The organism is Halopseudomonas sp. MFKK-1, from assembly GCF_027474385.1.
Lineage (GTDB): Bacteria > Pseudomonadota > Gammaproteobacteria > Pseudomonadales > Pseudomonadaceae > Halopseudomonas > Halopseudomonas aestusnigri.
Genome location: NZ_CP114836.1, coordinates 3,085,575 through 3,143,245 on the forward strand (window position 1 = coordinate 3,085,575; position 57,671 = coordinate 3,143,245).

At 59.2% G+C, this 57,671-nt stretch carries 52 protein-coding genes and 1 pseudogene (2 of these 53 cut by a window edge); 27 read left to right on the plus strand and 26 right to left on the minus strand.

What is annotated here, in order from left to right; genetic code table 11:
* Window positions 1-879: the 3' portion of a methyl-accepting chemotaxis protein gene (locus O5O48_RS14365; RefSeq protein WP_269687371.1), read on the plus strand. The gene continues 765 nt to the left of window position 1, outside the view; only the last 879 of its 1,644 coding nucleotides appear in the window; its start codon lies beyond the left edge, outside the window; it ends in the stop codon at window positions 877-879.
* 65 nt (window positions 880-944) lie between these two features.
* Here O5O48_RS14365 and O5O48_RS14370 read toward each other — a convergent pair whose 3' ends face one another.
* On the minus strand, window positions 945-2,159 hold the full coding sequence (locus tag O5O48_RS14370; RefSeq protein WP_269687372.1) for a methyl-accepting chemotaxis protein: 1,215 nt from the start codon (window positions 2,157-2,159) through the stop codon (window positions 945-947).
* A 382-nt stretch (window positions 2,160-2,541) separates the two neighbouring features.
* Entirely contained in the window at window positions 2,542-3,111 is a 570-nt protein-coding gene (locus O5O48_RS14375; protein ID WP_269687373.1) for a phosphoribosyltransferase, read from the minus strand.
* A gap of 62 nt (window positions 3,112-3,173) precedes the next feature.
* On the opposite strand from O5O48_RS14375, the gene O5O48_RS14380 reads away from it, so the two are divergent.
* Both O5O48_RS14380 and O5O48_RS14385 read left to right on the plus strand, forming a co-directional pair.
* Window positions 3,174-3,791 carry a phosphoribosyltransferase gene (locus O5O48_RS14380; protein ID WP_228244974.1) on the plus strand — a complete coding sequence of 206 codons (618 nt, stop codon included), beginning with the start codon at window positions 3,174-3,176 and terminating at the stop codon, window positions 3,789-3,791.
* A gap of 151 nt (window positions 3,792-3,942) precedes the next feature.
* Entirely contained in the window at window positions 3,943-4,731 is a 789-nt protein-coding gene (locus tag O5O48_RS14385; protein WP_269687374.1) for a substrate-binding periplasmic protein, read from the plus strand.
* On the opposite strand, the gene O5O48_RS14390 is transcribed toward O5O48_RS14385, so the two are convergent.
* From O5O48_RS14390 to O5O48_RS14400, 3 genes are all read right to left on the minus strand, one after another.
* Window positions 4,728-5,867, minus strand: coding sequence for a glutathione S-transferase family protein (locus O5O48_RS14390; RefSeq protein ID WP_269687375.1), 1,140 nt, complete (start codon window positions 5,865-5,867; stop codon window positions 4,728-4,730). The genes O5O48_RS14385 and O5O48_RS14390 overlap by 4 nt on opposite strands.
* A 128-nt stretch (window positions 5,868-5,995) precedes the next feature.
* On the minus strand, window positions 5,996-6,514 hold the full coding sequence (locus O5O48_RS14395) for an Hcp family type VI secretion system effector (protein ID WP_269687376.1): 519 nt from the start codon (window positions 6,512-6,514) through the stop codon (window positions 5,996-5,998).
* 201 nt (window positions 6,515-6,715) lie between these two features.
* Window positions 6,716-8,254 (minus strand): MFS transporter, encoded by a 1,539-nt coding sequence (locus O5O48_RS14400; protein ID WP_269687377.1) that lies wholly within the window; start codon window positions 8,252-8,254, stop codon window positions 6,716-6,718.
* Between the two features lie 197 nt (window positions 8,255-8,451).
* Here O5O48_RS14400 and metG point away from each other — a divergent pair, with 197 nt between their 5' ends.
* From metG to O5O48_RS14460, 12 genes are all read left to right on the plus strand, one after another.
* On the plus strand, window positions 8,452-10,491 hold the full coding sequence (gene metG / locus O5O48_RS14405; RefSeq protein WP_233049868.1) for a methionine--tRNA ligase: 2,040 nt from the start codon (window positions 8,452-8,454) through the stop codon (window positions 10,489-10,491).
* A 102-nt stretch (window positions 10,492-10,593) separates the two neighbouring features.
* On the plus strand, window positions 10,594-11,178 hold the full coding sequence (rsxA, locus tag O5O48_RS14410; RefSeq protein WP_088274347.1) for an electron transport complex subunit RsxA: 585 nt from the start codon (window positions 10,594-10,596) through the stop codon (window positions 11,176-11,178).
* 2 nt (window positions 11,179-11,180) lie between these two features.
* Window positions 11,181-11,762 (plus strand): electron transport complex subunit RsxB, encoded by a 582-nt coding sequence (gene rsxB, locus O5O48_RS14415; protein ID WP_233049628.1) that lies wholly within the window; start codon window positions 11,181-11,183, stop codon window positions 11,760-11,762.
* A complete protein-coding gene (gene rsxC / locus O5O48_RS14420) occupies window positions 11,762-14,131 on the plus strand; it encodes an electron transport complex subunit RsxC (RefSeq protein ID WP_269687378.1) in 2,370 nt (789 codons plus the stop codon). The genes rsxB and rsxC overlap by 1 nt, the downstream gene beginning before the upstream one ends.
* The gene (gene rsxD / locus O5O48_RS14425; RefSeq protein WP_269687379.1) at window positions 14,131-15,198 is read left to right on the plus strand and encodes an electron transport complex subunit RsxD; all 1,068 of its coding nucleotides are present in this window, start codon (window positions 14,131-14,133) and stop codon (window positions 15,196-15,198) included. Before rsxC ends, rsxD begins: the two co-directional genes overlap by 1 nt.
* A gap of 3 nt (window positions 15,199-15,201) precedes the next feature.
* Window positions 15,202-15,840, plus strand: coding sequence for an electron transport complex subunit RsxG (gene rsxG, locus O5O48_RS14430; RefSeq protein ID WP_269687380.1), 639 nt, complete (start codon window positions 15,202-15,204; stop codon window positions 15,838-15,840).
* 3 nt (window positions 15,841-15,843) lie between these two features.
* Complete coding sequence (locus O5O48_RS14435; protein ID WP_228244981.1) at window positions 15,844-16,560, plus strand: electron transport complex subunit E; 717 nt, start codon at window positions 15,844-15,846, stop codon at window positions 16,558-16,560.
* 13 nt (window positions 16,561-16,573) lie between these two features.
* Complete coding sequence (nth, locus tag O5O48_RS14440) at window positions 16,574-17,209, plus strand: endonuclease III (protein WP_228244982.1); 636 nt, start codon at window positions 16,574-16,576, stop codon at window positions 17,207-17,209.
* A gap of 144 nt (window positions 17,210-17,353) precedes the next feature.
* Entirely contained in the window at window positions 17,354-17,533 is a 180-nt protein-coding gene (locus O5O48_RS14445; protein WP_088274291.1) for a PA3496 family putative envelope integrity protein, read from the plus strand.
* A 162-nt stretch (window positions 17,534-17,695) separates the two neighbouring features.
* Complete coding sequence (locus O5O48_RS14450; protein WP_233049623.1) at window positions 17,696-17,911, plus strand: DUF2061 domain-containing protein; 216 nt, start codon at window positions 17,696-17,698, stop codon at window positions 17,909-17,911.
* Between the two features lie 70 nt (window positions 17,912-17,981).
* Window positions 17,982-19,283, plus strand: a complete 1,302-nt coding sequence (locus O5O48_RS14455) for a serine/threonine protein kinase (protein WP_269687381.1) — start codon at window positions 17,982-17,984, stop codon at window positions 19,281-19,283.
* Window positions 19,280-20,053 carry an MlaA family lipoprotein gene (locus O5O48_RS14460; RefSeq protein ID WP_233049621.1) on the plus strand — a complete coding sequence of 258 codons (774 nt, stop codon included), beginning with the start codon at window positions 19,280-19,282 and terminating at the stop codon, window positions 20,051-20,053. The genes O5O48_RS14455 and O5O48_RS14460 overlap by 4 nt, the downstream gene beginning before the upstream one ends.
* On the opposite strand, the gene O5O48_RS14465 is transcribed toward O5O48_RS14460, so the two are convergent.
* Together O5O48_RS14465 and O5O48_RS14470 are read right to left on the minus strand one after the other, a co-directional pair.
* Window positions 20,050-20,502: a YcgN family cysteine cluster protein gene (locus O5O48_RS14465; protein WP_228244986.1), complete on the minus strand. Its 453-nt coding sequence runs from the start codon at window positions 20,500-20,502 to the stop codon at window positions 20,050-20,052. The two genes, O5O48_RS14460 and O5O48_RS14465, sit on opposite strands and share 4 nt — an antisense overlap.
* 3 nt (window positions 20,503-20,505) lie before the next feature.
* On the minus strand, window positions 20,506-20,757 hold the full coding sequence (locus O5O48_RS14470) for a glutaredoxin family protein (protein ID WP_228244987.1): 252 nt from the start codon (window positions 20,755-20,757) through the stop codon (window positions 20,506-20,508).
* 118 nt (window positions 20,758-20,875) lie between these two features.
* On the opposite strand from O5O48_RS14470, the gene O5O48_RS14475 reads away from it, so the two are divergent.
* Window positions 20,876-22,204 (plus strand): deoxyguanosinetriphosphate triphosphohydrolase, encoded by a 1,329-nt coding sequence (locus O5O48_RS14475; protein WP_269687382.1) that lies wholly within the window; start codon window positions 20,876-20,878, stop codon window positions 22,202-22,204.
* Here the strand turns inward: O5O48_RS14475 and O5O48_RS14480 are convergent.
* The 4 genes from O5O48_RS14480 to O5O48_RS14495 all read right to left on the minus strand — a co-directional run bounded on the left by O5O48_RS14480 (window position 22,191) and on the right by O5O48_RS14495 (window position 25,807).
* Entirely contained in the window at window positions 22,191-23,039 is an 849-nt protein-coding gene (locus tag O5O48_RS14480) for a nitrate- and nitrite sensing domain-containing protein (RefSeq protein ID WP_269687383.1), read from the minus strand. The two genes, O5O48_RS14475 and O5O48_RS14480, sit on opposite strands and share 14 nt — an antisense overlap.
* Before the next feature lie 37 nt (window positions 23,040-23,076).
* Window positions 23,077-23,463, minus strand: coding sequence for a lactoylglutathione lyase (gloA, locus tag O5O48_RS14485; protein ID WP_228244990.1), 387 nt, complete (start codon window positions 23,461-23,463; stop codon window positions 23,077-23,079).
* Between the two features lie 126 nt (window positions 23,464-23,589).
* Window positions 23,590-24,807, minus strand: a complete 1,218-nt coding sequence (locus O5O48_RS14490; RefSeq protein WP_088274300.1) for an argininosuccinate synthase — start codon at window positions 24,805-24,807, stop codon at window positions 23,590-23,592.
* A gap of 151 nt (window positions 24,808-24,958) precedes the next feature.
* Window positions 24,959-25,807 carry a flagellar protein MotY gene (locus O5O48_RS14495; RefSeq protein ID WP_269687384.1) on the minus strand — a complete coding sequence of 283 codons (849 nt, stop codon included), beginning with the start codon at window positions 25,805-25,807 and terminating at the stop codon, window positions 24,959-24,961.
* 255 nt (window positions 25,808-26,062) lie between these two features.
* Between O5O48_RS14495 and pyrC the strand changes: the two genes are divergently transcribed.
* The 6 genes and pseudogenes from pyrC to O5O48_RS14525 all read left to right on the plus strand — a co-directional run.
* Window positions 26,063-27,097 carry a dihydroorotase gene (gene pyrC / locus O5O48_RS14500; protein ID WP_233049617.1) on the plus strand — a complete coding sequence of 345 codons (1,035 nt, stop codon included), beginning with the start codon at window positions 26,063-26,065 and terminating at the stop codon, window positions 27,095-27,097.
* A 70-nt stretch (window positions 27,098-27,167) separates the two neighbouring features.
* The gene (rnt, locus tag O5O48_RS14505) at window positions 27,168-27,803 is read left to right on the plus strand and encodes a ribonuclease T (RefSeq protein ID WP_412779064.1); all 636 of its coding nucleotides are present in this window, start codon (window positions 27,168-27,170) and stop codon (window positions 27,801-27,803) included.
* A gap of 213 nt (window positions 27,804-28,016) precedes the next feature.
* Window positions 28,017-28,988, plus strand: a complete 972-nt coding sequence (locus O5O48_RS14510; protein WP_233049616.1) for a TAXI family TRAP transporter solute-binding subunit — start codon at window positions 28,017-28,019, stop codon at window positions 28,986-28,988.
* Window positions 28,989-29,177: 189 nt separating this feature from the next.
* Entirely contained in the window at window positions 29,178-31,760 is a 2,583-nt protein-coding gene (locus O5O48_RS14515) for a TRAP transporter permease (RefSeq protein WP_269687385.1), read from the plus strand.
* Between the two features lie 10 nt (window positions 31,761-31,770).
* Window positions 31,771-32,199, plus strand: a complete 429-nt coding sequence (locus O5O48_RS14520; RefSeq protein WP_088274306.1) for a universal stress protein — start codon at window positions 31,771-31,773, stop codon at window positions 32,197-32,199.
* Between the two features lie 181 nt (window positions 32,200-32,380).
* A pseudogene (locus O5O48_RS14525) lies at window positions 32,381-33,199 on the plus strand (MFS transporter); the annotation flags it as partial.
* Window positions 33,200-33,243: 44 nt separating this feature from the next.
* Here O5O48_RS14525 and O5O48_RS14530 read toward each other — a convergent pair.
* Entirely contained in the window at window positions 33,244-33,645 is a 402-nt protein-coding gene (locus O5O48_RS14530; RefSeq protein ID WP_269687386.1) for a nuclear transport factor 2 family protein, read from the minus strand.
* 613 nt (window positions 33,646-34,258) lie between these two features.
* Between O5O48_RS14530 and O5O48_RS14535 the strand changes: the two genes are divergently transcribed.
* Entirely contained in the window at window positions 34,259-34,714 is a 456-nt protein-coding gene (locus tag O5O48_RS14535; protein ID WP_269687387.1) for a hypothetical protein, read from the plus strand.
* A 283-nt stretch (window positions 34,715-34,997) separates the two neighbouring features.
* On the opposite strand, the gene O5O48_RS14540 is transcribed toward O5O48_RS14535, so the two are convergent.
* The 7 genes from O5O48_RS14540 to O5O48_RS14570 form a co-directional block, all read right to left on the minus strand.
* Window positions 34,998-36,785 (minus strand): ABCB family ABC transporter ATP-binding protein/permease, encoded by a 1,788-nt coding sequence (locus O5O48_RS14540; protein WP_269687388.1) that lies wholly within the window; start codon window positions 36,783-36,785, stop codon window positions 34,998-35,000.
* A gap of 104 nt (window positions 36,786-36,889) precedes the next feature.
* Complete coding sequence (locus O5O48_RS14545; RefSeq protein WP_269687389.1) at window positions 36,890-38,239, minus strand: hypothetical protein; 1,350 nt, start codon at window positions 38,237-38,239, stop codon at window positions 36,890-36,892.
* A 198-nt stretch (window positions 38,240-38,437) separates the two neighbouring features.
* Window positions 38,438-39,217, minus strand: coding sequence for a dienelactone hydrolase family protein (locus tag O5O48_RS14550; protein WP_269687390.1), 780 nt, complete (start codon window positions 39,215-39,217; stop codon window positions 38,438-38,440).
* 471 nt (window positions 39,218-39,688) lie between these two features.
* Window positions 39,689-41,116, minus strand: coding sequence for an NAD(P)(+) transhydrogenase (Re/Si-specific) subunit beta (locus tag O5O48_RS14555; RefSeq protein WP_088274312.1), 1,428 nt, complete (start codon window positions 41,114-41,116; stop codon window positions 39,689-39,691).
* 7 nt (window positions 41,117-41,123) lie between these two features.
* Window positions 41,124-41,444 (minus strand): NAD(P) transhydrogenase subunit alpha, encoded by a 321-nt coding sequence (locus tag O5O48_RS14560; protein WP_172409641.1) that lies wholly within the window; start codon window positions 41,442-41,444, stop codon window positions 41,124-41,126.
* A 10-nt stretch (window positions 41,445-41,454) separates the two neighbouring features.
* Window positions 41,455-42,579, minus strand: coding sequence for an NAD(P) transhydrogenase subunit alpha (locus O5O48_RS14565; RefSeq protein WP_088274313.1), 1,125 nt, complete (start codon window positions 42,577-42,579; stop codon window positions 41,455-41,457).
* A 73-nt stretch (window positions 42,580-42,652) separates the two neighbouring features.
* Entirely contained in the window at window positions 42,653-43,495 is an 843-nt protein-coding gene (locus O5O48_RS14570) for a metal-dependent hydrolase (protein ID WP_269687391.1), read from the minus strand.
* Between the two features lie 188 nt (window positions 43,496-43,683).
* On the opposite strand from O5O48_RS14570, the gene O5O48_RS14575 reads away from it, so the two are divergent.
* Window positions 43,684-45,096, plus strand: a complete 1,413-nt coding sequence (locus O5O48_RS14575) for an alanine/glycine:cation symporter family protein (protein ID WP_269687392.1) — start codon at window positions 43,684-43,686, stop codon at window positions 45,094-45,096.
* A 35-nt stretch (window positions 45,097-45,131) separates the two neighbouring features.
* Here O5O48_RS14575 and O5O48_RS14580 read toward each other — a convergent pair whose 3' ends face one another.
* From O5O48_RS14580 to O5O48_RS14590, 3 genes are read right to left on the minus strand one after another with little or no spacing between them, the layout of a single operon-like run.
* Window positions 45,132-45,905 carry an SDR family NAD(P)-dependent oxidoreductase gene (locus O5O48_RS14580; protein WP_269687393.1) on the minus strand — a complete coding sequence of 258 codons (774 nt, stop codon included), beginning with the start codon at window positions 45,903-45,905 and terminating at the stop codon, window positions 45,132-45,134.
* Between the two features lie 11 nt (window positions 45,906-45,916).
* A complete protein-coding gene (gene cysS / locus O5O48_RS14585) occupies window positions 45,917-47,302 on the minus strand; it encodes a cysteine--tRNA ligase (RefSeq protein ID WP_228245005.1) in 1,386 nt (461 codons plus the stop codon).
* Window positions 47,302-48,969 carry a glutamine--tRNA ligase/YqeY domain fusion protein gene (locus O5O48_RS14590; RefSeq protein WP_269687394.1) on the minus strand — a complete coding sequence of 556 codons (1,668 nt, stop codon included), beginning with the start codon at window positions 48,967-48,969 and terminating at the stop codon, window positions 47,302-47,304. Before O5O48_RS14590 ends, cysS begins: the two co-directional genes overlap by 1 nt.
* A gap of 193 nt (window positions 48,970-49,162) precedes the next feature.
* Here O5O48_RS14590 and O5O48_RS14595 point away from each other — a divergent pair, with 193 nt between their 5' ends.
* Complete coding sequence (locus tag O5O48_RS14595) at window positions 49,163-49,657, plus strand: peptidylprolyl isomerase (protein WP_088274318.1); 495 nt, start codon at window positions 49,163-49,165, stop codon at window positions 49,655-49,657.
* A gap of 13 nt (window positions 49,658-49,670) precedes the next feature.
* Window positions 49,671-50,396: a UDP-2,3-diacylglucosamine diphosphatase gene (locus O5O48_RS14600; protein ID WP_269687395.1), complete on the plus strand. Its 726-nt coding sequence runs from the start codon at window positions 49,671-49,673 to the stop codon at window positions 50,394-50,396.
* A gap of 219 nt (window positions 50,397-50,615) precedes the next feature.
* Here O5O48_RS14600 and O5O48_RS14605 read toward each other — a convergent pair whose 3' ends face one another.
* Window positions 50,616-51,545 (minus strand): electron transfer flavoprotein subunit alpha/FixB family protein, encoded by a 930-nt coding sequence (locus O5O48_RS14605; protein WP_228245008.1) that lies wholly within the window; start codon window positions 51,543-51,545, stop codon window positions 50,616-50,618.
* 2 nt (window positions 51,546-51,547) lie between these two features.
* Window positions 51,548-52,297: an electron transfer flavoprotein subunit beta/FixA family protein gene (locus O5O48_RS14610; RefSeq protein WP_228245009.1), complete on the minus strand. Its 750-nt coding sequence runs from the start codon at window positions 52,295-52,297 to the stop codon at window positions 51,548-51,550.
* Window positions 52,298-52,590: 293 nt separating this feature from the next.
* Between O5O48_RS14610 and O5O48_RS14615 the strand changes: the two genes are divergently transcribed.
* The gene (locus O5O48_RS14615; protein WP_088277884.1) at window positions 52,591-54,255 is read left to right on the plus strand and encodes an electron transfer flavoprotein-ubiquinone oxidoreductase; all 1,665 of its coding nucleotides are present in this window, start codon (window positions 52,591-52,593) and stop codon (window positions 54,253-54,255) included.
* Window positions 54,256-54,367: 112 nt separating this feature from the next.
* On the opposite strand, the gene O5O48_RS14620 is transcribed toward O5O48_RS14615, so the two are convergent.
* Window positions 54,368-55,285, minus strand: a complete 918-nt coding sequence (locus tag O5O48_RS14620) for a transglutaminase family protein (protein ID WP_088277882.1) — start codon at window positions 55,283-55,285, stop codon at window positions 54,368-54,370.
* Between the two features lie 15 nt (window positions 55,286-55,300).
* Window positions 55,301-57,671, minus strand: the 3' portion of a protein-coding gene (locus O5O48_RS14625; RefSeq protein ID WP_269687396.1) for a circularly permuted type 2 ATP-grasp protein. Its footprint extends 218 nt past the window's final position; only the last 2,371 of its 2,589 coding nucleotides appear in the window; its start codon lies beyond the right edge, outside the window; its stop codon occupies window positions 55,301-55,303.

Sequence of the window (57,671 nt, forward strand, 5' to 3'; positions counted from 1 at the left end):
AATGCCTTTACCGACAAGCTGGCGCAGGTCATAGACGAATTCCGTGAGGTGGTAGCAAACAACCGTCGTATCTCCAATGAAGTTGGCCTTGCAATGGGCAAGGCGGAGGCCTCTTATAACCAGCAGAACAGCGAACTTGACACCATTGCATCGGCGGTTGAGGAAATGAGCGCCACCTCCGACGAGGTCGCTCAGCGCATGTCGGACTCCGCAGAGGCTGCCAGACAAGCCAGCGGCCACGCCGCGGACAGTCAACGCACGGCAGATACCACCTCGCAGAGCATGCGCATGCTTGCCGGCGATCTCGCCCAGGCCGGTGCGGCCGTGGATGAATTGAACGCGCAATCGAATACCATTGACTCGGTGCTTGAAGTGATACGCTCCGTTGCAGAACAAACCAACTTGCTGGCCCTCAACGCGGCAATCGAGGCGGCACGCGCTGGTGAACAGGGACGGGGCTTTGCCGTGGTAGCAGACGAGGTGCGCACGCTCGCCAGCAGAACACAGGCATCAACCGACGAGATTCGCAGCATCATCGACTCATTGCAGGCCGTCACCGCCAAAGCCGTCAGCTCTATGCAGAGCAGTCACCGGCAGTCCGAAAACATGCAACAACAGGTCGAGAACTCGCGTTCTGCGCTGAAATCCATTGCTGTATCGGTCGATACCATCACCGATATGACCAGCCAGGTGGCTGCTGCTGCCGAACAGCAATCAAGGACCAGTACCGAGATCTCAGCAAGCCTGAGCCAGCTCAGTAACTTGGGCGACAAGGTGCTGAGCGAGCTGCAGGACACCGCGCTCAACACCCGAAAGCTGACTGACTCGGCGCAGCAACTGGAACGCCTTATCGGTCACTTCAAGACCGGACACGGATAGAGCTGTGCGTTCGCGCCTTTATCAGCAACCTTGCTACTGCGGCGCCAGGCCTGTCGGGATGGCTATTAAGGGGCGTTTAACAAGCCCGATGTAGTATGACAGACGTTTTCGGCGCCCTGACGGATTTCCTGCATGATTGAGCTGACCTGTTGTATGCGCCCGTTTCCTTCCTCTGCGGTCATACTTGCCGAGCCGATCGTGTCGGTTACCTTGCGAGTCAGATCACGATTACGCTGAACAACCTCGGCAATTTCCGCAGTGGACTTGCTCGTACGCGCAGCCAGCTGACGCACTTCATCAGCCACAACCGCAAAACCACGCCCCTGCTCACCAGCGCGAGCTGCCTCGATTGCGGCATTCAGCGCAAGGAGATTGGTCTGGTCGGCAATGGCCGAAATGGTTGCCACGATCTCTTCGATATTTTTGGACTGCGCGTTGAGGTGCGCAATCAACTCGCTGGCATCTGCCATCTGAGCGGCGATGCGTGCCGAGGTATCAACAGCCGCCTGCAGCGATGCCATCCCCTGCTGCGCGATGGCGGCTGTTTCCTCGGAGGTACTGTTCGCAACCTCTGCTGCCTGACGTACGGCCTGAGCCTGCTCGATCCTGTCGGTGATATCGGTGGCAAACTTGACCACCTTCAGGACATTACCCTGGTCATCCACAATGGGGTTGTAGGTCGCTTCCAGCCAGATAGTCCGGCCCTGACTGTCCAGCCGGTCAAACTGCCCCGACTTGAACTCGCCACGCCCCAGTTCCGCCCAGAACTCCGGATGCTGACGAATAAACGCCTCATTGCAGAACATCCGGTGGTGCTTTCCAATGATCTGTTGCAGCGAATAACCCACTGCCGACAGGAAGTTGCGGTTGGCGGTGATGATCTCGCCATTTGGGGAAAATTCGATCACCGCCAGCGACTTGTCCAGCGCAGTCAATAACGCCTTCTGCTCCAGTCGGGCTGCGTGTTCGGCCGTCACATCACTTGCCAGCATAACGATCTTGCTGATTGTGCCGCTCGCATCCGGCACCGGAACATAGGTGGCTTCGAGCCAGAGGGGCTGGCCGCCGGCGCCCAGTCGACGGTAGGTCCCGGCGCCGGACCTGCCCTGTGCCAGAGCAGTCCAGAACGCATGCCTCGCGCCGTCAGACCGCTCCTTGGCGTCGCACAAATGGTCGTGTGACTGACCAATCAAACGTTCGCGGGAGTAGCCCAGTAACGTCAGCATTGCCGTATTTGCATCAATAATCTGGCCATCCGGCGTGCATTCAAGGCAAGCCATGTGGGTTTTCAATGCGCTGATTTGCGCTTTTTGCTCTGCCAGATCGCGGCTCTGATTCTTGTACAAATATTTAAGTTTTCTGTTAAACATGCAAGAAGGCTCTGCGGATGAGAAATAAACAGGAATCGATTAATTTGCGAAAAAATAACAATTACAAAGCACTATGATGCATTTTTAGGTGAGCGTCTTGGCAGGGAGTGCTAGTGCCACTACACACAAAAGCTATCAAAAGTTATACGCAATATATACAAGCCAGAGCAAAAGGTCAGGCAAAACCGTGCCACCGGGCTACGCGGCACCCGGAGACAGGCAACAAGAAGATGTTTTGGGCTATGTATCAGCCGCGCCGCCATGGGGCCGGCGACGGCTGGTTACAGGTTCCTCAGAGCGAGGACAGATGCGGCTGGAGAATTTCGTACAGGGCAGGACGGTTAGTCTTGATCTCTTCAGCACTCAAGCCTTCCAGCGAGTGCGGGTACTTGAGCCAGGCGTCAGTGCTGTGCAGATAGTAATGCGGCTCCCAGTCCAGCTCATTGCGGCTGGGTTTGTAGTACGGAACAGCAACACGGATATCATTGGGCGTGTTCAAACGTGCCTTGTTACGCAGCTCGTTGATTATCGCTTCGAGCGAGCGCCCGGTATCAAACAAGTCATCAACGATCAGCAAAGAATCCTCGTGGGTCACATGCTTGACCAGGTAGTTGAGGCCGTGAACCCGGACCTCTTTGCTCTGCTGATCAATGCCATGATAGGAGGATGTGCGAATCGCGATGTTGTCGGTATGAACGCCGTGATAGTCGAGGAACTCCTGGACAGCGATACCCATAGGCACGCCACCTCGCCAGACCGCTATCATGAAGGTCGGACGAAAGCCGGAATTGAGGATCTGCGCGGCCAGACTGAACGCGTCTTCGAGCAGACTTTGTGCGCTAAGGTATTGTTTATCAGCCATAAGACCGTAAGCTTCTCCAGAATCGCGACATGATCACACCAGAGGGAGCCGCCTTGCAAGCCATGAACCAATCCAATTCCACGCAACAAAGGCCGCGCAATCGCCGTTTCCTTGATGAAAACCAGCTCATCGAAGACGCCTTTCGCCTGGGCGTCCAGGTATTTGAGAGCGGCTTTCGCCCCAACTTCATCGTTGGCCTCTGGCGCGGTGGCAGCACCGTCGGCATCTACGTACAGGAATGCCTGCAGACGCTCGGGGTAAAAACCGACCACATTGCGCTGCGCACCTCCTACCGCGGCATGGACCATTACGACGCGATGGTCGCCGCACCGGAAGCGGAAATCCGCGTACATGGCACCCACTATCTGCTCGACAACCTGAACAGGGAAGACCGCCTACTGATCGTTGATGATGCATTTGGTACCGGGCACAGCGTTCAAGCCGTAATCGGCAAGCTGAAAGGCCAGCTCAAGCGCAACATGCCAATCGACACCCGCATTGCAACGCTTTATAAGCGTGCCGGCGCCGCAAAAACAGACTTGCAACCTGACTTCTGCCTGCACACCACCGAAGACTGGCTGGTGTTCCCCTACGAGATGAACGGCCTGAGTCGCGCTGAAATCGACGCCAACAAGCCGTACCTCAGTTCTATCCTCGACTCGGTAAAGCCGCTTGTCTGACTGCACGCCCGGTGGTGCGCTCACACTGCCGGGCTATCAATGTCCCCCTGCCTGCCGTCTAACCCATTCGGGCTAATCACTGGACTGTGGCGCCCTCACTGGTTACCTTTCATCAACACCTGCGCGTTTGTGACAACAAAAGACAATAAAAATGAACATGCATAAAACGCCCGGTCTGTGGATGCGTATTGCTGTCGCCAGTCTGCTGCTCGCTCCTACGACCTCTGCCATTGCTAATGACCAGGACTTGCCGGTATTGACAGCGGGTTACATCCAATTCCCGCCGATTGCCTACACCGACGAACAGGGGCATGCTCGGGGGGCAATCATTGAGCTGACCAACGAGTTGGCCGCGGCAAGCGGGTATCGGGTGGATTGGAAGTCCTATCCGATCAATCGGATCTACCGCAGCCTGGACACTGGCGACATTGACTTATGGCCCGGCTCACCGCAGGTGCCTGCCCTGCAGGACTTCACTGTTGAATCCAGCTCTCTGGGAGTGCGAGTAAAACTCTGCGCATTCGCACTGCAGGGCACGCCGCGGATCAGCCACTACCAGGACCTTGCCAACCACGATCTGGTGCTGATTCGCGGTTACACCTATCGCGAGCAGCTCAACCGGGTGATCTCTGAAAACCATTACCACCCGATTGTTGCTCCGGACCACACCGCAGCGATGGAAATTCTGCTGCGCGGCCGCGCTCAATACCTGATCAGCTATGGCCACCCGATGCAGGAAGCACTGGCTGACTATCCACTGCATGGTGCGCGCTGTGATCAACTGGATGAATGGCCACTGGTATACGTGATTTCAAAGCGCAATCCGCAGGCTGAGGAAATCGCCGAGGCGCTGGATAGCGCCTATCTGGAATGGCGCGAAGCAAACCCCGAGCCGCGCCGACTGCGCGGCGTGCGCAATCGGCTGGCGACAGCACACTAGACTGTCGCTGGCACTTCCCAAACCTCGATATTACGTCGCCGCCCTACCCTCCAGGCGCGACCAAGACTCACCGCATCTGCCAGCCCCAGCTCCGCCAGCTGCGCCTGAACAGCGCCGCGTTCGGCTAAGGGCAGTGCCCGCAAGGTATCGGACGCGCGTTGCAGTACATACAGCAGATATGGCTCTACACCGACCTCTATCGGCGCCCCGCGAAAGCAGGTTTGCACCATGCCGACTTGCCGGATCTGCGGCTTCTCCGTCACCGGCGTGCCACTGGCCGGTTTCAGTTCGGCAACCCAGGCGTCAAGGTATGCCAGTTTGTCGGTCAGCTCAGGGAAGATGTCCTCGGCAATATGTACAAGCACCGGGATCAGAGTGGGCGGTAATGCATCACCGGCGGGAAACCCCGGTTCGGCTTGCGCATACTCGACGACATCGAGCCCCGGCGCCGTCATGCGTTCGACCCAGCGATGAACTCTGGGAGCGCGCTGCTGCATGATGGCCAGCGGCACCGGATCACGGCCAAGGTGCGCAAACATAGGCCCGATCAGGCCGTAATCGGCGATCGACGGTTGTGTGCCCAGCAGATACGGCCATTCGGCAAAGTGCCGCTCCAGGCGATCAAGCAGCTGCAGAAACGACGCTTCAATCAACGGAATGCTTTCGGCGTTGACGCCCAGTCTTGGCAGGTATGAGTTCATCCGCCCCATGATCTGCTCGGCCATTTTCGGCCCGGAACCGAGCGTAAAGGCACAACGCAGGAATGCCTCCTGCTCTGCCCGATAGGACCAGCGATAGTGCATCGCATGCTTGAGCATCGCCTGACCACCGTAGTACTCGATGATAATCGCAACAATGCGCTGCAGCGGTGTTTGCGGGTAGGCCGGCCATGGCACGCCCTGCGCCTCCAGATGATCGATGATATCAATGGTGTCCTGAATCACCGCGCCATCAGGCGTTTCCAGCACCGGGATAATGCCTCTGCCTATTTGCGGCAGGATGCGGTTTGCGAAGTCGGGATGCCAGGTTGGTATCTCGATATAGGGCAGCCCCTGGTTACGCAGATAACAACGGGCCTTGCCGGTATACAGCGAATGCGAGGCACCATACAGGCGATAGGCTGAGGCAGATTTCATTGGGGCTCCCGGGTTTATTGTTCATTCTTCCTGCAACGGATACTGCCAGCGTCACAGAAGGCAGACAAGATGGGAGTTTGTCTCGCCAATACCGCCTCCCCCGTTTCAGAAGAGGCGGCAGCCTGGATTCACGCCGCGAGAGGGCTACGCCAGTCGTCCGACCCCGACGTACCGGACACCTCATGCGTCCAGACAATCTTGCGATAGGTGAAATAAACATCCTCAAGGTGAGTGAACTGGGCTTTGCTCGGATCCTGGCAGTTAGGCATGTGCGACTGCACATCCACGATGATTGCATCCTGCAGTTCGATGGTGAAATAGTGCTCCTGGGTGCCGGTAGCCGAGGTGCGATACCACTCTAGACGGCAGCGAGACAGCCGTTCACCCGAGGTAAGGGCGCTGAAAATAAGCGGTGAGGACTTGTCGAACACCTTGGTAATCATCAGCGGTTTGTGCACCCGTTGCCCCGTCGGCTGACCCGACTGCGGGTCGCGCGGAATAATGACCTGATGATTGAAGCCCTGCACCAGCACCTGATCTTCGTGCCCTTCCTGAAAAATGTTACCGACCGAATCTTCAGTGAACGTGCCAGCGGTGATCAGGCCCTGCTTGGTGCCTTCAATGGTGAGATAGGCTGGGGTTGGCATCTGTGCTCCTTGCGTGTGTCAGTGATCCCGGAGATGCCGGGTTCAGGAACACCTACAAAAGCCACGCCAGGTAATTTAAATCGATTTATATCATTACCTTATGAAGCAAACCTCACAACGGTTCTCGAATCAGGGCCGCGCTCCAATCCTGAAATTGGGCAATTTCCACCGGCCTGCTGCGCAGCTACCTGCGCAACAGGCTCAGTGACCGGGCCTTACTGCCGCGAGATAACGCCCCGTCAACCACGCAGCGCCCAGCATTACCACGGCGCCTATCAATGCGTTGGTCTGCAGTGCCTGGGTGAAGCTGACCTGCACGGCAGACATGACCGTCGCGGCCAGCGCGTCCGGCAAATGGGAGGCCAGCCCGAGCGCGCCGCCAACCGTATCGCTGGCGACTTCAAGCTGGTGGTCGCTCAATCCAGGCGGCATCAACTCCAGCATGCGGTAACGATATACGGCCGCACCAATGCTGCCGATCACCGCGATACCCAGCGCCATGCCCATCTCGGTTGCGGTTTCGGAGGTTGCTGCAGCCGCGCCGGTTTTCTCCGGTGGTGCCGAGCCGATCACCAGATCGGTCCCCAGAATCATCATCGGCATGATACCGATGCCCAGTAACACCGTGGCCAGCACCATCAGTCCCGGTCCGGGATAGCGGCCGATCAGCAGCAACGCAACAAACCCGGCAACAGCAACCAGCAAGCCACCACTGATCAGCACCCGCGGAGCAAGCCAGCGGGCCATGCGCGGCACCAGCAGGGATGCTGCGGTCTGCAACAGCGCCGACGGCAGCATGACCAGCCCTGCCTGCAGCGGCGTCATGCCCAGTGCCCCCTGCAGATACTGGAAAATCAGCAGCCAGGCCCCGGACAACGCCAGAATGCACAGCATCATTGCCGCGACGGACACACTGAACGCGGGTTGACGAAACAGCGCGAGGTCGAACATCGGCTCGGCAAGCCGACGCTGACGGCGAACAAACAGGGTGCCAACCAGCAAACCGGCCAGCAGAGCGCTGCTGGCCAGCAGATTGAGTCCATCACGGGCGCTGTCCTTGATGCCAAAAATCAACAACAACACCGCACAGATGCACAGCAACGCGCTGGTCAGATCCAGACGCCCGGCCTGCTCGTCACGAAACTCCGGCAACAGCCAGGGACCGACCAGCAGCAACAGCACCATTACTGGTACAGCCAGCAGAAACACCGAGCCCCACCAGAAGAACGCCAGCATGACGCCGCCAACCAGCGGGCCGATAGCACTGCCGACAATAAAGCCGGTCATCCAGATGGTTATCGCCAGGGTGCGTTCGTGCTCGACGTGAAACATGTTGCGAATGAGGGCAAGGGTTGATGGCATCAGCGTCGCCCCGGCAACACCGAGCAGCGCACGGGTGGCAATCAGCATCATTGAACTATGGGCAAAGGCTGCAGCCAGGGAGGCCAGTCCGAACGCCGTGGCGCCAATGAGCAACAGGCGACGCCGGCCGATCCGGTCACCCAGTGTTCCCATGGTGATCAGGAAACCTGCCACCATGAAACCGTAAATATCGAGGATCCATAGCAGCTCGGAACTGGACGGCTCCAGATCGGCACTCAGGTGGGGAGCCGCCAGATGCAGCACTGTCATATCCAGTGCCAGCAGCAACGTGGGAAGTACAAGTACCGCAAGGCCCAGCCATTCGCGGCGGCCAGCACGTGGATACTCGGGAGAAGGTGAAACGGGTGTATTTGGCATGGTGCCTCCTTGCAGGCGCCCTTATACGCCGGTGCCAATCGTCTCGGCAAGATACAGTTGCAACGGCAAATTACGCCGCAGCAGTCCGCGCAGGCGCTGCCGGGTTCGTGCCAAGACTCCCTTCACTGCGCCCCTTCTGCTATCATCCCAGCCCTTTCACGTTCAACCGCAAAGTATCCCAAACGCCCATGTCCGATATCGCCGCGACTCGTCAGATCCTCGTTACCAGCGCCCTGCCCTATGCCAATGGTTCAATCCACCTTGGGCACATGCTGGAGTACATTCAGACCGACATTTGGGTTCGCTTCCAGAAGCTGCGCGGTCACCAGGCCGTGTACGTCTGTGCTGACGACGCGCATGGCTCCGCCATCATGCTGCGCGCCGAGAAGGAAGGCATCACCTCCGAACAGCTGATCGCCAACGTCCACGCCGAGCACTCGGCCGACTTCGCGGACTTTCTGGTCAACTTCGACAACTTCTACTCCACCCACTCGGAGGAGAACCGGGAGCTGTCCGAACTGATTTACACCCGGCTGAAAGAGGCTGGCCACATCAGCACCCGCTCGGTGACCCAGTACTACGATCCGGAAAAGGGCATGTTCCTGGCTGACCGGTTCATCAAGGGCACCTGTCCCAAGTGCGCGGCTGAGGATCAGTACGGCGACAACTGCGAAAAATGCGGTGCCACCTACGAGCCGACCGAACTGAAAGACCCGCGCTCGGCCATTTCCGGCGCTACCCCGGTACTGAAGGACTCCAAGCATTTCTTCTTCCGCCTGCAGGACTTCACCGACATGCTCAAGCAGTGGACCCGCAGCGGTGCCCTGCAGGACGCGGTCGCCAACAAGATCGCCGAATGGCTCGACAGCGGCCTGCAGGAATGGGACATCAGCCGTGACGCGCCCTACTTCGGCTTCGAGATTCCAGGCGAGCCCGGCAAGTACTTCTACGTCTGGCTGGACGCACCAATCGGTTACATGGCCAGCTTCAAGAACCTCTGCAGCCGCCGCCCCGAGCTGAGCTTCGATGGTTTCTGGAATGCGGACTCCAGCGCCGAGCTGTACCACTTCATCGGCAAGGATATCGTCAACTTCCACACCCTGTTCTGGCCGGCGATGCTGGAAGGTGCAGGCTTCCGCAAGCCGACTGCGGTCAACGTACACGGCTACCTGACGGTCAACGGCCAGAAGATGTCCAAGTCGCGCGGCACCTTTATCAAGGCGCGCACCTATCTGGATCACCTGAACCCCGAGTATCTGCGCTACTACTACGCGGCAAAACTCGGCCGTGGCGTGGAAGACCTCGACCTGAACCTGGAAGACTTCGTGCAGAAGGTCAACTCGGACCTGGTCGGCAAGGTAGTCAACATCGCCAGCCGCTGTGCCGGCTTCATTCACAAGGGCAACGGCGGCGTCATGGTCGAGGCCAACCCGGCTCCGGAGCTGAGCAGCGCCTTTGTCGACGCGGCACCGAGCATTGCCGACGCCTACGAGAAGCGTGATTTCTCCCGCGCCATGCGCGAAATCATGGCGCTGGCCGACAAGGCTAACGCCTGGATTGCCGACAAGGCACCGTGGGCGCTGAACAAGCAGGAAGGCAAACAGGACGAGGTCCAGGCCATCTGCGCCCTGGGCATCAACCTGTTCCGCCAGCTGGTGATCTTCCTCAAGCCGGTGTTGCCGACGCTGGCGGCCGACGCAGAGGCATTCCTCAATGTTGCGCCACTGCGCTGGGACGATCACAAGGCGCTGCTGACCAACCATCAGCTGAACGCGTTCAAGCCGCTGCTGGCCCGTATCGAGCCGGCGAAGATCGACGCCATGATCGATGCCTCCAGGGAAGATCTGGCCGCAGCCGAGAGCACAGCCCCGGCGGGTAACGGCGAGCTGGTCAAGGAGCCGCTGGCCGAGGAAATCAACTTCGACGCCTTTGCCGCCGTCGACCTGCGCGTGGCGTTGATCGAGAAGTGCGAGTTCGTTGAAGGTGCCGACAAACTACTGCGCCTGAGCCTTGATATCGGCGATGCCAAACGCAACGTATTCTCCGGCATCAAGAGCGCCTACCCGGATCCGAGCAAGTTGGAAGGCCGCCTGACGCTCTATGTTGCCAACCTGGCACCGCGCAAGATGAAGTTCGGCGTTTCCGAAGGCATGGTCCTTGCGGCAGGCCCGGGCGGTGAAGAGATCTTCCTGCTCAGCCCGGATCAGGGCGCCAAGCCGGGCCAGCGGGTCAAGTAAGCGGTAGAGCAATCGCCGGGCGGCTGTGCCGCCCGATTAGCCGGGACCGGCCGAGCAGCCAGAAGAGCTGCACAACGCCGGCCACACATGGGGTTGGGTTACATGGCTGAATTTGCCCTTATTCTGGTCAGTACCATACTGGTCAACAACTTCGTTCTGGTGCAGTTCCTCGGGCTGTGTCCGTTCATGGGTGTTTCCGGGAAGCTGGAAACCGCGATCGGCATGTCCGCCGCGACCACCTTCGTGCTCACGCTGGCCTCGATCCTCAGTTATCTGACCTTCCAGTACATTCTGGTGCCGCTGGATCTGCAGTTTCTGCGTACCATTTCGTTTATTCTGGTGATCGCGGTAGTCGTGCAGTTCACCGAAATGGTGGTCCACAAGACCAGCCCGCTGCTGTACCGGGTGCTGGGTATCTTCCTGCCGCTGATTACCACCAACTGCGCGGTACTGGGCGTCGCCCTGCTGAACACCAACCGCGCCGAACAGACCTTCATGAAATCCGCCACCTACGGCCTGGGCGCGGCTATCGGCTTCTCGCTGATCCTGATCCTGTTCGCCGGTCTGCGTGAGCGCATCGCCATTGCCGACGTCCCGACGCCGTTCCGCGGCGCCGCCATCGGCATGATCACCGCGGGCCTGATGTCGCTGGCATTCATGGGCTTCACCGGCTTGATAAGGTTGTAAGCATGTCGATGATCATTACTGCCATTGTCGTCCTGCTGGGGCTGGCGCTGATTTTCGGTGCCGTGCTCGGCTTTGCTGCTGTTCGCTTCAAGGTTGACGGCGACCCCATCGTTGACCAGATCAACAACCTGCTGCCGCAAACCCAATGCGGCCAGTGCGGCCACCCGGGTTGCCGCCCCTACGCCGAAGGCATTGCCAATGGCGAGCCGATCAACAAGTGCCCGCCCGGCGGCGAATCCACCATTCAGGCGCTGGCTGACCTGCTTGATGTCGAGGCGCTGCCGCTGGACGCCGAGCACGGCGAAGAAAAGCCGCGCATGGTTGCCTATATCCGCGAGGCCGAATGCATCGGCTGCACCAAGTGCATTCAGGCCTGCCCGGTCGATGCCATTCTTGGTGCAGCCAAACAGATGCACACCGTGATTGTTGACGAGTGCACCGGCTGCGACCTTTGTGTAGAACCCTGCCCGGTTGACTGTATCGACATGCTGCCTCTGCCGACCACACCGCAGAACTGGAAGTGGGATTTTCCGCTGCCCAGTTCAGCCCTGATTGCTACCGACGCCAGCCGAGGGGCCGCCTGATGACCGCAGCCAGCCCTATTCGAATCTGGGACATCCCCGGCGGCATTCACCCGCAAGAAAACAAGCTGCAATCGCTCGGCCATGGCATCGAAACCCCGCCGCTGCCGCGCGAGCTGATCGTGCCGCTACAGCAGCACATTGGCGCCCGCGCCGAGCCCTGCGTCGCCGTTGGCGAGAAGGTACTCAAGGGCCAGTTGATCGCAGAGGCCAGCGGCTTTGTCAGTTGCCCGCTGCACGCGCCGACATCCGGCACCGTCACCGCCATTGGCCCCGCACCCTATCCGCACGCCTCCGGGCTCGAAGAATGGGCCATCCGCATTGAGGCTGACGGTGAAGACCGCTGGTGCGAACTGGACCCGATCAGCGACTTCCGGGCACTTGAGCCCGCTGCGCTGCTCGACATCATCCGCGCGGCCGGTATCAGCGGCCTGGGCGGCGCCGGGTTCCCGACCGCCGTAAAGCTCAAGGCACGCCCCGAGCAGAAGATCCACACGCTGATTATCAACGGCACCGAGTGCGAGCCCTACATCACCGCTGACGACAGCGCCATGCGTTACCGCGCCGAGCAGATCGTCAGCGGCATCGAAGTGCTGATGCACATCCTGCGCCCGGAGCAGGTTCTGATCGGCATCGAGGACAACAAGCCCGAAGCGATCGAAGCCATGCGCGCCGCCGTTGGCGAGCGCCCCATGCAGGTCGTGGTCTTTCCCACCAAGTACCCGTCCGGCGGTGAAAAGCAGCTGATCCAGATCCTGACCGGCAAGGAAGTACCCAGTGGCGGCCTGCCAGCCGATCTCGGCATGGTCTGCCAGAACGTCGGCACCTTGCTGGCGATCCACGACGCGGTAGTTCTGGGCCAGCCACTGATCAAGCGCATCACCACTCTGACCGGCGATGCCCTGAGCCACCCGACCAATGTTGAAGCGCTAATCGGTACGCCGATACGTGACCTGCTGACCTTTGCCGGCCTGCAGCCCGAAAAACTCTATCGACTGGTCATGGGCGGGCCGATGATGGGCTTTACCCTGCAGAGCATGGACGCGCCCATCGTCAAGACCACCAACTGCCTGCTGGCCGGTAGCAAGGCTGAACTGCCGCCACCGCCACCCGCCCAGCCGTGCATCCGCTGTGGCTTGTGTGCTGAAGCCTGTCCGGCCAGCCTGCTGCCGCAACAGCTGCACTTCTTTGCCCTGGGCAAGGATTACGATCAGCTCAAGCGCCAGAACCTGTTTGACTGTATCGAATGCGGCGCCTGCTCATACGTCTGCCCCAGCAGTATTCCGCTGGTGCAGTACTACCGCGCGGCCAAGTCAGAGATTCGCGCACTCGACCTTCAGCAGCACAAGGCCGACCACTCACGTCAACGCTTCGAGCACCGCCAGGAACGCCTGCAGCGCGAGGCCGAGCAGAAGGAACGCGACCGTATCGCCCGTGCCGAAAAAGCCGCCCGCCTCAAGGCCGCCAAAGAAGCAGAAGCGGCCAAACAGGCCGATCCCGACGACGCAGTGCCTGCTGCCGACGCGCCTGCGCCGAAGGCCGGCGGCCTGACGCCGGAGCAGAAGCAGCTGAAGATCGCTGCGGCAACCGCCCAGATGGCGCTGAAAAAGGCCCAGAAGCAGCTGACTGCCAACCCGGATAATGCAGACCTGCAGGCGCAGATCCCGCAGCTGGAACAGGCTGCGCGCGAGGCGCAGGAGGCCTTCGACAAAGCTCAGGGTGAAGTCAGCAGCCAGCCAGCCGCGCCCGCGCCACAGGCAGCCGGTGAAGACGACGCCAAGAAACTGAAGATCGAAGCCGCCATGCTGCGCGCCGCGCTCAAAAAGGCCGAACGTGCGGCTGGCGACAGCCCCAGCGACGAACAGCAAGCCGAAATTGCCAAATTGCGCGAGCAGGCAGAGGCAGCCGAAGCACGCGTACCGGCGACTGCGGCGGCAAAAAAGCCGGTCGATGAGAAGCTCAAGCAAGCCAAGCTCGATCTGGCCATGGCCCGCGCTGCCACCAGGAAGACCGAACGCGCGCTCGCAGAGTCGCCGGAGGATGCTGACCTGCAAGCGCAGCTCGCAACCCGGCAGCAGGCACTCAGTGCGGCTGAGAAAGCACTGCATGAAGCGGAAAACAGCAGCCCCATTCCGCCTCCAGAACGCCAGCGTGTCGACAAGAAGCCCGTTGATGAGCAACTGCGTGAGCTGAAAACCAATCTGGCCACCACCAAGGCCGACTTCAAGCGCGCCGAACGTGAGCTCAAAGACGCGACCGAAGCGGGGGCTGATACCGCAGCCGCTGAACAGGAACTGGCCACCCGCCGGGCAGCGCTCGACATCGCCGCCAAGGCCTTCGCCGACTATATGGCCAGCAAGGAGACCAACTGATGGCGCTGGTTCGCATGACTTCGCCACACGCCAAGGGCAACAACCACACCCAGACCATCATGCTCTGGGTACTGGGTGCGACGCTGCCCGGCATCCTGGTGCTGACCTGGTTCTACGGTTTCGGCACCCTGATCAACATCCTCTACGCCAGCGCAGTCGCCCTGCTGGTCGAATCACTCGTCCTGGCGATTCGCAAGCGACCGATCGGGTTTTACCTGCGTGACGGCAGTGCGCTGGTAACCGCCTGGCTGCTGGCCTTGGCGCTGCCGCCCTATGCCCCCTGGTGGCTAACTCTGATTGCGGTCAGTTTCGCGATCGTTTTTGGCAAGCAGCTCTATGGCGGCCTGGGTCAGAACCCGTTCAACCCGGCGATGCTGGGCTACGTGGTAGTGCTGATCTCCTTCCCGGTAGAGATGACCAGCTGGCCGGCCTGGCGCGGCATTGAAGCAGTGGTGCCCGACGTTCACGCCACCCTTGGTCTACTGGACGCCCTGAGCAGAATCTTCCTGCCGGTCAGCAGCGAGATCGACGGCTGGACGCTGGCTACCGCGCTGGATGTGGTCAAGACCAACAACAGTCTGACCATGACCGAGTTGCAGGCCGCCAGCCCCGCGTTCGGCCAGTTTGCCGGTTACGGCTGGGAGTGGGTCAACCTTGCCTACCTGCTCGGTGGGCTGGTACTGCTCTACAAGCGCGTTTACAGCTGGCATGCCCCGGTTGGCATGCTGGCGGCACTGGCGGTGATGAGCCTGCTGTTCTGGAATGGCAGCGGATCGGACTCAAACGGCTCGCCGCTGTTCCACCTGTTCAGCGGTGCCACCATGCTCGGCGCTTTCTTCATCATCACCGATCCGGTTTCCGGTGCCACCAGCAAGCAAGGTCGCCTGATCTTCGGTGCCGGCGTGGGTATTCTGGTCTACGTGATTCGCGCCTGGGGCGGCTACCCCGACGCGGTGGCCTTTGCGGTGTTGCTGATGAATCTGGCCGCACCGACCATTGACTACTACAGCACGCCGCGCACCTATGGCCACAGCAAGGCCAAGCGCGGTATGGGCAAGACGGACTGAGCCATGGAAAATCCTACCAGCACCAGCAGTTCGATCCTGCGCAACAGCCTGATTCTGGGCCTGTTCGCCATGGCGACCGTGGGCATGATTGCGGTCACCCAGCAAGGCACAGCGGAGCGCATTGACGAAGCCCAGCGCCGGGTTCAGCTCAGCGCGCTGAACGAGATCATTCCCCACGACCGGCACGACAACGATCTGCTGGCCGACAATTTTGCCATCGACGACCGTCAGTACCTGAGTCTGACCGGTGCGAAAGATGCCTACCGCGCACGCAACGACGGCGCTGTCAGCGCCGTGATCCTGCCGGTCGTCGCCCCTGACGGCTACAGCGGCCGCATTGACCTGCTGGTCGGCATCAATGCCGATGGCAGTATCGCCGGGGTGCGCAGTGTCAATCACCGTGAAACCCCCGGTCTGGGAGACAAGATTGAGACCGCAAAAAGCCAGTGGGTGCTGGACTTCAACGGCAAGAGTCTGAGCATGCCGGTGCCCGAACAATGGGCGGTAAAGAAGGATGGCGGCGAGTTTGACCAGTTTACCGGCGCAACCATTACCCCACGGGCCGTCGTCAAGGCGGTCTATCAGGCACTTACCTATTTCGACGCACACCGGGCCAGCCTTCTGCAGCTGGACGAGGAGTAATCCATGGCGACCAAGACGCTCTCCGAGATCACCGCTGACGGTCTTTGGCACAACAACCCCGGTCTGGTTCAACTGCTCGGTCTCTGCCCGCTGCTGGGTGTCAGCAGCTCGGTGGTCAACGCACTTGGTCTGGGTCTGGCGACCATCCTGGTGCTGGCCGGCTCCAACCTTGCCGTGTCGCTGATTCGCAGCGCCGTGACCGACGCTGTGCGCCTGCCCGCCTTCGTCATGATCATCGCCGCGCTGACCACCTGTATCGAACTGCTGATGCAGGCCTTTACCTATGAGCTGTACCAGATCCTCGGCATTTTTATCCCGTTGATCGTCACCAACTGCGTGATCCTTGGTCGTGCCGACGCTTTCGCCTCGAAGAATCCGCTGCTGCCCTCGCTGGTCGACGGTTTCATGATGGGCCTGGGCTTTACCCTGGTGCTGATCGTGCTGGGCGGCCTGCGCGAGCTGGTCGGCCACGGCACGCTGTTTGCCGGCATGGACCTGCTGCTCGGCCCGACTGCCGCAGATTGGAAGCTGGTGGTATTCCCCAACTACAAGGACGTGCTGTTCGTCATCCTGCCGCCCGGTGCGTTCGTCTTCATGGGCCTGCTGATCGCCCTGAAGAATCTGATCGACGCCAAGGTCAAGGAACGCGCCGCAGCTCGTGAAGCCAAACCGGCCGCGGCAGGCAGCAAGCGGGTGCGTGTCACCGGCACCATCAGCTGAAACAGGCGACGCGATGAACAAGGAAAAGCGCTACGAAATCTTCCGCCGGCTGCGCGAGGATAATCCTCATCCGACTACCGAGCTGAAATTCAGCACGCCGTTCGAGTTGCTGGTGGCGGTAACACTTTCGGCGCAGGCGACCGACGTTGGCGTCAACAAGGCGACCGACAAACTGTTCCCGGTCGCCAATACTCCGGAAGCCATCTATGCATTGGGTGTCGATGGCCTGAGCGAGTACATCAAGACCATCGGCCTGTACAACAGCAAAGCCCGCAACGTCATTGCCGCCTGCAAGATTCTGATCGAAGAGCACGACAGCCAGGTGCCGCAGACACGCGAGGCACTCGAAGCCCTGCCCGGCGTCGGCCGCAAGACCGCCAACGTGGTGCTCAACACCGCTTTTGGCCAGCCGACCATGGCGGTGGACACGCATATTTTCCGCGTCAGCAATCGCACCGGCATTGCACCTGGCAAGAACGTGCTTGAGGTCGAAAAGAAGCTTCTCAAGCACGTGCCCAAGGAGTTTCTGGTAGACGCCCATCACTGGCTGATCCTGCACGGTCGCTATGTCTGCAAGGCGCGAACGCCGCAGTGCGGCAGCTGTCGTATAGAGGATTTGTGCGACTACAAGCACAAGACATCCGACTGAATCCCAAGCGCGATCCCGCCTCCGGTAACGCAGTGAAAACACACTGCGTTTCTTCGTCAAATTCAATTGAAAAAATCTATTTCCGCAAATTCGTATCTGCGTTTATAAGGTGCGCAAATGACATGTTCAGCGTGGAGTTGAGTCATGAGCCAAGCCAAATCAGATATCGAACTGGACGACGACGAGTTCATCGAAGACGATGACACCCCCGATACCGACAGCGCACCCATTTCCAAAAGTAGCCTGACCAAGCGCCGCTTGATCGACAACTATCTGGAAGAGCGACGTCTGCAAAGGGAGCTTAGCGACTTCGATTTTGATTGACATCCCTGAAAGCGCAGGCCCTGCCCTGCGCTTTTTTTCGCCAAGAGCTATCGCTCATATCTATCAGCGCAATTAAACAAATTCGATTCATTAATCGCTTGGCTCTGACTACCCTGACAACACTACTAATGATTCTTGTTAAGCGTGTTCAGGGATACCGCCATGACCAAGACCATCACCTTCGCCTGCATGCACTTTTCCATCGCCTTCGGTGTGGTGTACCTGCTGACCGGCAGCATCATGATCGGTGGTGCGGTCGCGTTGATCGAGCCGGCCATCAATACCGTGGCGTTCTACTTTCACGAAAAACTCTGGAATCGGCTGGAGCGCCGCCGGCATGTTCGCCGGGCGCGCTTGCCGATTCCGCTTTCTGTCTGAGCCGAAAAAAGCGGAACTTTATCCCCGATTTGCGGTTAAATCTCCTGAATCCCTCAGGAAGAGAACCCGCTTGCTACGCTTTCCCGGAATTCGTGCCCTTTGCACTGCCCTGCTTGCCTGCCTGCCTCTGTCGGTGCAAGCCGAGCCCTATGCCTACCCGGTGTCCAACCCCTTTATGGCAACCGTTGCAGGCACTCCTGAACGGCTGCAGGCTGCAGTCCCCCCGGAAGTAGAAGTACAGCAGGTCGACCTCAAGGTTCGCGTGCTGCCCGAGCGCCACCTGCCGCCGGCACTGTCCCAGTATCGCGATCTGCACTATCGAGTAGCCTGGCACGATAAGCCCGCCCCGCTGATCTTTCTGATTGCCGGCACCGGCTCCGGCTACGACAGCAGCCGCATGGATTACCTCAAACGGCTATTTTGGCAGGCTGGCATGCATGTCATCGTACTGTCCTCGCCTACCAATCACGACTTTATTGCCGCCGCCTCGCGAAGCGGCATGCCGGGCATTGCTGCAGACGATGCGCGGGATCTGCATACCGCCATGAGCATGGCCCTGGCAAAGGCGCGCAATGAACTCGATCTGGAAATCACCAGCTACCGACTTGCCGGTTTCAGCCTGGGCGCACTGCATGCGGCCTTCGTCGCCGAGCTGGACGAGCACCTGGGCCAGTTCGATTTTCAGCGGGTATTGCTGCTCAACCCGCCAGTGGATCTGTATGCCTCGGTTCGGCGGCTGGATGCGCTGTCCTATACCCGTATTGCCGGCGTCAGCGACAACGACAGTTTTTACGAACATATCTTTCAGAAACTGTCCCGTCACTTTGCCAGCCGCGGCAACAGCGATATTCAGGCCAGTCTCTTCGAGGAAATTCAGAGTTCACCGCAAGCCCTGACCGATGCGGAGCTGGCCATGCTGATTGGCGCCGTATTTCGTTTCGCAGCCGCCGATCTGAACTTCATGAGCGACCTGATCAATGGCGGCGGGCGCTATGCTCCGGCTGATCAACGTCTGAAGGTCAGCACATCACTCACACCCTATCTTCGCCGCGCGCTGTTCTGCGATTTCAGCTGTTATGTCGAAACCCAATTGCTGCCGGCCTGGCAAAGCCGCAACGCCGACGGCGACCTGCAACAGATGGCGGAACAGGCCAGCCTCAGACACCTGAGCGCGTTTCTGCACGGCAATGCGAAGATTGCCGTGGTCAGTAACGCCAGTGAGCTGATTCTGACCCGCGACGATTACCATTTCCTTGCGCAGACCTTTGGCGAGCGCGCCTTTCTGTACCCCTCGGGTGGTCACGGGGGCAATCTGGACTATGCGCCGGTAGCCCGACGGTATCTGCAATTTCTACAGGGAGGCTCGCAATGAAGGCGTTACTCAATCTGCCCCTGCTGGCCTGCCTGATCAGCGCGCCAACGCTCGCCGCCGAGCCGGTCGACACAGTGCCGCTGTACAGTGACCCGCTGCTGGAGCTGGACATCGATGAAAGCGAAAATCGCTACCAGTTTGAACGCTCCAGCCTGCGTGCACTCAACGTGCAGGATCCAATCGAGGGCTTGAACCGCCGCATCTATCGTTTCAACGCACAATTCGATCGCTATGTGTATTTGCCCGTTGTACGCACCTATGCATGGGCCACTCCGCGGCCAGTTCGAACTGGCGTATCCAATATTTTCAATAACCTGGGTGAGATTCCTAATCTCGGAAACAGCTTATTGCAGGGTAAGTTCAAGCGCAGCGGGCAGACCACCGCTCGCCTGCTGTTCAACAGTATCTTCGGGCTGGCCGGGATATTTGATGTAGCCGGAAAAATGGGACTGCCCCGGCAGAAGGAAGACTTCGGCCAGACACTCGGCGTCTGGGGCGTGCCACCGGGCCCCTATCTGGTTCTTCCGTTTTTGGGGCCATCCAGCCTGCGCGACGGTACCGGACGAACCGCAGACTGGGTGCTGGAGGATTACGTCAACTACATGCACAGCCGGGACGTTATGAACGACTATCAGGCGACCTGGGGCATTTGGGCGATTGATCTGCGTTACCAGACACCCTTCCGCTATGGCGCGCTGGACAGTCCGTTCGAATACGACCAGGTACGCTACCTGTATACCAAGTTGCGTGAATTTGAGGTCGACAACTAGCCGACGCGGAAAATGATGTGGTCTTCCCAGTCGTCGTCCGGCACGCTGCCCTCAGCCAGCATCTGACCGGACTGGGAGATTCCCGCTTTATGAACGGCATTGCGATCACCGCACACCAGATGGTGCCACGGCGGCAGGTCCTCACCTTCGGCTACCAGGCGATAGCCGCAACTGGGTGGCAACCAGGCAAAATCCTGCGCCTTGCCCGGCGTCAGCTGAATGCAGTCTGGCACGAATTGGCGACGGTTCGGGTAATCGCTGCAGCGGCAGGTCTTGAGGTCGAGCAGCTTGCAGGCAATGCGGGTGTAGTAAATCGCCTGCGGTTCGTCTTCATCTTCCAGCTTCTGCAGGCAGCACAGGCCGCAGCCATCGCACAGCGACTCCCACTCGTCCTGATCCAGCTGCTCCAGGGTTTTGCGCTTCCAGAACGGCTCAACACGCATCGCCATCGCTCAGCCCTCCTCACGCAGACTGTCACCCAGCCAAGCCATCAGGCTGGCCAGATCGAACGGCCAATCCAGTTCGGCGCCGCTATCTACGCGCTGCAGCACAGGAATGCGCAGCTGGTAGCGTTCCATCAGCTCGTTGCTGTCGACGATATCTACCTGATTGACCTGCACATCCGTCATCAGCGGCGCCAGCTCGGCAAGAGCCGCATCACACAGGTGGCACCCCAGGGTGCCGTAAAGATTGAGCTGAATCATTGGCTGCACACAGAAACTGGAAAGCCGGCATTCTACCCTGTTTGCCCTTCTCTGCCGACCACGCTTGGCAGCGATGCCGCCATCCAACATACTCAGGGCACTGCCTATGGAGAGTTCTATGGATTGGGAAACACTACTGTGCCGCGAGCGGCTGGGTAAAACCTTCACCAGCGATGAGGAATTGGGCCGCACCCCCTTCCACAAAGACCACGACCGCGTCATCTTCTCTGGGGCTTTCCGCCGGCTCGGCAAGAAAACCCAGGTTCATCCGGTCTCCAGCAACGATCATATCCATACCCGCCTGACCCATAGCCTTGAAGTTGGCTGTGTGGGCAGATCGCTCGGCATGCGGGTCGGCGAGATGCTGCGCGGGCAGTTGCCGGAATGGTGCCAGCCTGCAGATCTGGGTGTCATCGTTCAGGCCGCGTGTCTGGCCCATGACATTGGCAACCCGCCCTATGGCCATTCCGGCGAAGACGCCATACGCCACTGGTTCAGGCAAGCTGCCGACCAAGGTCTGCTCGATGCCTTGAGTGATGCCGAGCGCAATGACTTCCTGCACTTCGAAGGCAATGCCCAGGGATTCAGGGTGCTGACCCAGATCGAATACCACCAGGCCGAAGGCGGCATGCGCCTGACCTACGCAACCCTGGGCGCCTACCTCAAGTATCCCTGGACGGCACGGCATGCCGATACGCTTGGCTACAAGAAAAACAAGTTCGGCTGTTATCAGGCCGAATACCCGCTGCTCAAGCAGATTGCCGAAAAGCTCGGGCTACCCGCCCAGGGAGATCAGCGCTTCAGTCGCCACCCCCTGGTGTATCTGGTCGAGGCCGCTGACGATATCTGCTATGGCCTGATTGACCTGGAAGACGGGCTGGAAATGGATTTGCTTGCCTACGCTGAAGTTGAGCAAGTCCTGCTCGATCTGGTCGGTGACGACCTGCCGGAAACCTATCGGCTACTCGGCCCCCAGGACTCCCAGCGCCGCCGGCTGGCCATTCTGCGCGGCAAGGCGATAGAACATCTGGTCAACGCTGCTGCGGAGGCCTTCATTGAGCAGCAACCAGCGCTGTTGGCGGGCGATCTGGAGGGTGATCTGGTCGAGCACATGCATGGCGCGGCCCGGCGCTGCGTACTCGACGCCAAGCAGATGGCACGCAAGCGCATCTTCCAGGACAAACGCAAGACGCTGCACGAAATCGGCGCCTACAGCACACTGGAAACACTGCTGGATGCCTTCTGCGGCGCAGTCAACGAGCTGCATGCCGGTCAGAACCTCAGCTTCAAGCACCAACGCATTCTCGATCTGCTGGGCCACACCATACCGCAGGCGGACTGGCCGCCCTATCGCAGCTATCTTCGGGTAGTGGATTTTATTGCCGGGATGACCGATCTGTATGCAGCCGATATGGCAGCCCAGATTCGCGGTATCAGTCGGAACTGAGCGCTCGCCTTTCAAGCCGGGCAAGTAGCATGTCTACCAGTAATAACTGCGCGCTCAAGGCCTGCGTGGCCGTCTGAAAGTAGCCAGCTGAGTCAATTCCCGGCTCAGGGCTGTCAAGCAGAGCGCTGATGCGTTCGAGCAGTACATCGAGCGCATCCTCCGCCGCCCTGACCGGATGGTCGACCAATGAGCGCAGCTCCGGATCCGAGGCCAACCGTGCCAGCACGGCATAGCACTGCTCACGAAGCTGCGCCGCCAGCGCCGCCAGCTTCGCCCGCGCGCCCGCCTGATTCTGGCGATTGGCCGCAATCCCGGTACCTATCGCCCGGGATTGACCAACGATCTCGGTGTTACGCAATAACTCCAGCCACAGACCGTCGGCCTGCGGCGCAAGCCGGCCGAGGCATACCAGATCATGGCGTTCAGCCAAGCCCTGCACCGTTGCCAGCAGATTACGTATCATCTCGTTGTGGATGAGAAGCATCGACTCCGGATCCTGCTCCTCCCTGCCCTCCTCGAGCTGAGTCCAGCACGCCAGTGCATCGTGCCAGCTGCCGTGCCAGTGGAGGGAGGGCTGATAGAGTTGACAGGTTTCAAACAACTGATTGACCTGCTGGTGGACCGACCAGCGCCGTGCTTCAAGGCTCCGCTCACCGGACATGACCCCGTAGCTGAGTCCCCGGTGACGTTGCACCTGCTCGACAAGCTGGCGCAGCACACGAATCTGGGCAAGGACCGAGAGTAGGGCCTTGCGCTCACGGCGACGCCTGTAGTGGACGCTGACGCCCCATCCGATCAGCACTAACACCACTATCGCTGCAAGCACCGCCCCCATTCTCACTCCTCCCCGAAAGCCAGATCAGCTTCCGAGTTCATGCCACGGCAGACAGAAGTTCAATTCGGTAACCATCCGGGTCTTCAACGAAGGCCAGTACCCGAGTACCGTGTTTCATTGGCCCGGCCTCGCGCACGATCTTGCCTCCAGCCTGCCGAATCTGCTCGCAGGCAAGATAGACATCCTGAACTTCAATCGCGATGTGCCCGTATCCGGATCCGAGATCGTAGGAAGAGGTGTCCCAGTTCCAGGTCAGTTCCAGCACGGCGTGGTCCGCCTCGTTTCCGTAGCCGACAAACACGTTGGTAAAGCGTCCTTCTGGATAGTCCTTGCGCCTTAACAGGGTCATACCCAGTACCTCGGTGTAGAAGGCCACGGACTTTTCAAGATCTCCGACCCGGAGCATGGTGTGCAGAATTCGCATGATCGCTACCCTTGCGTGTCGATGCAGCCAAAGCTACCGGTTTACCACCACTGCTAGCAACATATAAACGAAAACGCCCGGCGAAATTGCTTCCGCCGGGCGTTTTGTCGTCACAATGAATGCTGATCAGATCAGCTTGCGACCTTTACCGGCTGCGATGCGCATGCGCAACGCGTTCAGTTTGATGAAGCCGGCGGCGTCGGCCTGGTCGTAAGCACCGGCGTCGTCCTCAAATGTAGCGATGTTGGCGTCGAACAGAGAGTCATCAGACTTGCGACCAACAACCATGATGTTGCCCTTGTACAGCTTCAGGCGAACCACACCGTTTACGTTCAACTGGGACGCATCGATCATCTGTTGCAGCATCACACGCTCGGGGCTCCACCAGAAACCGTTGTAGATCAGCTCGGCATACTTCGGCATCAGGCTGTCTTTCAGGTGCGCAACTTCACGGTCCAGCGTGATGGACTCGATAGCGCGGTGGCCCTTCAGCATGATGGTGCCGCCGGGGGTCTCGTAGCAGCCACGGGACTTCATGCCGACGAAGCGGTTCTCAACGATATCCAGGCGACCAATACCATTGGCACCACCGACCTTGTTCAGGTAGGTCAGGACCTCAGCCGGGGTCATGTCCTTGCCATCGATCGCGACGATGTCGCCCTTGCGGTAGGTCAGTTCGATGTAGGTGGCCTGGTCCGGTGCGTTCTCCGGGGAAACAGTCCAACGCCACATGTCTTCCTCGTGCTCGGTCCAGGTATCTTCCAGCACGCCACCTTCATAGGAGATGTGCAGCAGGTTGGCATCCATCGAGTAGGGAGACTTCTTCTTGCCATGGCGCTCGATCGGAATGCCGTGTTTCTCGGCATAATCCATCAATTTTTCGCGGGACAGCAGATCCCATTCGCGCCAGGGAGCAATCACTTTCACGCCAGGCTTGAGCGCGTAGGCACCCAGCTCGAAACGAACCTGATCGTTGCCTTTGCCGGTAGCGCCGTGGGAGATGGCGTCACCACCGGTTTCGTTGGCAATTTCGATAAGCCGCTTGGCAATCAGCGGACGGGCGATAGAGGTACCCAGCAGGTACTCGCCTTCATAGACGGTGTTGGCACGGAACATCGGGAACACGAAGTCGCGGACAAACTCTTCACGCAGGTCGTCGATGTAGATTTCCTTTACGCCCATGGCCTGAGCCTTGGCGCGTGCAGGTTCCACTTCCTCACCCTGACCGAGATCGGCGGTGAAGGTGACCACTTCGCAGTTGTAGGTTTCCTGCAGCCATTTGAGGATGACCGAGGTATCCAGACCGCCGGAATAGGCCAGGACGACTTTGTTGACTTCTGCCATTACATGCTCCCTTAAGCAAGACTGAACCGCCACCCCATAGGGAATGGGCGAAAGCATCTATTCTAGCGCCAGAGCAGCAGGATTCACAGGGGAGAGGTCTTCGACTTTCGGGTCTTGTGCCGATTGAGAAAGCAGATCCAAGGGCTGCGCGTCAGTCGTGCTGCAGCCGCACCATTACCCGGCGATTGGCTGCACGACCTTCGGCGGTGCGATTACTGGCGACCGGATAGCTGTCGCCGTGAAAACGCATTGTAAACAGGTTTTCGTCAACGCCCTGCTCGGTCAGGTAGTCCCGCACGGCAAGTGCGCGCTGGCGCGACAGTTCCCGGTTGTCCAGGCGGTTGCCCTGATTATCCGAGTGGCCGTCGAGAATGATACCACTGAGGCTTTCATCGGCATTTATGTACTGCAGGATGGCGTCGAGCCTGGTTTTGGCGTCGGCGCTCAGATTGCTGCCTCCGGCACCAAAGCTGATGATGCTCTGAGCTGCCTGCGACGCACTGATCGGCAGCAGGCCGCTGATGCACTGTTGAAAGTCCAGCCGCGCCTTTTGATAGCCCACACTGGAAACCACCACCCTGACTGGATCGCCCCCTACCTGGCTGCCACGCATGATGGTTGGCTGCAGGCCCGAGGCCAGTCCGGCGAGCATGCGGCCAGCCTGCTCATAGGGCGCCGTCATGGTATAGGTACCCGCGCCTACCACAATTTGCCCGACCGGCTGGGCGGCCGTCCCCGGGCGCCAGGGGGGCGGATCGTTGAATACCTGGGCCGGGCCGGGGCGCATCGGGTTATCCCAGGCTTTCAATTCGAATTGCGGATGCTCTCCGGCACGCCGCACAAAACTCGCCTCACCGTATCCTGCGACTGACTGAGTCAATCGGCAGGCAAACTGATCCCCTTCGACCTGCCATTGCACGTCTTCCATGCGGGTCTGAAAGGTCATTGCCTCGGCAGAAAACGCTAGCGCTGCCAGAACGACCAGAGGGATTCGTGTCACACGGTTCTCCGATTGCCGCCCCCTGAAAACCGGGGCGCCTGCTTCTATTGCCTGTGTCATCGGCGCGTGCGGGAAAAACTTTATCCTGCAAATCAAAAAAATGCCGGGCGTCACCTCAATCGGAATTCTGGCCCTGCACGGCGCACCCATAGCGACTGATCTGCCGGCTAACCTTGCGCACAGGCGCCCTCGGAGTGTCAAAGCCGGGTTGATTGGGTTAGCATTGCGCCATTGATCTGGACTGGAACCCCACGCATGACCGACCGCCTGACGCTAATTCGCCCGGACGACTGGCATATTCACCTGCGCGATGGCGCAGTACTGCAGCACACCGTACCGGATGCAGCTCGCGCCTTCGGCCGCGCCATCATCATGCCGAACCTGGTACCCCCGGTACGTGACGCTGAGGAAGCCGCCGGGTACCGCGAACGCATTTTGGCTGCACGCCCGGCCGGCTCCCGTTTTGAACCGCTAATGGTCCTGTACCTGACCGACAAAACCTCTCCGGAGATTGTGCGTCAGGCGCACGCCAGTGGCCTGGTGGTTGCCGCCAAGCTTTATCCGGCCGGTGCCACGACGAACTCGCAGTCTGGCGTTACCGCGCTGGAGAACATCTATCCGGCGCTGGAAGCAATGGCCGAGGTCGGCATGCTGCTGCTGGTACATGGTGAGGTCACCCATGCCGAGGTCGATATTTTTGACCGTGAGAAAGCCTTCATCGACCAGCAGCTTGTCAAACTCGTGGACCGCTTCCCGGCCCTGCGTGTGGTGTTCGAGCACATTACCACCGCTGATGCGGTGAGCTTTGTCAATCAGGCTCCAGCCAACGTTGGCGCAACCATTACTGCGCACCACCTGCTGTTTAACCGCAACCACATGCTGGTTGGCGGCATCCGTCCGCACCTGTTCTGCCTGCCGGTACTCAAGCGTCAGACTCACCAGCAGGCGCTGTGTGATGCAGTCGTATCCGGCTCCAGCAAATTCTTCCTCGGCACCGATTCGGCTCCCCATGCCCGCCATGCCAAGGAAGCCGCCTGTGGCTGTGCCGGATGCTATACCGCTCACGCGGCCATTGAGCTGTATGCAGAGGCCTTCGATGAACTCGGTGCCCTGGAGAAACTGGAAGGTTTTGCCAGCCTCCACGGCCCCGATTTTTACGGTCTGCCACGCAACACCGACACCATCACCCTGGAACGCGACAGCTGGACCGTGGCCGATCAATTGCCCTTCGGCGATCAATGTATTGTTCCACTGCGTGCCGGCGAACAGATTCGCTGGCGCCTGGTCTGACCTTCCACATCGACACAGCAAAGGATATTTCGTGAGCGAGTTCGACTTCGAAGGCGAAGAACAGGATGTCTTGCCAAGCGGCAAGGCCAAATCCCCTCTGGCCTATCGTTTCCGGGGCTTTCTCCCGGTGGTCATTGATGTTGAAACCGGCGGTTTCAATGCAGCGACCGATGCGCTTCTGGAAATCGCAGCCACCACCATCAACATGGATGAAGAAGGCATGGTCTACCCGGACCACACGACCTTCTTTCGTGTCGAGCCCTTCGAGGGTGCCAACATTGAACAGGCGGCACTGGAGTTTACCGGCATCAAGCTGGATCACCCGCTGCGCCAGGCAGTAAGCGAAGAGCATGCATTGACCGAGATTTTCAAGCACATCCGAAAGGCCGTTAAATCTGCCGGCTGCAAGCGAGCCGTTCTGGTTGGGCACAACGCTTTCTTCGATCTGGGCTTTCTCAACGCCGCAGTCGAGCGCACACAGATCAAGCGTAATCCGTTTCATCCGTTCTCCTGCTTCGATACTGCGACGCTGGGCGGCCTGGCTTACGGTCAGACAGTGCTGGCGAAAGCCTGCAGCGCTGCCGGTATCGACTTCGACGGCCGCGAGGCCCATTCGGCGCGTTATGACACCGAGAAGACAGCAGACCTGTTTTGCACCATTGTCAATCGCTGGCGCGAGATGGGTGGCTGGCCACCCGTAGAGTAATCCGCACGTAAAACCCGGCTTCAGGCCGGGTTTTCGTTTCCCCATCAGGGTTGCCCGACCGCGGCGCTGCGGTTAAGGTCCTAATGGATTTCAAATCATCCACTACACTGAACAGGTGAATGTGTTCGGCCCTGTTACAGGATCGGGCCTCGCACGCTGGCGGGCTGCTGTCTTGCAGTCGCCACAGACAATCAGAAAAAGGAGCTACATCACATGATGCGCAAATCCCTTGCCCTGCTGTTCTCAGCCACAATCGGATACGCTTCACTGGGTGCAACAACCGCGGCAGCCGAAACCTTTGTCACCATCGGTACCGGTGGTCAGACCGGTGTTTATTACGTGGTCGGTCAATCGGTCTGCCGCCTGCTCAACCGCAATTCAGCCGAACACGGCATTCGTTGCAACGCTCCCTCCAGCGGTGGTTCGGTCGCCAACGTCAACGCTATCCGTGGCGGCGAGATGAACATGGGCGTGGTGCAATCGGACATTCAGTACAAATCCTATGAAGGCATTCAGAGCTTTGAATCCGAAGGCCCCTTCAGTGATATGCGTGCCCTGTTCGCCCTGCATGGTGAGCCGCTCACTATTGTAGCCCGCAACGACGCCAACATCGCCGGCGTTAAGGACCTCAAGGGCAAGCGCGTCAACATCGGCAATCCGGGCTCCGGTCAGCGCGATACCATGGACGTTGTTATGCAGGCGCTGGGCTGGACAGTTGACGACTTTGCCCTGGCCTCTGCGCTCGATGCAGCCGAGCAGGCAGCAGCACTCGGTGACAACAACATCGACGCCATGGTGTATGTCGTCGGTCATCCGAACGGCTCCATTCAGGAGGCCACCACCACTGTCGACGCCAACCTGGTATCGGTATCCGGGCCGGAAATCGATCAGTTGATCAGCGATCGCCCCTACTACGCCAAGGCGATCATTCCGGGCGGCCTGTATCGTGGCAATGACGCCGACACCGAGACCTTCGGCGTGCGTGCAACGCTGGTAGCCTCTACTGCTACCGATGACGAGACTGTCTACCAGACAGTGAAGGCGGTATTCGAGAACTTCGACCGCTTCAAGCGCCTGCACCCGGCCTTTGCCACCCTGAAGGAAGAGGAAATGATCAAGGACGGCCTCTCGGCACCGCTGCACGAAGGCGCCATCCGCTACTACAAGGAACGCGGCTGGATGTAACACCAAACGGGCCATCCTCAGGGGTGGCCCGGCTGTTTTCGGTTACCCGATTTACCTTGCTGCCGCCATTTCGGCAGCCCCGGACGCGGGTCCACGAGATCTCGTTCCTATCGCGGCGCCCACAGGCATGCTGCACCGGCAGGACAACTGCCGCACCATAATCAAAATGCACAGGAGAAGCGCGCAGCCATGAGCCAACCAAGCGACGCCACCGACCTCAACACTGAACTGGAAGATCTGGTCGCCACCAGTGATACCGGTGCCCGCAAGCCCACCGGCCTGGCCAAAAATCTGCTGATGGGCATTGCAGCGATATGGTCGCTGTTTCAGCTGTGGATCGCCTCGCCGCTGCCTTTTCTGGTCGGCTTTGGTGTATTCAACAGTACCGAGGCGCGCTCGATACACCTGGCTTTTGCGGTGTTTCTCGGCTTTATGGCCTACCCCGCGTTCAAACGCTCGCCGCGAGAGTATGTGCCGGCTATTGACTGGATTCTGGCGCTGATCGCCGCTTTCTGCGCCGCGTATCTCTATCTGTTTTATGCCGAGCTGGCAGAGCGCCCCGGCAGGCCGACAACCCAGGATGTCGTGGTTGCCGTGACGGGGCTGATCCTGCTGCTCGAAGCTACGCGCAGAGCGCTCGGCCCGCCACTGATGATCGTCGCCCTGGTCTTCATCATCTATTCGGTGGCCGGCCCCTATATGCCCGGCATCCTCGCACACCGTGGCGTCAGCCTGGAAGCGCTGACCAACCACCAGTGGCTCACCGCACAGGGCGTATTCGGCATTGCATTGGGCGTATCGACCAGCTTCGTCTTCCTGTTCGTGCTGTTTGGTTCACTGCTCGATAAGGCCGGCGCCGGCAACTACTTCATCAAGGTTGCCTTCTCGCTGCTTGGGCATTACCGAGGCGGACCGGCTAAAGCTGCTGTGGTCGCCTCCGGCATGACCGGCCTGATCTCGGGCTCCTCCATCGCCAACACTGTTACCACCGGCACCTTCACCATCCCGATGATGAAACGGGTCGGCTTCTCGGCGGAAAAGGCCGGCGCGGTTGAGGTTGCCTCCTCGGTCAACGGCCAGATCATGCCCCCGGTGATGGGCGCTGCCGCCTTCCTGATGGTCGAGTACGTCGGCATTTCCTATGTCGACGTCATCAAGCATGCCTTTTTACCGGCGCTGATTTCCTATATCGCACTGATTTATATCGTTCATCTGGAAGCGGTCAAGGCCGGTATGCAGGGCCTGCAGAGCAGCAATCCACCCCGTCCGCTGCTACGCAAGATCATTGGCTTTCTCACCGGCCTGCTGCTGTTGATGGCGCTGTCATTCGCGGTCTATTACGGCCTTGGCTGGCTCAAGCCGGCGCTGGGGGACGCCGCCGGCTGGGTGATCGCCGGTGCCCTTGCCATCGTTTATATCGGGCTGCTGAAGATCGGTTCACGCTACCCGGAACTGGAGCTGGACGCCCCCAACTCCCCGGTGGTTCACCTGCCGCAGACCCGTCCGACGGTCATGTCCGGGCTGCATTTCATCCTGCCGGTGATCGTGCTGATCTGGTGCCTGATGGTTGAGCACCTCTCCCCCGGGTTGTCGGCATTTTGGGCAACGATCCTGATGATCGTGATCATGCTCACCCAACGCCCGCTGATGGCGGCGTTTCGTGGAGGTGGCGATACCGGCAGCGCGCTACGTCAAGGCTTTGAAGAACTCTGGCAGGGGCTGGTAGCCGGTGCGCGCAACATGATTGGTATCGGCATCGCCACCGCGACCGCAGGAATTATCGTCGGTGCAGTCTCGCAAACCGGCGTTGGCCTGGTGCTCGCTGACCTGGTCGAAATCCTGTCAATGGGCAACCTGATGCTGATGCTGATGCTGACCGCGGTGCTCAGCCTGATCCTTGGTATGGGCCTGCCGACTACCGCCAACTACATCGTAGTTTCGGCCCTGCTGGCACCGGTCATCGTGACCCTGGGGCAGGAAAGCGGCCTGCTGGTGCCCCTGATCGCAGTGCATCTGTTCGTGTTCTATTTCGGCATCATGGCCGATGTGACGCCGCCAGTTGGTCTGGCTTCCTTTGCTGCAGCTGCGGTATCGGGTGGCGACCCTATCCGAACCGGGTTTCAGGCCTTCTATTACAGCCTGCGCACAGCCGCACTGCCCTTCCTGTTCATCTTCAACACTGATCTGCTGCTGATCGACGTGGACCTGCTGCACGGCATCATCATTTTCGTGGTGGCCACCATCGCGATGCTGATCTTCGCAGCGGCCACCCAGGGCTGGCTGGTCGTCAAAAGCCGATGGTATGAAAGCCTGCTGTTGCTGCTGGTCGCCTTCACGCTGTTCCGTCCGGGCTTCTGGATGGATATCGTTCATGACCCCTATCGTTCAATTCCGCCCGCGCAGCTGGAGCAATCCCTTGAGCGACTTGATAAGGGCAGCAACCTGCGTGTTCAGGTCGCCGGGGAAGATGACATCGGCCAGCCACGGACCTTCTTTGTGCTGGTCCCGGTTCCCGAAGGGGCCAATGGCGCTGAACGCCTGGACAAACTGGGCTTGCTACTGATGGAAGATGGCGACCGGACAATCGTTGATATGGTGACCTATGGCAGTCCCGCAGCGGATCTGGGCTTTGAGTTCGACCAGGAGATCGTCGAAATTCTGGCTCCGGTAGATCGCTGGGCCAAGGAATGGATGTGGATTCCGGCCGTTGGGGTATTCCTGCTGGTATTCGGACTGCAATGGCGTCGGCGCCCCGCCGGCGCCCATGCGTAAGGAAATGATCATGTACGACAAGATACTGTTGCCCATCGACCTCAACCACAAGCAATCATGGGAAAAGGCGCTGCCAACCGCTCTGAACCTGTGCCAGACCTATCAGGCATCCTTGCACATCGTGACCGTTGTTCCCGACTTCGGCATGCCTCTGGTCGGCGGCTTCTTTCCGCGCGAATTTGCTGAACAGGCCAAAAAAACCATCAGTGACGGGCTTAAGGCCTTTGTTGCCGAGCACGTGCCCAAAGGCGTCAAAGTGCAGCGCATCGTCGCCGACGGCAAAGCTTATGAGGCTATCCTCCGGGTCGCGCGCAAGCTGGATGTTGATTTGATCGTGATGGCGTCTCACAAGCGTAAACGGCTTGAAGACTACCTGCTTGGCACCAACGCGCTGCGCGTCGTGCAACAGTCAAAACGGTCCGTGATGATTATCCGCTAATACTCCAGCCCATTTGGCACAGAATCTGCGTCGATATTGCGGTGCGATATGGGCTGCCAGCCTCCAACATAGCGTTTTTGCCGGCTCGCAATTGCGATGGCTTGGCAAAGGCGCTTTTGCCTGTGTGAACACCAGCCAACAGACAGTTAAAAGCGCTTAGCAGTACCGACAGGACTATCGAATGAGTACCTCGTTCTGGAAATCAGGCCACACCCCCACGCTAATTTCGGCGTTTCTATATTTTGATATCAGCTTTATGGTCTGGTACCTGCTGGGTCCAATGGCGGTGCAAATCGCTACCGATCTGGCGCTTGACGCGCAGCAACGGAGCATCATGGTTGCCACACCGATTCTATCCGGCGCGCTCCTGCGGCTGCTGCTTGGCTTTTTGGCGGACCGCCTGTCGCCGAAACTGGCAGGTGTCATCGGCCAGTTGATCGTCATACTCTCGCTGTCGATCGCCTGGCTGCTTGGTATCGACAGCTACGAACAAACGCTGCTGCTGGGGTTGGGTCTAGGCTTTGCGGGCGCGTCCTTTGCCGTTGCCCTTCCGCTGGCGTCACAGTGGTATCCGCCCGAGCATCAGGGAACAGCCCTGGGCATAGCCGGTGCCGGCAACTCGGGAACCGTTCTGGCCGCCCTGTTTGCGCCGGGCCTGGCCTATCTGTTCGGTTGGCAGAACGTGTTCGGGCTGGCGCTTATCCCGCTGAGTATCACCCTGCTTGTGTTCTTGCTGCTGGCACGCAATGCGCCTGATCGCCCGCCGCCAGCCGCGCTTGCGGACTACGCACGTGCACTGCGCAATACGGACAGCGCCTGGTTCATGTTCTTCTACAGCATCACCTTCGGCGGCTTCATCGGCCTGGCCAGTGCGCTACCCGGGTACTTCAGCGACGAATACGACCTTGATCCAGTTCGCGCCGGTTATTACACAGCGGCCTGCGTGATGGTCGGCAGCCTGATGCGGCCAGTTGGCGGACCGTGGAGCACAAGGCGCGGCAACCAAGGCCGACCAGGATCCCCGGCGGCCTTGTCCATGGCATATCAGGCTTTGACGGGCTTGATCGCGTCAAGCATGCGACCCATGGCTGCGTGAATCGCATTGACCGCCTTAAGTGGGCGGACCATGACCTTGAAGTCAACGATCTTGCCTTCGTCATTCCACTGGATCATGTCGATGCCATTGATGGTAATGCCGTCAATCTCGGTCTGAAATTCCAGTACCGCGTTGTTGCCATCAACGACTTCACGCAAATACCGGAAATGCCCGGGCTCGTTCAATGTCTTGAACGCCGCGGAGAGATACAGCGTTGTGATCGGCTTGCCAACCTGCGGGGTATGCACCACCGGCGAATGAAACACCACCTCATCAGCCAGCAGATCCGCCAGCCCGCTCGGGTCCTGTGCCTCGACAACCTTATGCCACCGCTCGATTACACTGCTCATTGCTCCTCCTTGTTGTTATCCGCGTGAAGCCTATTGTTGGCCGCTTTGTCGAGCAGCGGCAAGGGAGATTCAGGTGGTGAATTGGAAGGTAACGGATTTGACGTGAAAGGCAGTTATTTGCCCTTCAGTAGCGGATAGCAAGCCGTAAACAAGATAGTCAGCTGGACTTAAACATCATTCTTCCCGTCTCAGCCAGCACAGTTGACGCTGGTTGCCAAATCACGAGGGTTAGTCTTTTTGAGTTATTGGGCTGATGGCCAGTTAACGCTAATCTCAACTAACTCTGTCGCCAAAACCATCTCAAGGGAATGACACATGATTCGTAGCTGTTCACGACTATTCGTCCTTTTTATAACCTTGGCGCCGTTTGCCTCAATTGAAGCTGCGGTGAGTATTGGGGCCGCAGAAGCGGAATCCCGAGCAGAAGCCTGCAGCGAAGCCAGAAGTAACTCCAGAATGCGGGTTCCTAACAATGTTTCCTATCAAAATACGCAGTCCTGCGACTGCGAGTCAATCGACGATGAAATGGAAGAGCTATGGTACTGCGAGGTATCCACTCATTACACATTACGCGAGCAAAGAATAACTAGCGGCTCCAATACACCAAGTAACAATGGAACAGGCGCCAACATTCCCAGAAGAAGCATATATGTATCTCCCGGGTTCAACTGATACGCCGCTCCCCCAAAACCCCCAAAAAAGATCAGGTTACATGATGAAAAAAACTGCGCTCGCCATACTAGTATTTGTTTTTACCAGCACCATAAACGCCTACACACATGCAGAGGACCTAAAATATATTTACTGCATTGCAGATGAGATTAATGTTTTAACTTCTCCGCCACGGCGCTATATGACAGATGTGTTTTTTGTGGCCAGAGATGAGAGCACATCATCACTGGAGTCGGAATTTGTTCGTCACCTGGAGGGACAGTTTGGAATCAGCAGAGCGCAGCTGTGGAGCAACTGCCCTGTCTATTACAGTCTGGACGCAGCCAGACGAAATCATCGCGATTTTGCCAGCACCTCAAAATATAATGTTCAGCCATCACTTTTTGTTAAAAACTAGCCATGCCCTGTCTTGACTGCTCATACCAGCAAGATGAAATCAAAAAAAATCCAGGTGGCGCATGAAACCGATCAGTGACGGTGACGGTGACGGTGACGGTGAGAGGGTATAACCGACCATCGACCAAGCATGCGCTACCCAGATGTTTTTTTCTTCTAATTCCGGTATGGGAAATATCAAACCATTTAACTTACCGACATATCAGAATCATCTAGGCGACACGAACTAAGAGATCGGCCAGTTATCTGACCACTACGATGACATGACACTCCACAATCGTAGGCTAGGCAGTTGCGCTCTCCCGTTGCTGATCCGCCCACAGCCGTGCGTAGGCACCCTGCCTGACCAGCAGTTGGGCGTGGGTGCCCTGCTCCACTACCTCGCCCTGGTCAATCACTGCAATGTTGTCGGCGTGGACGATCGTCGAGAGACGGTGGGCGATGGCCAAGGTGGTACGACGCTCGGCAACCAGGTTGAGGGCGTCGAGAATGCGGCGTTCAGCGTGGGTATCGAGCGATGCCGTGGCTTCATCCAGAATCAGGATCGGTGGGTTCTTGAGCAGTACGCGTGCGATGGCAATACGCTGCTTTTCGCCGCCGGAGAGCTTCAGGCCACGTTCACCCACCGGGGTATCCAGTTTCTGCGGCAGGCTGCGCACGAAGGTATCCAACTGCGCCAACTCCAGCACCCGCCAGATCTCATCCTCACTGGCGCCGGGTGCCCCATAAGCAACGTTGTAACCAATACTGGCGTTGAACAACACCGTATCCTGCGGTACCACGCCGATGGCGCGGCGCAGACTATCCTGGGTCACGCTGCGAATGTCCTGACCGTCGATGCTGATGCTGCCGCTGTCTACGTCGTAGAAACGGAACAGCAGCCGCGCCAGCGTGGATTTACCCGCACCGCTGGCACCGACAATCGCCAGGGTCTGTCCCGCCGGGATATCGAGAGTAATGCCTTTCAGCACCTCACGCCCCTGATCGTAGCGATAGTGCACATCATGAAACCGAACTGATGCTCCATGCAGTTGCAGCGCCTTGGCATTGTCAGCGTCCAATACCTTGAGCGGCGCGCGCAGCAGCGTGAACAGCCGCTCGATGTTGGTCAATGCCTCGCGGATCTCACGGTAGACGAAACCGAGGAAGTTGAGCGGAATGAACAGCTGAATCATGTAGGCATTGATCATCACCAGCTCACCAACGGTCATGCTGCCGGCGCTGACCTCGCGCGCCGCCAGCACCATCATCAAGGTGACAGCCCCCGCGATAATCAGCGCCTGCCCCGAGTTGAGTGCCACCAGCGACAGGCGGTTCTTCATCCGAGCCGCTTCCCAGTCCTGCAGGTTGCGGTCGTACTCGCTGGCTTCAAACGCCTCGTTGCCGAAGTATTTGACCGTTTCGAAATTCAGCAGGCTATCGATGGCGCGGGTATTGGAGCGGTTGTCCATCTGATTGCTTTCGCGCACGAAGCGGTTGCGCCACTCGGTGCACCAGATGGAGAAACTGCCATACAGCAGCACCGCCACCAGCACGGCCGCCGCGTACACCGCGCTGAAGTTGGCGAGCAGAATCACACTGATCAGGCCAATCTCGATCAGCGTTGGCAGAATGTTGAACACCATAAAACGCAACAGAAAGCTGATGCCTGACGTACCTCGTTCGATGTCACGGGCCAGACCGCCGGTGCGCCGCGACAGATGAAAACCGAGGTCAAGCCGGTGCAGATGCTGAAACACCTGCAGTGAGATGCGCCGCATCGCCCGCTCGGCAACGCGGGCAAAGACCGCATCGCGCAGCTCACCGAAAAATACCGACGAGAAACGCAGCACACCGTAGAACAGCAATAACGCTGCAGGCACCAGTACCAGTGCGTCAGCGGCGTTTTCAAAGTGATCAACAATCAGTTTGAGCAACCAGGGCACCGCTACGCCGGCCAGCTTGGCAACCAGCATGCAGAGCATGGCCAACACCACCCGCCCACGAAACTCGCGCAGATAGGGCAACAGATCAAAGATGATGCGCCAGTTGACCGGGCCACCGGCGTACTGGCTGTCGGAACGTGGGCGCACTGCAACTCTCGGCAGAAAAAGGAATGGCTGAAAACACAAAGGGCCTGAGCGCAAACGCGTTCAGGCCCTAGAAGTGTACCGCATGTAGGGCGGCGTAGCTGCGCTCAGTCCTCGTGCGGAATCGGGTCCGGGTTACGGTCCCAGCCGACCAGCAGCAATGTGGTTGCGATACCGATCAGCAGGCCTATCCAGGGCTCGAAGAACGCCAGTGCGGCACCGATCAACACCACCGCGCCGCGGGAGGTGTTGTTCTTGGGAATCGCCATGGCGATATAGGCGCAGGCAAACCCGGTCAATACCAGCGTCAGCGACAGCGCAATCCCAAGCAGCGGCTTCAGCCCGGTCAGCAGCGGCAGCAGGAAGAACAGGATCGGAAGACCCATCAGGTAATAGGACGCCAGACCGCTGTGCAAGCTGCCCATCGCTTCCTTGCCCTGTTTCCAGCGCTGCATGATGATCACGTGCACGCCGGTCCACAGTGCCCCCTGGGTCGGGAAGAACGGCGCGCTGATCCCCATAAGCGCGTTACGAATGGCCAGCGAGATGTGCGAGCGGGTCGGGTTGATGTCGATGTGCTCATCCTGGCGATTTTGCAGGCCTTCACGAATGACTTCGTTACCGGTCACCAGATCGCCGAACAGGATCACGTAGGTGATCAGGGCCAGCGGCATCCCCTGAATGAACATCTCCATGCTTGGCCAGCCAATGGCAAACGGCGACACTTTGGCCCAGGCATCGCCCAGCGGCGGAATCAGGATGCCCCACTGAATGTCGTAGCTCACCTCACCCACCATCGGGCCGATAATGCCCGCCAGCACAAAGCCGGGCAGCAGGCCGAGTGCGCCAAGCAGCGCGAAGAAACGGTATTTTTCTTTCAGTTTGGCCATGGGCAGGCTGAAAGCAAAGATCAGGCAAACCGCGCAGGCGATGGTCGTTGCGATCGGCTGTTGCAGCAGAAAACGATCAGCGTCATCGACCAACACCCTTTTCAGCGCAGCGATAGCGGCACCAAGGATGATCCCCGCTTTCAGCGTGTCGGGTAGCCAGAGCATGAAACGTTTGCCAAGCCCGGTGATACCCAGCAAAAACAGCAACAGCGCAAAATCCAGAGATAATGCAGTCATCGCCTGGAAGCGCTCATCCGGGGTTTCGTAGCCACCAAGCACAAAGGCAAGTACCAGCGGCAGGGCCGGCGTAATCCAGCCCGGTGCGTAAGGTTCGCCGAAGACGATGATCGACGAGGTGATCAGAATCGAATGAATAAGCGAGACGGCGACGGCCTCTTCGAAGCTCAGACCGAAAAAGCCGGTCATCAGCGGGACCAGCGACAGGCCTGTTGCGGCTGCGATCAGCAGGCCCTGAAAGAACTCCGGCCAGCACAGCTTGGAGTGATAGAACGGCAAGCGGAAGGTAAACGGCCCCCAGCGCCAACCAGGTTGTTCAGGTTGCGACATACCCATCTCCAGTATTGTTGATTGTTCTTCTTATTTGGCTCACCCGACGGTGGGCCTGCTCTGATTATGCCAGCCAGAGCGGCTGGCGGGTGACCAAGGTGTCACCATCACTGTTGTCGATGAAGCGAACGTGCCGCAGCTTATCCGCCAACCAGACACAGCAGCAGCGGTAGCGAACGCACTCCGCTGCTGCCCGTTTCAGTCCATCACCTCAGCAAAGAATTGCTTCATGGCCGAGAAAGCACGCTTGGCAACAACCGGATTGTACTCAGCCTTCCCCGGCATCGCCGCGTAGGGGTCGCTGAACGAATGGACAGCACCACCATAGCTGATCAACTGCCAGTCAACATTGGCAGCACGCATTTCCGCACTGAAATCGGCAACCTGCTGATCCGGCACGAAGGGATCGTCCGCACCGTGAAGAACCAGAACCGGCATGCGAATAGCCTTGGCGTCATCAGGGTTGGGGGTATCCAGGTTACCGTGGAAGGAGACGACGCCGCGAATTTCCGTACCGGAACGCGCAAGCTCAAGTACCGTTCCGCCGCCAAAACAGAAGCCGATGGCCGCCAGATTATCAATATCCAGCGGGACCGCCCCCTGTTGGGCACGCAGTACGTCCAGGGCGGCATTGGCTCGCGCCCGCATCATCGGCCGATCGTTGCGGACCGTGGTGGCCGCAGCAGCCGCTTCGTCCGCATTCTGCGGACGGATATCACGGCCATACATGTCTGCTACAAACACCACATATTCAGAACCGGCCACCTTGGCCGCCTTCTCGGCCGCGGCCTCGGTGACCCCCATCCAGTTGGGCACCATCAGCACCCCCGGGCGCGGCGTGGTGACCGCCTCATCAAAGACCAGCAACCCTTCATAGGGCTGGCCGTCGATTTCGTAAAGCACCGTCTGCACGGTGATATCCGCCTGCGCCATACCGGCCAGACCGCTCAACACCAGCGTTGTCAGCGTTCGTTTCATTCCTGCCTCCTGGGTCATTGGTATAACAAGATAGCTCAGCATACTCCGCACGCAGGCGCAGAAAAGGTTCTTTGCGGAATTTCTGTGCGAACCGCCCCTGCGGTTTTCCATTGCATCGACGTGCTGTTGCCGAGTCAGTATTTCGCCTCCACGGCGAGCCAAGGGGGGCTGCTTGCCCAGCCCCCCTTGGCGATCCCCCCGGGCACCCGGCTACGCGGCCCTGCGGGTACGCTGCGTTGCTCGGCTTGGCAGGGGCCGGCAGAACTCGGCTCTGCGAGCCTCAGACAGGCTGCCGTCCTGTTTCCTGCCAACCCTGCGCTACTCGCCCGCGTAAACGGGACGAACCCCGGTGCACACTTCATCATTGGAGCATTTGGCACGAATCATGAGGCATTTCTTGTCCGGTTCGCACAATCACAAAAAAGCCCCTGTTCTTTCGAACAGGGGCTTCGCTTACCGCATAGGAGTCGATTAACCGAGCGACTTGACCGCTTCGATCATCTGCACCATCACCTTCTGGGCATCGCCATACACCATCGAGGTGTTGTCGAGGAAGAACAGTTCGTTCTCGACACCGGAGTAGCCCTTGCCCTGACCACGCTTGACCACGTAGGCCTGACGCGCCTGATCCACGTTGAGGATCGGCATGCCGTAGATCGGGCTGGACTTGCGGGTACGCGCGGCCGGGTTGACGACGTCGTTGGCACCCAGAACGATGGCAACATCGGCCTGTGCAAACTCTTCGTTGATGTCTTCCAGGTCATGAATGATGTCGTACGGTACACCGGCTTCAGCCAGCAGTACGTTCATGTGACCCGGCATACGGCCGGCAACCGGGTGAATCGCGAAGCTCACTTCAACGCCCTGCTTCTGCAGCAGTTTCACGAATTCGTACAGCTTGTGTTGCGCCTGGGCAACCGCCAGACCGTAACCCGGTACGATAATGACCTTGTTCGCATAGAACATGGAAATCGCCGCATCCGATGCGTCACAGGCCTTCATGGTGCCCTGGATTTCGCCGTCTGAGCCATCGTCTTCACCACCGAAGTCACTGAAGATGATGTTGCTGACCTGGCGGTTCATCGCCTTGGCCATCATCAGAGTCAGCAGCGTACCAGCGGAACCTACCACAGTACCGGCAATGATCATCGCCGGGTTTTGCAGTACAAACCCTTCAAAGGCAACCGCCAGACCGGTGAAGGCGTTGTACAGGGAGATCACGACCGGCATGTCTGCACCACCGATCGGGGTGGTCAGCAGCACGCCCAGTGCCAGCGCAACGGCAAAGAACACCAAAATCAGCAGAATCGGCGTTTCTTCAGCCCCCACAACCGCCATGACGGTGACAACCGCACCGATGAACAGCGCACCACACAGCAGCGCAGCGTTGACGTACTGGTGCTTGGGCAGGCGCCAGGCCTTGTTCATGCGGCCATCGAGCTTGGCCCAGGCAATCAGCGAGCCGGACAGTGCAACTGCACCGATCAGACCACCCAGGATCGCCAGCACGGTCACAACCGGGCCGTGCGCCAGCGCGTTGCCGGACAGCAGCTCGGTGGCAGCAATCGCGGCAGCAGCACCGCCACCCATGCCGTTATAGAGGGCAACCATCTGCGGCATATCGGTCATGGCAACACGCTTGCCACTGATCCACGCCCAGCCGATACCCAGACCCAGCGCAATTACCAGCAGGATCACGTTGGTGGTCAGGTACGGCTCGGCGCGTGCGCTGACGTCAAAGCCGTACAGGAAGGCGGCAGCAACCGCCAGCACCATGCCGCCACCGGCGACAACGATACCCGAACGCGCGGTAACCGGGCTGGCCATGCGCTTGAGGCCGTACAGAAACAGAAATGCTGCGACAAAGTAGGCCGCGTCAATCAAAAACGTACTGAACATGGTCTACTTACTCCTTGTCCGCACCAGAGGCTTTATTGGTCGGCTTGAACATTTCAAGCATCCGCTCGGTGACCACATAGCCACCCGCCGCGTTGCCTGCGCCCAGCAGAACACCAACAAAACCGATCACCTGCTCAAGGGTGGAGCCTGCGTTCAGCAGGGCCCACATGGCACCCACCACCACGATACCGTGGATGAAGTTGGAGCCGGACATCAGCGGGGTGTGCAGAATGGCCGGAACCCGGCCGATGATTTCGTAGCCGGTAAACGCGGCCAGCAAAAAGATATACAGGGCAACGAAGCCTGTAATGGTAGTTGTCATTTCCATCAAACCGTCCTCAGGCCAGCTGTTCGACAGCGGCGCGCGCTGCGTCATTGCGGATTTCACCGTCGTGGGTCAGTACCGAGCGAGCCAGCACCTCATCTTCCCAATCCAGCGACAACTCGCCGTCCTTGACCATCAGGCCAACCAGAGCCAGCAGGTTACGGGAGTAGAGCTCAGAGGCGTGCTCAGCGAGGTGACTGGCGATGTTCAGTGGTGCAACGATGGTTACCGGACCAACTTCCACAGTGTCACCAGGCTGAGTCAGCGGGGTGTTGCCACCGCCTTCTGCCGCCAGGTCGATGATCACCGAGCCGCTCTTCATGCCCATGATCTGCTCTTCGGTCAGAATCTTGGGGCTTGGCTTGCCGGGGATGGACGCAGTGGTGATGATTGCATCGGCCTGCTGAACGTGACGGGTCAGCACATCATTGACCTGTTTCTGCTCTTCAGCCGTCAGCTCACGGGCGTAACCGCCCTCGCCTACCGCAGATACACCGGTGTCGACGAACTTGCCGCCAACCGACTGTACCTGTTCACGGACTTCAGGACGTACGTCGTAGCCTTCGATCATCGCACCGAGGCGCTTGGCGGTTGCCAGCGCCTGGAGGCCGGCCACACCAGCCCCCATGACCAGAATCTTGGCCGGACGCAGGGAGCCCACCGCTGTGGTCATCATCGGCAGAATCCGGTGCAGGTGAGTACCAGCCATCAGCGCAGCGTAGTAGCCAGCCAGAGCAGCCTGGGAAGACAGCGCGTCCATTGCCTGGGCGCGAGTAATACGCGGAATCAGCTCCATCGCAAAGCAGGTAATACGCTTGTCACGCAGTGCTTTTACGATTTCGGGCTCGCGCTGTGCATAGATGAAGCAGCACAGAATGGAGCCTTCCGGCATTTCCTGAATGTCTTCCAGCGACGGTGGCTGCACTCGGAAGAACAGCCGGGTCTCGGCCGGAGCCGGGGCCACGGCCGCACCGGCCTGAGTGAAGTCATTGTCGGGAATCCGGGCCAGCAAACCAGCACCGGGTTCGACACAAGGCTCGATGCCAAGCTTCTGCAACTTGGCAACGACCGCAGGCACCAGCGCGACACGTTTTTCGTGGCGCCGGGTTTCTTTAGCAACATACAAACTGATAGCCATGGTCACTCCTGGGAAAAAATCCCGCGAAGCATACAACAGTTTGCAGCAGAAAGCGCATCAGTACCGAGACGATTCAGGGCTTTGTTCCAAGCATATTGATCGCATCAAACTCATGCTGAGTCTCTTGCATCAGCCGGTAATTGTCATGCTGCCAGGGATGAAAGTCCTCACGATAGAAGTCCCGGTAGGCCGACCAGAGCCCTGAAAAGAAACCGTTACGGCCCCATAACCAGCGCATGCCCCGATACCAGCTGCCCACATCGGTGAGTCGCCCGTCGCGGCGCATCATATGCCAGACACCTCGAGTCACATCACGCAGGAAGAAGAACGTCGACAAGCGCATGGCCCTGCGCAGTTGGGCCCGGTCACCGGATACCTGCATGTAGAGATCAAATGCGACCGCCTTGTGCTCGGTTTCCTCCAGGGCGTGCCACCGCCAGACCTGCCGCATCGGCTCAATAGCGCCGTCAAACCAGCGCATTTCACGCAACACCGCGTCCGCCATGATGGCAGTGAAGTGTTCCATGGCAACCGTGGCCGCGAGCCGGCGTTCAGGGGAAAAGTGGGCGTTGGCATAGCGGATACGGCGTCGCACCGGCTCGGTCAGCGCAGTAACGTCATATCCCTGCGCCTCAAGGCGGCGGTTGTATTCGATGTGTTCACGGCTGTGATGCCCTTCCTGACCGATAAAACCCTTTATCAATTGCTGCTGCCTGGGGTCCTTAACGCGGTCGCGGAAGTAGCGCACCGAGTCGATAAAAAAGCGTTCGCCATCAGGAAACAGCAACGACATGGCATTGAAGAAATGGGTTTTGAATGGGTCGCCGCCATGCCAGTACCGCGGCAGAGGATCAGGGAGTTCGAATTCGATACGACGAGGGCTGATCGTCAAATCATCCGGAGTAACGGCAGTCATGGCTCACCTCTTAATGCGCTGCATTGTTGTTATCGGTTTTGCATCAACATCAACGTGATCGGGCTATCTTCGACCCATTCGGACGATTTGACAACACTCATTTTCAACTGGCGATGAGCGGCCAAGACGCTACAGTAAGACGTAACATTCTGTTTCTGCACGCATGCCAACCGACAGCGGGGGACGTCATGAATGCGTTGATAGACGGGCTCAACACGATTTTCTGGGGTTACATTCTGATCTACGGCCTGCTCGCCGTTGGTGTCTTTTTCACCATACGTCTGGGTGCCTTGCAGTTTCTGCACTTTGGCGAGATGGTTCGCTCTCTGCTCGGTGCTCGTGAGAGTGACAAGTCCGGTATCTCACCGTTTCAGGCACTGTGTACCAGCCTTGCATCGCGGGTTGGCACCGGCAATATCGCTGGCGTGGCGGTAGCTCTCTATCTCGGTGGAGCCGGAGCCATTTTCTGGATGTGGATGGTTGCACTGGTGGGCATGGCTACCGCTTACGCAGAAAGTACCCTGGCCCAGCTCTACAAGGTCCGTGACGGTGAAGGGCAATATCGCGGGGGGCCGGCTTTCTATCTGGCAAAGGGACTTAAAGCGCCATGGGCCGGCAGCATTTTTTCCGTTTGTCTGATCCTTTCCTTCGGCCTGGTGTTCAATGCCGTTCAGGCCAACTCTATTGCTGATGCGATGGAGGGCGCCTTCGGCTTCAACAAGCTGATGGTCGGTATCGCTGTCGCCGCGGTCGCGGCCCTGGTGATTTTTGGCGGCCTGCGGTCCATCGCCCGCTTCGCGGAATTCGTGGTGCCCTTCATGGCGGCTGTTTACGTACTGATGGCGTTGGTGGTGCTTGCCATGAACTACAGCGACGTCCCGGGGGTGCTGGCGACTATCGTGAAGAGCGCCTTTGGCCTCGAAGAGGCGGCCAGCGGTGTCGCCGGTTCCGTCACGGCAGCAATGCTCAACGGCATCAAGCGTGGCCTGTTTTCCAATGAGGCAGGGATGGGATCGGCGCCGAATGTGGCTGCAACTGCCACACCCACACCGCACCACCCGTCCTCACAGGGCTTCGTGCAGGCGACCGGGGTATTCATTGACACCCTCGTCATCTGTACCGCCACTGCGGTCATGATTCTGTTGTCAGGCGTATTGGAACCGGGCAATGGCGTGACCGGCACGCAACTGACCCAGCTCGCAATGGAAAGCCATATCGGCGATGCCGGTCGCTACTTTATCGCGTTTGCGATCCTGTTCTTTGCCTTCACCTCGATCATCGCCAACTATTCCTATGCCGAGAATGCGATGATCTATCTGGGGCTTGGCGGCAAGTTGGGCATGTTTTCACTGCGCTGTGCAGCGCTGGCGATGGTCGTCTGGGGTGCATATCAGGCGGTAGGCACGGTATTCAATGCCGCCGATGCCTCCATGGGGTTGATGGCGACTATTAACCTGATCGGCATCGTGTTGCTATCAGGCACCGTTGCCAAGCTGACCAAGGATTACCTTGCCCAGCGCAAGGAAGGTCTGGTGCCGCACTTCAAGGCAGAAGAGTATCCGGAACTGAAACACAAGATCGACCACGATATCTGGTCTTGAGCACAACCAGGGCTCGAGCGGACTCGAGCCCTGGTTCAGCCTTTTATTTCCTGCAGTGAATTACCGCCGTCCACCACCAGCATCTGACCGGTCATGTAGCTGCAGCCCTCACTGGCAAGGAACAACGCCACCCGTGCGACTTCGTCCGGCCGCCCGGGTCGCCCGATGGGTGTATGACGCCCCGCTTCCAGTTCGGCAGGCAGGCTTGAGGGGGTATGAATCCAGCCAGGTGCGATGGCATTGACCGTGATCCCCTGCCCGGCCACCTCGTGTGCAATCGAGCGGGTCAGGCCGACCATCGCCGATTTGGCAGCACTGTAGCCGGCGGTACCCGGAAAGGTCACCAGTGGCCCGGTCACCGAGGCAATATTGATCACCCGACCAAAACCGGCAGCCAGCATGTGTCTGAGGACCGGCTGGCTGACATGTACGCAGGTATTCAGGTTCAGATCTATCTCGCGTTGCCAGTGCTGAAATGCCATCCGGTGAAACAGATCACCAATCGGCTCCTCAATCCCCGACTGCGACATGCCGGCGTTGTTAACCAGAATATCAATGCGCCCAAAGCGCTCCATGACCTGTTCAACCAACTCCGCTGCCTGCTCCGGGTGAGTCAGATCAGCCACCACCGCCAAACTCCGCAACCGCTCCGGATCCAGCTCGTTCTGCCGCTGAAAAATGCGGTTGGTCGTCGAGGTCAACACAACCGTCGCTCCCGCATCATGAAACATGCGTGCGATAGCGAAACCGATACCGTCAGCACTGCCGGCGCCGGTGACCAGAGCCACGCGGCCCCGGAGGTCCGTCATGTCGTGCGGCATCACTCAGCCAGCCGCCAGGTGGTGCCACCCTTGCCGTCCTCAAGTACAACGCCCATAGCAGTCAACTGGTCGCGGATACGATCAGACTCGGCCCAGTTCTTGTCGGCACGGGCTTGCAGACGCGCCGCAATCAGCGCCTCGACTTCAGCGGCGTCGACCTTGCCAGCAGCGCCGGCCTGCAGGAACGCATCGGCATCCAGCTGCAGAACACCCAGTACTTCGGCCAACTGACGCAGGCGCGCGGCCAGCCCGGCAGCTGCGTCAACGTCAGCGTCCTTCAGGCGATTCACCTCACGGACCATGTCAAACAGCACAGCGCAGGCTTCCGGAGTGTTGAAGTCGTCATCCATCGCCGAGCCAAACCGCTCGGCAAACTCGTCGCCGCCGGCAGGCGCCGCCTCGGGCAGCCCCTTGAGCGCGATGTAGAACCGCTCCAACGCGCCCTTGGCTTCCTTGAGGTTGTCTTCGGAGTAGTTGATGGCGCTGCGGTAATGGCTGGAAACCAGCAGGTAGCGAACCACCTCTGGATGGTACTTTTCCAGCACCTCGCGAATGGTGAAGAAGTTGCCCAGACTCTTGGACATCTTCTCGCCGTCAACCCGAACGGCACCTGCGTGCATCCAGGCGGCGGCGTACAACTCGCCGGTCGCTGCCTCGCTCTGAGCAATCTCGTTCTCGTGGTGCGGAAATACCAGATCCGGGCCACCGCCGTGGATGTCAAAGGTATTGCCCAGGCAACAGGTCGACATCACCGAGCACTCGATGTGCCAGCCCGGCCGACCCTCGCCCCAGGGCGAACTCCAGCTCGGTTCACCCGGCTTGGCGGCTTTCCACAGAACAAAGTCCAGCGGGTCCTGCTTGGCTTCGTCAACCTCGATGCGCGCGCCGATTTTCAGGTCTTCGATCTTGCGGCGCGACAGCTTGCCGTAACCTTCGAACTTGCCGACGCGGTAATACACGTCGCCATTACCCGGTGCGTAGGCATAGCCCTTGTCGATCAGCGTCTGAATCATGGCAAACATGCCATCGATATGCTGACTGGCACGTGGTTCCTGGTCCGGGCGCAGCACATTGAGACGCGCCTCATCCTCATGCATCGCGGCGATCATGCGCTCGGTGAGTTGCTGGAAGGTCTCACCGTTCTCATTGGCGCGCTTGATGATCTTGTCGTCGATGTCGGTGATGTTGCGCACGTAGGTAAGGTCATAACCGCGGTGGCGGAACCAGCGCGCCACCACGTCAAACGCAACCATCACGCGCGCATGACCGATATGGCAAAAGTCATACACGGTCATGCCGCAAACATACATGCGCACCTGATTATCGACCAGCGGCTTGAACGCTTCCTTGGACTTGGTCAGGGTATTGTAGAGTGCGAGCGCCATCAGCCCCCCCAGGAGTCACGCAGGGTGACAGTGCGGTTGAAGACCATGGCATCGGGGCGAGAATCGCGTGAATCGACGCAGAAGTAGCCCTCACGTTCAAACTGGAAGCGATCATCCAGTGTGGCCTCAGCCAGCGACGGCTCGGCGCGGCAACCGGTCAGTACCTGCAGGGAGTTCGGATTGATATTGTCGAGGAAGGTGGTGCCCTCTTCGCCCTTGTCCGGATTTGCGGCAATGAACAGACGGTCATACAGGCGCACCTCGCACTCGATGCTGCTGCTCGCCGGCACCCAGTGGATAACGCCTTTGACCTTGCGGCCTTCCGGGTTCTTGCCGAGGGTATCCGGATCGTAGCTGCACAGCAGCTCGACGATGTTGCCGTCAGCATCCGTTACCGCTTCGTCAGCGCGAATCACGTAGCTGCCACGCAGACGCACTTCACCGCCCGGTTCCAGGCGCTTATAACCCTTGGGCGGATCAATCATGAAGTCTTCACGATCAATGTAGATCTCGCGCTCGAACGGCAGCACGCGTTCGCCCATATCCTGCTTCGGGTGACGCGGCAGGCGCAGCTCTTCGGTCTGACCTTCCGGGTAGTTGGTGATGGTTACTTTCAGCGGCTTGAGCACGCACATGGCACGCGGCGCGTTGGCATCCAGGTCGTCACGGATACAGAACTCGAGTACGCCCATGTCGACCACGCCATCAGAGCGGGTTACGCCAATACGCTCGCAGAACTCGCGAATCGCCGCTGGCGTGTAGCCGCGGCGACGGAAGGCGCTCAGCGTGGACATCCGCGGGTCATCCCAGCCATCCACGTGCTTCTCGTCAACCAGTTGCTTGAGCTTGCGCTTGCTGGTCACGGTGTAGTTCAGGTTCAGGCGGGCAAATTCGTACTGACGCGGATGCGCAGGCACCGGCAGATTGTCCAGGAACCACTCGTACAGCGGGCGGTGATCTTCAAATTCCAGGGTGCAAATCGAGTGGGTAATGCCCTCGATGGCATCCGACTGGCCATGGGTAAAGTCATAGCTCGGGTACACGCACCACTTGTCACCGGTCTGGTGGTGATGGGCGTGGCGGATACGATACAGAATCGGATCGCGCAGGTTCATATTCGGCGCCGCCATGTCGATCTTCGCGCGCAGCACCTTGGCGCCGTCGGCGAACTCGCCGGCGGTCATGCGCTGGAACTGGTCCAGGTTTTCCTCAACGCTGCGCTCACGGAACGGGCTGTTCTTGCCCGGTTCTGTCAGGCTGCCGCGGTATTCACGCGCCTGCTCGGGCGTCAGGTCGCAGACATAGGCCTTGCCGGCCTTGATCAGCTCGATGGCCCAGGCGTGCAACTGATCGAAGTAATCGGAGGCGTAGCGCACATCGCCGCCCCATTCGAAGCCAAGCCACTCGACGTCGGCCTTGATCGCATCAATGTATTCCTGCTCTTCCTTGGCCGGGTTGGTGTCGTCAAAACGCAGGTGACAGACACCGCCAAACTCCCTGGCCAGGCCGAAGTTAAGACAGATCGACTTGGCGTGACCAATGTGCAGGTAACCGTTGGGCTCCGGCGGAAAGCGGGTAACAATGTTGCTGTGCTTGCCGCTGTCCAGATCAGCCTGGACGATCTGGCGCAGAAAGTGGCTTGGGGGCGTGGCGTCGGGTTTGTTCATAAGGTCGGCAAAACTCGCTCAGGTGATGCGCTCGGCATCAGGGATTACTCGGGAGCCCGGACTATCGCAATAGTCGCGCGTCCCTAGGCCATCATGACCAAAACCCGTATCATACCCGAAACTCGCAGGTGCCTGAATGCAGCAATGCAGGCAGCATCACCCCCAACCTGTTCGACTGCCCGAGGAATATCCGATGGTCAAACTGCACACCAACTATGGCGTCATCACCCTTGAACTGTTTGCCGACAAGGCGCCGGTGACCGTTGAGAACTTCAAGCAATATGTCCGCGATGGCCACTACGACGGCACCATCTTCCATCGCGTGATCAGCAACTTCATGATCCAGGGCGGCGGTTTCGAGCCCGGCATGCAGCAGAAAGACACCCGCGACCCGATCAAGAACGAAGCTGATAACGGCGTCGCCAACAAGATCGGCACCGTCGCCATGGCCCGCACCCCTGATCCGCACTCCGCCAGCGCCCAGTTCTTCATCAACGTAGCGGACAATGATTTTCTGAACTTCTCCGCACCCACCATGCACGGCTGGGGTTACGCGGTATTCGGCAAGGTCACCGACGGCATGGATGTGGTTGAGAAAATCAAGGCGGTGCGCACAACTTCCCGTGCCGGCCACCAGGACGTGCCGGCCGAGGACGTGATCATCGAGCGCGCCGAACTGGTCGACTGAGACCACGCCGCCGATGCGATATCTGTTTATTTCGGATCTGCATCTGGAAGCAAAACGCCCGGATATTACCCGGGCGTTTTTGCGTCTGCTCGAAACCCGCGCCGCGCAATTCGATGCCCTTTACATCCTGGGTGACTTTTTTGAAGTCTGGCTGGGTGACGACACCATCGACGAACTCGGGTGCGAGGTCGCCGACGCCCTCGCCCGCCTGACCAAGCATGGCACCAAGGTATACCTGATGCACGGCAACCGCGACTTCCTGCTCGGCCGACGTTTTTGCCGCGCAGCAAACTGCACCCTGCTTAAAGATCCTACAACCGTCGAGCTTAATGGCGAGCGAGTGCTGCTGATGCACGGCGACAGCCTCTGCACCGACGATCTTGGCTATATGCGTATGCGCCGCTGGCTTCGCAACCCGGTCAGCCGCTTTGTGCTGCGCAACCTGCCGCAAGGCACACGCCACAAGCTGGGTCGCAAGCTACGCGACGAAAGTCAGGCACGCACACAAATGAAATCCGCCGACATTACCGACGTCAACCTCGGCGCAGTCGCCCACACCATGCGCGCCAAAGGCGTGCTCACCCTGATCCACGGCCACACCCACCGCCCGGCAATCCACGACCTGATGATCGACGGCCAGCCCGCGCAGCGCATTGTGCTCGGCGACTGGGACAAGGCCGGCTGGGCACTTGAGGTGGACGAGAACGGCAAGCGCCTGGAGTCGTTTCCACTGTCGTAGGGGCACGACACGCCGTGCCCGGGGTCCAGATTGCACGGAACGAGATACCGATACCCCCACGAAATACCCCTCGGGCCATGCCGGGCACAGCATGCTGTGCCCCTACGCAAAAATGCCCCACTCACAACGAGCAGACAACAAAAAACCCCGGCTCTCGCGAGTCCGGGGTTTTCTTGCAGCTTGCGGCTTGAAGCTTGCCGCTGGCTCTAAGCCGTCGGCTTAGAGCTTACCTTCCAGCTCCGGTACCGCCTCGAACAGGTCGGCAACCAGGCCGTAGTCGGCCACCTGGAAGATCGGCGCTTCTTCGTCCTTGTTGATCGCAACGATCACCTTGGAGTCTTTCATGCCGGCCAGGTGCTGGATCGCACCGGAGATACCGACCGCAACGTACAGCTGCGGTGCAACGATCTTGCCGGTCTGACCGACCTGCATGTCGTTCGGTACGAAGCCTGCGTCAACCGCAGCGCGCGAGGCACCCACAGCAGCGCCCAGCTTGTCGGCGACCTTGTACAGCATCTCGAAGTTGTCGCCGTTCTGCATGCCGCGACCACCGGAGATGACGATCTTGGCACCCGCCAGTTCCGGACGGTCGGACTTGGCCAGCTCTTCACCAACGAAGCTGGAAACGCCAGCGTCGTGGGCAGAGGCAACCGCTTCAACCGCAGCGCTGCCGCCTTCGGCAGCAACGGCGTCGAAACCGGTGGAGCGAACGGTGATGACCTTGATCGCAGCACTGGATTGCACGGTGGCAATCGCGTTGCCGGCGTAGATCGGACGCTTGAAGGTGTCAGCGCTTTCAACGCCGATGATCTCGGAGATCTGATCAACGTCCAGCAGTGCAGCAACGCGCGGCAGGTAGTTTTTGCCGTTGGTGCTGGCCGGAGCCAGGATGTGGCTGTAACCCTTGCCCAGTTCAGCGATCAGCAGGGAAACGTTTTCCGGCAGCAGGTTCGCGTAGGCAGCGTTGTCGGCCAGCAGGACCTTGTTGACGCCAGCGACCTTGGCAGCAGCGTCGGCAACAGCGGCACAGCCTGCGCCGGCAACCAGAACGTCGATGTCGCCACCGATGGCCTTGGCGGCTGCAACGGTGTTCAGGGTCGCCGCGTTCAGCTCGGCGTTGTTGTGTTCAGCAATAACCAGAATGCTCATGTTCAGATCACCTTGGCTTCGTTCTTGAGTTTGTCGACCAGCTCGTCAACGCTCTTGACCTTGATGCCAGCGCTGCGGGCAGCCGGGGCTTCAACCTTCAGGGTGGTCACGGTCGATGCGGTGCTCACGCCCAGATCTTCCGGCTTGACGACTTCCAGCGGCTTCTTCTTGGCCTTCATGATGTTCGGCAGCGACGCGTAGCGCGGCTCGTTCAGACGCAGGTCAGTGGTAACGATGGCCGGCAGCTTCAGAGCAACGGTCTGCAGACCGCCGTCGATTTCGCGGGTGACCTTGACGCTGTCGCCTTCAACAGCCACTTCAGAGGCGAAGGTGCCCTGAGCGTAGCCGGACAGCGCAGCCAGCATCTGGCCGGTCTGGTTGTTGTCGGAGTCGATGGCCTGCTTGCCGAGGATGACCAGCTGCGGCTGTTCCTTGTCGACAACGGCTTTCAGCGCCTTGGCGATGGCCAGCGAGCTCAGCTCGTCGGCGGACTCGACCAGAACGGCGCGGTCAGCACCCAGTGCCAGCGCGGTACGCAGTTGTTCCTGGGCGGCGGTCGGGCCGACAGTGACAGCGACGATCTCGGTAGCAACGCCTTTTTCTTTCAGACGCACTGCTTCTTCTACGGCGATTTCGCAGAAGGGGTTCATCGACATCTTGACGTTGGCCAGGTCAACACCGGAGTTGTCCGCCTTGACGCGAACCTTGACGTTGTAGTCAACGACCCGCTTAACCGCTACAAGTACCTTCATGATTGCCTCATTCAATGTGTAGCCAAAACAGGGCCGGCCATAATCGTGACTATAAAAAGAGAATCGTTCACGATCAGACCAGATGGAGCCCGACGTTCAAAAGCTCTCTATCATGACTTTCCACGCACAGGTGGTCAATAGGAGCAATTCGACTAAAGGTCTAATAAACGATCAAAACGCCATCTTAGCGTTGGAGCGCAAAACACGGGCTGTTATACTCCGCGGCTTAATCGATCATGGCAGATCAACAAAGAATCGATACATGTGACGGGCCTAGAGTTAGGAGAGAGATAGTGGAACGCGAATTCATGGAGTTTGACGTTGTCATCGTAGGTGCCGGCCCCTCTGGCCTGGCAGCTGCATGTCGAATCAAGAAACAGGCTGCTGAAGCCGGTCAGGAAATCAGCGTCTGTGTCGTAGAGAAAGGTTCCGAAGTCGGCGCCCACATTCTCTCCGGTGCCGTATTCGAGCCGCGCGCCCTGGAAGAACTGTTCCCCGATTGGAAAGAGCTTGGCGCTCCGCTGAACACCGCCGTCGTTCGCGATGACATCTATATGCTCACCAGCGAAGAGAAGGCAACCAAGCTGCCTGACATGCTCGTTCCCAAGACCATGCACAACCATGGCAACTATATTATCTCCCTCGGCAACCTGTGCCGCTGGCTGGCCGAACAGGCCGAAGGCCTGGGCGTAGAGGTATATCCGGGCTTTGCTGCCCAGGAAGCCCTGATCGATGAGAACGGCGTTGTTCGCGGCATCCTGACCGGCGACCTGGGCGTTGACCGTGAAGGCAACCCGAAAGACGGGTTCTACACCCCCGGCATGGAACTGCGCGCCAAGTACACCCTGTTCGCAGAAGGCTGCCGCGGCCACATCGGCAAGCAACTGATCAAGCGTTTCAACCTGGATTCCGAAGCCGACGCCCAGCATTACGGTATCGGCATCAAGGAAATCTGGGACATCGATCCGGCCAAGCACCAGCAAGGTCTGGTTGTTCATACCGCCGGCTGGCCGCTGGACATCGTCGGTACCGAAAACACCGGTGGTTCCTTCCTGTATCACCTGGAAAACAACCAGGTAGTCGTTGGCCTGATCATCGATCTGTCCTACTCGAACCCGCACCTTTCGCCGTTCGACGAATTCCAGCGCTACAAGCATCACCCGGTCATCAAGCAGTACCTGGAAGGCGGCAAGCGCGTTGCCTACGGTGCACGCGCCATCTGCAAGGGCGGCATCAACTCTCTGCCGAAGATGGTCTTCCCGGGCGGTGCTCTGATCGGTTGTGACCTCGGCACCCTGAACTTCGCCAAGATCAAGGGCAGCCACACTGCCATGAAATCGGGCATGCTGGCGGCTGACGCTATCGTCGAGGCCCTGCAGGCTGGCCGCGAAGGCGGTGACGAGCTGACCAACTATGTTGATAGCTTCAAGTCCAGCTGGCTGTACGAAGAGCTGTTCGCAGCGCGTAACTTCGGCCCGGCAATCCACAAGTTCGGCCCGCTGTTCGGTGGTGCGTTCAACTACATCGATCAGAACTGGTTCGGTGGCAAGATTCCGGTCACCCTGCACGACACCAAGCCGGATTACGCCTGCCTGAAGAAAGCCTCCGAAGCGACCAAGATCGACTATCCGAAGCCGGATGGCGTACTGAGCTTCGACAAGCTGTCTTCGGTCTTCATGTCCAACACCAACCATGAAGAAGACCAGCCGATCCACCTGACGCTGAAAGACCCGAGCATTCCGCTGGAGAAAAACCTGCCCCTGTACGACGAGCCGGCACAGCGTTACTGCCCGGCTGGCGTATACGAAGTTGTCAGCAATGACGATGGCAGCAAGCGCTTCCAGATCAATGCGCAGAACTGCGTACACTGCAAGACCTGCGACATCAAGGATCCGTCCCAGAACATCAACTGGATCGCGCCGGAAGGCACGGGTGGCCCGAACTACCCAAACATGTAACGCGCAAGCGCTGCAGCGGCAAGCACCAGGCCGCACCTAACAAAAAACCGGCTTTGGCCGGTTTTTTGTTATCTGGCAGAGCCAGTCAAAACATCAAGTCGCCGGTTGCACGTCAGACAAGATCTCTCACCTGACCTTGCGCACCCTCCTCTTGCGGCAATACATCCACCGCCACACTGAGGCTGTGGTCGCCGCCCCCGGTCATGACCCCCTTGAGCGGCGTAACATCCGCAAAATCCCGGCCCCAGCCGAGAATGATATAGCGCTCATCCGGTACGCAGCCGTTGGTCGGATCCAGCTCCAGCCAGCCCCAGCCGGGCACAAATACCGCCAGCCAGGCATGCGTGGCATCGGCTCCCAGCAGCTTCTGCTGCCCAGGCGGCGGCAACGTTTCCATATAGCCGCTGACATACCTGGCTGCGAGCCCTAGGGAACGCAGACAACCTATGCCCAAATGGGCAAAGTCCTGACAGACACCGCGCTTGCTTGCCAGCACATCCTGAAGCGGCGTTGCCAGTGTGGTGAACTCCGGATCATAGGTGAACTCACTGAAGATGCGCTGATTCAGCTCCAGTACGGCATCGACCAGATTGCGCCCCGGGGTAAAGCTGCTGCGTGCATAATCGGCCAATCCCGGACTCTGAAAAATAAACGGTGAGTCAAGCACATACAGGCGGGCATCCAGAGCATCGCGATTGGTTTGTCGCGGATCGTGTCTCAGCTCCTCGGCCGCCTGCTCCCAGCTGATACTGGAAAAGATATCGGCGCTGGCCCTGGGATGGGTAACAATTTCACTGGTGACCGTTACATCAAGGCTTTCGTGCAGCGACTCGATCGAGAAGTACACCACCCGATTGCCGAAGAAGTCGATGCGCTCCCTCATCCGATCAGGGATAGGCGTGATTACCAGTTGGGTGTTGCTGCAGTCCTGCCAGGGCAATACCCGGGGCAGGATGCGCGCCTCGTTGTGACTTAGCGTCACAGCGCCGCTGTACTGATAATGCGTGGTATGCCGCAACAGATATCTCAACGTGGAGACCTCGATTCAGGGCTGGCCGGTGTAGTGCATACTTACCAGCTGGCGGGGAGCTTCAACATGACTAAAGTGGCTATGCGAGAGCGCGTTGGACAATTCAGACATAGGTTCTATCAACTGATCCAGCAGGTTGCTCAAGGCCTCCCGCGCAGCGGGCGAGCCTTCCAGGTCGGTCAGGGTCTCAATATCGACCAGGTGCAGGCAACTGGTCGCCTGAATGATCAGCCGCTGCTCCAGATTGCGATAGGGCGAGCTACCCGGTGAGGGCAGCTTGGCAATCTGTCGACCCAGACGCTTGAGCATGTAGCCGACCGAGCGCGGATTGGTTTCATCAAACAGCAGCAGGTCGAGAATGGCCAGCGGGTGCAACTGCGAGCGATAGCGACGCCGGTACACCGTCAGGTTATCGGTCGTGGCCAGCACCACCTCCCAGAGCGGAATACCCGGTTCATCGGCATCCAGCAGGGCCAGCTTCAGCAGCTCCAGAGACCCGAGTGTGCGCTCGATAAAGCGGCCAATGTCGAGGAAACGCCAGCCGTAGTGATGCGGCATGGTTTCGTTGCACAGGCCAAAGAATGCAGCAAGATCCAGCACCATCGCTTCCAGATGGCGCTGCCCTACCACGACACCTCGCGTTCGCGACATACTATTAAAATGCTGCCGCAAGCTGTTGATCGCGCGCCAGGTGTCGTCGCCCAAATGATCGCGCACCGCCCGGCTATTGCGCACAAAGTGGGCAAAGATGGCAGGCAACCCGTCGGGCAGGTCATCAGCAAACAGCTGCAGCAGACGATCACGCGTTACGATATATTCACGCGGAAAGCGGCTGTTGGCAGGCAGGCTTTCGTCCGCAAAGGCATCCGGATCGACGGCAATATCCAGCGCCCGCAACAGGTCCGGCATCAGTTGCGAGCCACTCTCCTGCCGGTCATCCTGCAGCAGCCGGGCGAGCGCCTCGCGCAGCAGACGGCCGCGAATATCCAGCCGCTCGCCATAGCGCCCCATCCAGAACAGACTCTCGGCAACACGGCAAGGCAAGTCCTTGCCGTCACGGGTCACGACAATCGGACCCAACGCCTGCCTCAGCAGACTGATGTGCGGCTGCGGCACCGGTGCTGTGACCCAGACATCCTTTACCAGGCGGCTTTTCATCAGCGGCGCGCCTGGCTCCCCGACCCAGGCAAGGCCACCTGGCATCACCCGATAATTGCGTTCATTGACCGGTTTGGTCAGATCATCAGGCTCTACCAGACTGAAGAATCTCAGCGTGGCGCTCTGGCGCTCGAAGGTCTTGGTCTGCGGATTGAACCCCGGCGCTACCGCCGGTGCGATGTGTCGCTGGGCGGTAAACAGATACGGATGGCGCTCCATGCTGATGCGCAGGTCACGCAACGCCTCAAGGCCCATCTGGTCAGCGCGATAGAGTCGCCCCGGCTTGCTGATATCACGCAGAACCCAACCATCCAGTTCAGCGCGTACCTGCGCCAGTGCGGCCGGATCTCCGCACCACAGGGTTTCCCGGCATGGCAGCAGCAGCTCTTCCCCCAACAACTCACGGCACAGGCTCGGTAGAAAGGCCAGCAGGCCGGGATGCTCCAAAATGCCGGCACCCAATGCATTGGCGATATGTACGTTACCGCAGCGTGCGGCCTGCAACAGCCCCGGCACCCCCAGCAACGAGTCAGGACGCAGCTCAAGCGGGTCACACCACGGATCGTTGATCTGCCGCAGGATAACATCCACCTGCTTCAGGCCACCCAGGGTGCGCATGGAAACCTGGCCGTCGCGCACCACCAGGTCATCGCCCTCGACCAGCGAGAAGTTCATGTAATTGGCCAGCCAGGCATGCTCAAAGTAACCGGGGCTACCCGGGCCTGGCGACAGCAGAACGATATTCGGCTGCTCTCGGTGTGTGCTGGCCAGGCTGGCCAGGCAGCGATGCTGAGCCTGCAGAAAGCCCGCCAGCCGTTTGATCGGCGCATCGCGGTAGAGACTGGGCAGCGCGCGGGCCAATGTGATGCGGTTCTCCAGCGCGTAACCCGCGCCACCCGGCGATTGGGTCCAGTCAGCCAGGACCTGCCACTGCCCCAGACTATCTCGGATAATGTCGGTACCGTGGAAAATCAATAGCGGTCGCTCCACCTGCGGCGGATCGTCGGCGGCGGAAAACAGAAACCCGGGATGGGTGTAGATCAACTCGGGGGGCAAGAGGCCTTCACTGATGATTCGCCGGGCACCATAGAGGTCGTCAAGAATATGCTCCAGCAGACGACTGCGTTGTTTCAGCCCAGCCTCCAGCACATCCCATTCCTGAGTGGGAATGACCCAGGGCACGCAATCGAGTTGCCAGGACCGCAACTGACCCGGATCGTCCTCGTAA

Coding starts and splice junctions, on each gene's coding strand:
- O5O48_RS14370 (WP_269687372.1), bottom strand. CDS start 2,159: ATGGCTTGCCTTGAATGCACGCCGGATGGCCAGATTATTGATGCAAAT.
- O5O48_RS14375 (WP_269687373.1), bottom strand. CDS start 3,111: ATGGCTGATAAACAATACCTTAGCGCACAAAGTCTGCTCGAAGACGCG.
- O5O48_RS14380 (WP_228244974.1), top strand. CDS start 3,174: ATGAACCAATCCAATTCCACGCAACAAAGGCCGCGCAATCGCCGTTTC.
- O5O48_RS14385 (WP_269687374.1), top strand. CDS start 3,943: ATGAACATGCATAAAACGCCCGGTCTGTGGATGCGTATTGCTGTCGCC.
- O5O48_RS14390 (WP_269687375.1), bottom strand. CDS start 5,867: ATGAAATCTGCCTCAGCCTATCGCCTGTATGGTGCCTCGCATTCGCTG.
- O5O48_RS14395 (WP_269687376.1), bottom strand. CDS start 6,514: ATGCCAACCCCAGCCTATCTCACCATTGAAGGCACCAAGCAGGGCCTG.
- O5O48_RS14400 (WP_269687377.1), bottom strand. CDS start 8,254: ATGCCAAATACACCCGTTTCACCTTCTCCCGAGTATCCACGTGCTGGC.
- rsxA (WP_088274347.1), top strand. CDS start 10,594: ATGGCTGAATTTGCCCTTATTCTGGTCAGTACCATACTGGTCAACAAC.
- rsxB (WP_233049628.1), top strand. CDS start 11,181: ATGTCGATGATCATTACTGCCATTGTCGTCCTGCTGGGGCTGGCGCTG.
- rsxC (WP_269687378.1), top strand. CDS start 11,762: ATGACCGCAGCCAGCCCTATTCGAATCTGGGACATCCCCGGCGGCATT.
- rsxD (WP_269687379.1), top strand. CDS start 14,131: ATGGCGCTGGTTCGCATGACTTCGCCACACGCCAAGGGCAACAACCAC.
- rsxG (WP_269687380.1), top strand. CDS start 15,202: ATGGAAAATCCTACCAGCACCAGCAGTTCGATCCTGCGCAACAGCCTG.
- O5O48_RS14435 (WP_228244981.1), top strand. CDS start 15,844: ATGGCGACCAAGACGCTCTCCGAGATCACCGCTGACGGTCTTTGGCAC.
- nth (WP_228244982.1), top strand. CDS start 16,574: ATGAACAAGGAAAAGCGCTACGAAATCTTCCGCCGGCTGCGCGAGGAT.
- O5O48_RS14445 (WP_088274291.1), top strand. CDS start 17,354: ATGAGCCAAGCCAAATCAGATATCGAACTGGACGACGACGAGTTCATC.
- O5O48_RS14450 (WP_233049623.1), top strand. CDS start 17,696: ATGACCAAGACCATCACCTTCGCCTGCATGCACTTTTCCATCGCCTTC.
- O5O48_RS14460 (WP_233049621.1), top strand. CDS start 19,280: ATGAAGGCGTTACTCAATCTGCCCCTGCTGGCCTGCCTGATCAGCGCG.
- O5O48_RS14465 (WP_228244986.1), bottom strand. CDS start 20,502: ATGGCGATGCGTGTTGAGCCGTTCTGGAAGCGCAAAACCCTGGAGCAG.
- O5O48_RS14470 (WP_228244987.1), bottom strand. CDS start 20,757: ATGATTCAGCTCAATCTTTACGGCACCCTGGGGTGCCACCTGTGTGAT.
- O5O48_RS14475 (WP_269687382.1), top strand. CDS start 20,876: ATGGATTGGGAAACACTACTGTGCCGCGAGCGGCTGGGTAAAACCTTC.
- O5O48_RS14480 (WP_269687383.1), bottom strand. CDS start 23,039: ATGGGGGCGGTGCTTGCAGCGATAGTGGTGTTAGTGCTGATCGGATGG.
- gloA (WP_228244990.1), bottom strand. CDS start 23,463: ATGCGAATTCTGCACACCATGCTCCGGGTCGGAGATCTTGAAAAGTCC.
- O5O48_RS14490 (WP_088274300.1), bottom strand. CDS start 24,807: ATGGCAGAAGTCAACAAAGTCGTCCTGGCCTATTCCGGCGGTCTGGAT.
- pyrC (WP_233049617.1), top strand. CDS start 26,063: ATGACCGACCGCCTGACGCTAATTCGCCCGGACGACTGGCATATTCAC.
- O5O48_RS14510 (WP_233049616.1), top strand. CDS start 28,017: ATGATGCGCAAATCCCTTGCCCTGCTGTTCTCAGCCACAATCGGATAC.
- O5O48_RS14515 (WP_269687385.1), top strand. CDS start 29,178: ATGAGCCAACCAAGCGACGCCACCGACCTCAACACTGAACTGGAAGAT.
- O5O48_RS14520 (WP_088274306.1), top strand. CDS start 31,771: ATGTACGACAAGATACTGTTGCCCATCGACCTCAACCACAAGCAATCA.
- O5O48_RS14530 (WP_269687386.1), bottom strand. CDS start 33,645: ATGAGCAGTGTAATCGAGCGGTGGCATAAGGTTGTCGAGGCACAGGAC.
- O5O48_RS14535 (WP_269687387.1), top strand. CDS start 34,259: ATGGAACAGGCGCCAACATTCCCAGAAGAAGCATATATGTATCTCCCG.
- O5O48_RS14545 (WP_269687389.1), bottom strand. CDS start 38,239: ATGTCGCAACCTGAACAACCTGGTTGGCGCTGGGGGCCGTTTACCTTC.
- O5O48_RS14550 (WP_269687390.1), bottom strand. CDS start 39,217: ATGAAACGAACGCTGACAACGCTGGTGTTGAGCGGTCTGGCCGGTATG.
- O5O48_RS14555 (WP_088274312.1), bottom strand. CDS start 41,116: ATGTTCAGTACGTTTTTGATTGACGCGGCCTACTTTGTCGCAGCATTT.
- O5O48_RS14560 (WP_172409641.1), bottom strand. CDS start 41,444: ATGGAAATGACAACTACCATTACAGGCTTCGTTGCCCTGTATATCTTT.
- O5O48_RS14565 (WP_088274313.1), bottom strand. CDS start 42,579: ATGGCTATCAGTTTGTATGTTGCTAAAGAAACCCGGCGCCACGAAAAA.
- O5O48_RS14570 (WP_269687391.1), bottom strand. CDS start 43,495: ATGACTGCCGTTACTCCGGATGATTTGACGATCAGCCCTCGTCGTATC.
- O5O48_RS14575 (WP_269687392.1), top strand. CDS start 43,684: ATGAATGCGTTGATAGACGGGCTCAACACGATTTTCTGGGGTTACATT.
- O5O48_RS14580 (WP_269687393.1), bottom strand. CDS start 45,905: ATGACGGACCTCCGGGGCCGCGTGGCTCTGGTCACCGGCGCCGGCAGT.
- cysS (WP_228245005.1), bottom strand. CDS start 47,302: ATGGCGCTCGCACTCTACAATACCCTGACCAAGTCCAAGGAAGCGTTC.
- O5O48_RS14590 (WP_269687394.1), bottom strand. CDS start 48,969: ATGAACAAACCCGACGCCACGCCCCCAAGCCACTTTCTGCGCCAGATC.
- O5O48_RS14595 (WP_088274318.1), top strand. CDS start 49,163: ATGGTCAAACTGCACACCAACTATGGCGTCATCACCCTTGAACTGTTT.
- O5O48_RS14600 (WP_269687395.1), top strand. CDS start 49,671: ATGCGATATCTGTTTATTTCGGATCTGCATCTGGAAGCAAAACGCCCG.
- O5O48_RS14605 (WP_228245008.1), bottom strand. CDS start 51,545: ATGAGCATTCTGGTTATTGCTGAACACAACAACGCCGAGCTGAACGCG.
- O5O48_RS14610 (WP_228245009.1), bottom strand. CDS start 52,297: ATGAAGGTACTTGTAGCGGTTAAGCGGGTCGTTGACTACAACGTCAAG.